Consider the following 57,671-nt stretch of genomic DNA (forward strand, 5'->3'; position numbering starts at 1 on the left):
CCGGCAAGAGATGACGCGAAGCTCCTCGTGATGAATAAAAACACAGGAAGGATAGAGCACAAGATATTTCATGATATCATCGACTATCTTAAACCTGGTGATTGCCTTGTACTTAATGATACAAAGGTAATTCCTGCGAGACTTCTTGGAACAAAAAAGGACACGGGAGCAGCTGTTGAGATTCTTCTTTTAAAGAGAAGAGAAAATGACGTATGGGAGACTCTTGTAAAACCAGGTAAAAAGCTGCGTCCCGGTGCGGAGGTTACCTTTGGAGACGGAAGCCTTACAGCTAAGATCCTTGATATAGTTGAAGAGGGCAATCGCCTTGTTCAGTTCTATTATGAAGGCATATTTGAGGAGGTTCTTGATAAGCTTGGTGAAATGCCGCTTCCTCCCTATATTACACATAAGCTTCAGGATAAAAATATGTACCAGACAGTTTATGCAAAATATGAGGGGTCTGCTGCAGCGCCTACTGCAGGACTCCATTTTACAAATGATCTATTAAAGAAGATTCAGGAAAAGGGTATTGAGCTTGCATATGTAACTCTTCATGTTGGACTTGGTACTTTCAGACCGGTAAAGGTTGATAACGTTTTAGAGCATCATATGCATACAGAATGGTATCAGGTAAATGCCGATGCGGCCGCAAAGATAAACAAGGCAAAGGAAGAGGGACATCGCGTTATCTGTGTAGGAACTACCAGTTGCAGAACGATTGAAAGTGCTGCTCTTGATAATGGGCATATTGAGCCCAGTGCTGATAATACCTCAATTTTCATATATCCTGGATATAAGTTTAAGGTAACTGATTGCCTTATTACCAATTTCCATCTTCCGGAGTCAACACTTGTAATGCTTGTATCTGCTCTTGCAGGTCGTGAAAATGTATTAAATGCTTATGAAGAAGCGATTAGTAAAAGATATAGATTCTTTAGTTTTGGGGATGCTTGTTTCTTTACTGATGATGAGATTTAGGCTATTATATAGTTATATCTTGAGCAGGGGGACATTATGGAAGAAAGAAGAAAATACAAAAGACTAGATCTTGATGGTGAGCTCATCATGAGCCCCATCGGAAGTACACAAGAGCCTGAAGCTGTTGCTATTTCAGTCATCAATGCATCACGTGCCGGTATGGGATTTCAGTCGGATCTTCAGCTTACAATGGGAGATAACTATGAGTGCAATCTCACTATCTGGACTAAGGAAGTTCTACATGTATTTATAAAAATTGTTCGTGGAACAGCCCTTGAAGACAGCTACGAGTATGGAGCTATTTTCATAGGAATGCCTGAATATGACAGACAGAGGATCTCAGTATATGAGACCGTTCAGGAAACATTAGAAGAAATGTAGGGGAATAAAAGTGCGAGATTTTAATGATTTACAAATCGCGGTTGCAGGTGCCGGTTATGTGGGACTTTCAATCGCGACTTTACTGTCACAAAAACACAAGGTAACTGTAGTTGATGTTATTCCTGAGAAGGTTGATATGCTCAATAAGAGAGTATCACCTATTCAGGACGAGTATATCGAGAAATATTTTGCAGAAAAGGAATTGAACCTTACTGCAACCGTAGATGGTGAGTCTGCATATAAGGATGCTGATTTTGTCATCATAGCAGCACCTACTAATTATGATAGCAAGAAGAACTATTTCGATACCAGTGCTGTAGAGGCTGTAATTGAGCTTGTACAAAAGGTTAATCCAGATGCCTTTATGGTAATCAAGAGTACTATTCCTGTTGGTTATACTACAAAAATCAGACAGAAGACAGGATCTGATAAGATTCTCTTTAGTCCTGAGTTTCTTAGAGAGTCTAAGGCTCTCTATGATAATCTCTATCCCAGCAGAATTATTGTAGGAACTGATGAAAATGATGAGGAGCTTACTAAGGCTGCTCATGTTTTTGCGGATCTTCTTAAAGAGGGAGCTCTTAAGGAAAATGTAGACGTTCTCTTTATGGGCTTTACCGAAGCGGAAGCAGTTAAGCTTTTTGCCAATACATATCTTGCTCTTCGTGTTTCTTATTTCAACGAGCTTGATACATATGCTGAGATGAAGGAACTTGATACAGACAGCATAATTAAGGGTGTTTGTCTTGATCCCAGAATAGGTGACTTCTATAACAATCCTTCATTTGGTTATGGCGGTTATTGCCTGCCTAAGGACACCAAGCAGCTTTTAGCAAACTATCAGGATGTTCCTGAGAATCTTATAGAGGCTATTGTTGAATCCAACAGAACACGTAAGGATTTCATAGCAGACAGAGTTCTTGATATTGCCGGTGCTTATGGTAACAGTGAAGCATATAGTGGCAGTAGAGAGCACGAGGTTATTATCGGTGTATACAGACTGACTATGAAGAGCAACTCCGATAACTTCAGGCAGAGCAGTATACAGGGGGTTATGAAGCGTATCAAGGCTAAAGGTGCTACCGTAATAATTTACGAGCCGTCCCTTGAGAGTGGAACAACCTTCTTTGGTAGTGTTATTGTTAATGACCTCGATGAGTTTAAAAAGAGAAGCCAGGCGATTATTGCTAACAGATATGACACATGTCTTGACGATGTCCAGGATAAGGTTTATTCAAGAGATATTTTCAGAAGAGATTAACTATAAAAAAAGAGGGCCATGCGAATTCGCATGGCCTTAAATTATTTCATAAGCTTTGTCAAATCCTTGAAGAATGATGGATAGGAGATTCCAACGCATTTTTCATCAAGAATTCTTGTGGAGCCATCAGCAACAAGTCCTGCAATCGCAAAGCTCATTGCAATTCTGTGATCAGCTTCACATTCGATATCCGTACCATAGAGTCTTTTTCCTCCATGAATGATCATTCCGTCATCAGTAGGTTCTATATCCGCGCCCATGGCTTTTAAATTCTTGCAGATAGCATCGATTCTGTTGGATTCCTTGACCTTAAGCTCTGCAGCATCCTTGATTATGGTTGTGCAGTTAGCTGTTGCGGCTGCCACAGCAAAGATGGGGAGCTCGTCTATCATGGTAGGAATAATTTTTCCGCATACCTCAAAGCGACCGTTTTCATTGCCATGAAGCTTGGAATATCTAACGTGAAGATCAGCTCTTGGCTCGATTGATTCATTTACATTTTCAAGAGTGATATCAGCTCCCATCTGAGTAAGGATACTGAGTATGCCGGCTCTTGTCTTGTTTATTCCTACATTGTGAATAATTATATCTGAACCCGGAACAAGAAGAGCAGCAACGATGAAATATGCAGCTGATGATATATCTCCGGGAACGTTTATTTTGGTTCCGCGAAGCGGCATGCCTGGATGAAGGATAGTTGCCGAACTTCCTCGAACATCTACCTCATTGTGAATATCAACTCCGAAAGCCCTGAGCATAAGCTCTGTATGATTGCGGCTGAGTGCCGGTTCATAAACAACAGTATCGCTGTCTGAATAAAGACCTGCCAGAACAATGCATGATTTAACCTGAGCAGAAGCGACCGGACTGTGATATGTAATACCCATGATCCGCTTGCCTCCTTTTATCATAAGAGGAGCGCAATCATTACCCATAACAGATGAAATATCAGCGCCCATCTGTGTAAGGGGCTTGATGATTCTGTTCATGGGACGTTTTTCAATTGAAGAATCTCCTGTGATCATTGAATCAAAGGGTTGGGCAGCAAGAATTCCGGAAAGCAGTCTTGTGGTAGTGCCGCTGTTTCCGGTATAGAGTGTTGAAGTCGGAGCAGTAAGTCCATGAAGACCCTTACCGTGAACGGTTATTGTAGGAACTCCGTTCAGTGGCCTCTGGGTATGTTCTATCTGTACTCCGAGCTGCTTAAAGCACTCAATGGTTGAGAGACAATCACCGCTCTTTAAAAAACCGGTGATCTCGGTAGTGCCTTCTGAAATGGCACCAAACATAATACTTCTATGGGAGATGGATTTATCTCCCGGCACAAAGATGTCCCCTGTTAGAGGTTTGTAACTTTTTTCAATACTGATCATTTCTGTGTCCCCCTATATTGTTCAAGTAAGTTATCAGTCTACTGAAGGATAGCCGTGAGCCTCCAATAATGTTAATGCTTTTTCCATTGCTTTATCATCATGGAATTCAATGCTGAGTGTTCCATGTTCAAATTCGCGGTTATGAACGATGCCGATATTCTTGATGTTAATTCCGTTAACAGACAGAAGAGTAGCAACTGATGCAATGTTACCGGGCTCATCTGCAATGTCAACACGAATAACATAGGTCTTCTGAAGCGGTCCGCGTCTAAGATCATTAAATGAATCTCTGTAATCTCTTGCTGAAGAGAAGAAATCCATGAGACCTTCACCATTTGTGTCATCTATGACAGTTTTCATATCCTTAAGATAATCAATGTATTTATCAAGAAGTACTGATATATTCTTATGATTTGTAAGGCAAATCTGCTGAAGCATGACAGGAGAGGAGGAAGAAATTCTCGTAATATCCTTAAAACCTCCGGCAGCAATTGTTTTCATAAGACCATCAGCAGAGTCACTGTCATGGACGAGATTAACAAGGCAGCCGCTAATTACATGTGGCACGTGGCTTACTGCAGCGGTGATAAAATCGTGCTGTTCATATGAAATGATGAGAGGAGTTGCACCCATAAGCTCAACAAGCTCTCTGTAATTATTTAATCTTTCATCCGTGGTTTTTTCGGTTTTAGTAAGAATATAGAAAGCATTCTCAAGTATCGAAGCTTTTGAATTTATGTATCCGATTCTCTCAGTACCAGCCATGGGATGCCCGCCGATAAACTGATCCTCAAGGCCTAATTCTTTAACATGTTCATGAATTGATGTTTTTACTGAACCAATATCTGTCAGTGTTGTCTTCTTTGAAAGAAATGGTTTGATTAATTTAAGATTATCGTTGTTTCTTTCAATAGGAGCACATAAAAATATGTAATCAAGATCTGTAAAACGCTCATCTATCGCATCGCAGGCTACATCGACTATTCCGTCTTCCTTAGCCTTGAGAGATGTTTCGGGATGAGGTGTATATGAAATGATGCGGATTGAAGGGTCTTTGGACTTTAGTGCTCTGGCCATGGAACCGCCGATAAGACCGAGACCGATGAAACCACATTTGAGATTGTTTGTATTCATCAGGTTTATCTCCTTAAGAAGTTCATTATATCTAGCAAAACCGAGTTTACTATATCACGTTAAAGTGCGAAAATCAACGAGTTTAGGCAATTAACATCAATTATCTATCATATTATTATCCAATTGTGCAAATTTAACTGAATTACTTGTATTGTTTGTACAATTTTAGTAAAATATCTCTATGGGGTTGGGGGAAATCTAAAGAATGTCTCGTTATATTTTCCCAACATAATTTAAGACTTGGAGGAACAAAGGATGAAAGTTTACACAAGTGACAAAATACGCAACGTCGTACTCTTGGGTCATGGAGGAGCAGGAAAGACTTCACTTGCTGAGGCAATGGCTTATCTTGCAGGTATTACCTCCCGTATGGGTAAGGTGTCTGACGGAAATACCGTTAGTGACTTTGATAAAGAGGAACAGAAGCGTCAGTTTTCAATCAGCACAACAAACATTGCAATGGAGTGGGAGGACCATAAGATCAATCTTCTTGATGCTCCCGGATTCTTTGATTTTGTTGGTGAAGTTCAGGAAGCAATGAGTGTTGCCGATGCTGCTATTATCGTAGTTTCAGGTAAGGCCGGTGTTGAAGTTGGAACCGAGAGAGCATGGGATCTTTGCGAGAAGTACAATCTTCCTCGTATGTTCTTTGTTTCCGACATGGATATAGATGATGCTTCTTACAGACAGGTTGTTCAGGATCTGACAGATAAATATGGAAAGAAGATTGCACCCTTCAACCTTCCTATTCGTGAGAATGAGAAGTTTGTAGGTTATGTAAATGTAATTCAGGAAAAGGGCTTCCGCTGGCAAGGCAAGGACGCTGTAGAATGTGAAGTTCCGGATTATAGCGTAGAATATCTTAATCAGTATCGCGACACTCTTATGGAAGCTGTTGCTGAGACCAGTGAAGAATTCATGGACAGATATTTCAGCGGAGATACCTTCTCTGAGCAGGAGATCAGATCAGCGCTTAGAAATAACGTTTGTGACGGATCAATCGTTCCTGTAGAGATGGGATCAAGCATTCTCGCTCAGGGTGTTTATACACTTATGGATGATATCATTAAGTACATGCCTGCACCTGAGAACCGCAAAATGGCTGGTATCAACATGAAGACCAATGAGATCTTCGAAGCTAACTTTGATTTCTCAAAGCCTAAAACAGCATTTGTATTTAAGACAATGATGGATCCCTTCATTGGTAAATACTCAATGATCAAGGTTCGCTCCGGCGTACTTAAAACCGATGATATGATGTATGATTCCAATAAGGATACAGAGCTTAAAATCGGTAAGATCTATGTAATGCAGGGCAATAAGACAATCGAGGTTCCCGAGCTCCACGCAGGTGACTTGGGTGCCCTCCAGAAGCTTGATATTTCTACAGGTGATACCCTTTCAACAAAGGCTAACCCTGTTCAGTATGCAAAGATGGATATTTCAGAGCCTTACACCTACATGAGATATAAGGCTCAGAATAAGGCTGATATCGATAAGATTGCACAGTCTCTTGCTAAGCTTTCCGCAGAAGATGCAACACTCAAGGTTGTTAACGATGCAGAGAATCATCAGTCACTTATCTATGGTATGGGTGACATGCACCTTGAAATCGCTGTAAGTAAGCTTCTTAATGAGTATAAGGTTGCCGTTGAGCTCGACAAACCGAAGGTAGCCTTCAGAGAGACTATCCGTAAGAATTCTGATGTTGAGTACAAGTATAAGAAGCAGACCGGTGGACATGGTCAGTACGGACATGTAAAGATGCGCTTTGAGCCTTCAGGCGATGATACTAAGCCTTACATCTTTGATCAGGTTGTAGTAGGTGGAGCTGTTCCCAAGAACTACTTCCCGGCAGTTGAGAAGGGTATTGCTGAGGCTTCTCAGAGAGGACCTCTCGCAGCTTATCCTGTTGTCGGCGTTAAGGCTACACTTTACGATGGATCCTACCATCCGGTAGATTCTTCTGAAATGGCCTTCAAGGTTGCAGCAAGTAACGCATTTAAGAAGGGCTTCATGGATGCAACTCCCGTACTTCTTGAGCCTATAGCATCACTTAAGGTAACTGTACCGGATGCTTACACAGGAGATGTAATGGGCGATCTTAATAAGAGAAGAGGACGCGTCCTTGGAATGAATCCTACAGGCGATGGAAAGCAGGTTATCGAAGCAGACATTCCTATGATGGAGCTTTACGGATATTGCACAACACTTCGTTCAATGACTGGTGGTTCCGGAGATTTCGAGTATGCATTTACCCGTTATGAGCAGGCACCTCAGGATATACAGCAGAAGGAAGTTGCTGCAAGAGCTGAAAAGGTTAAAGAAAACGGAATAGAAGACTAATAATATAGAGAGCTGACATTTGTGTACGAAATGTCAGCTCTTAATTATTTTTTTATAGTTTTTTAAAATCGTGCTTATATCTGTATGTTACGATAAAACTTGAAGATGTGGAACTATGACTGTTTGGCCAGAGCAATATCTTATGAGGGATTAGATTATGCCACGTATAGGAATGCATATAGGACTCAGGTACGACATTATCGGAGAGTATGCCAGCCTTCTTTTAGCGCTGCTGCTCCTTATTTTCATGTCCCTGACTAAGCCTAAGAAGTCAAAATCATTTAAATTTCTTGTAATGGGGCTTTTGGCGTCGATAGTGGCAACTACTCTCCAGATAATAATTGTTGAGGTAGCCAGTAATGTAACAAGCTATTACAACAGAGAATCTTTCACAGTGCTTTTGGCGATGTTTCTCTGCATATACGCAGTTATTCAGGTTTTGATTTTTAATTATATCAACCTTCTTAGTGAGCGAAGGCTAAAAAAACGTTCTGTTATCATAATGTTGTACATAGTGGTAGCTCTTTTCTATTTTTCGGGATCAGTCTTTCAGATAGTCATGAAAAGCCTCTATTATGTGAGGACTGATGGAATCGATATTACCCAATTTACAAGATTTTACAGTCTGATGGGTATATTCTGCGCGATTGTCTGCTTTATTGTGGTAATGATACGAAGACGCAGTATTGCCAGAATTGTAATAAGAGGGGTATTTATTGTTGTTCCGTTGGTTGTTCTGGTTCTGTTTTTGCAGATACTTGATAAAAGGTCTATTTTCAGTGCATCGACTTATGTTATACCCCTTGTTGCATTTTATCTGCTATTTCATTCCAATCCTTATGATGAGGAAACAGGATGTCAAAGCATTGGTTCACTGGAAAGTCGCTTTTTAACAAATATCAGAACTAACAGGATCTTTTATCTTGCCTATATTGACTTTCCGCAGCTTACGGATAGCGGTTTAAGTCCTAATTATGAAGTGCTTGCAATAGAAATGGCCAGGGTGTGTAGGGAAATCGAAAGGATTTCAAGAAAAATACATCTTTACAGAATAAATTTCGGAACCTTTATGGCTCTGATAGAAACTAAGGAAAGGTCCGATGCACAAAATTATTCCGAACAGATAAGAGATATTCTCGACGGATTTCATGAAAGATCAGAGGACCATATTCATTATTTCCTTGGTGTCAGCGGTGACAGCCGGAGGTTTATTGCTGTAGGAAATAAATGGACACAGCTTTTTATGATGTATATAAGGGATACAAAGCTGATTGATGGAGAAAATGTATATTACTTTGCAAACGGCTCGGATTTCAGAGCATTTGATGAGATCTACAAGATAGAACAGACCCTTATTGATATAAGAATAAAAATGGATGCTGATGATGAGCGTATAGTTTGCTATGCACAGCCTATTTACAGTGTTAATCAGGATGAATTCAGATCAGCTGAAGCTCTGATGAGGCTTTCAATTGATGGGAAACTTATTCCTCCTGACATGTTTATTCCTATTGCGGAGAAAAACAACTGTATCCATGCACTGACAGTCATTATGATGCATAAAGTATGTAAGGCTGTTGAAAAGCTTGCTATGGAATATGATTTCGATGCTGTGACAATAAACTGCTCAACTACTGATTTTACAGATAAGACATTTTATAAAGAAATTCTCGATATCATTCATGAATATCGGATAGACAAGAAAATGATCAGGCTTGAGCTTACTGAGTCCATGATGGCAGAAAATTATGAGTCCGTTAAGCACAATATGAACATGCTGAATCGTGAAGGAATACATCTTTACATGGATGACTTCGGTACAGGATATTCAAATCTTGAAAGAGTTGTAGATGTACCTGTTCAGACTATAAAATTTGACAAATCACTTTTATATAAATCCATAAAGGATGATCGTGTCGATGATATCATTTCGTATATGATCGAATTCTTCAAGAAGAACGGATTTGTTACACTGATAGAAGGTGTTGAGGATGAATCCCAAAAGAAATACAGCATAGAAAGAGGCTTTGATTACATTCAGGGATATCATTATGCTAAACCTGCACCCATAGAAAACCTCGGAAAATATTTCAAACATAAATAATCTTTAGAAAGGAAGGTGACGAACCTTCCTTTTATTTATTGAATTATTATGCCTTAGTGTGGTAAAATTTTGAATGTTTATAAATACTATTAAAGCTGAGGTATCATAATGTCAGAGTTATACAATCACAAAGAAGTTGAACAGAAATGGCAGAAAGTATGGGATGATGAGAATGCATTTGCTGCTAGCAATGATTATTCCAAGCCCAAATACTATGCACTTGTTGAGTTCCCTTATCCTTCAGGACAGGGACTTCATGTAGGACACCCTCGTCCGTATACTGCACTCGATATCGTTGCACGTAAGCGCAGAATGCAGGGCTACAACGTACTGTATCCCATGGGATGGGACGCATTCGGACTTCCTACAGAGAACTATGCGATCAAGAATCATATTCATCCCAAGATCGTAACTGCGAACAATGTTAAAAAGTTCAAGGATCAGCTTCATTCTTTGGGTTATTCCTTTGACTGGAACAGAGAAATAAATACAACAGATCCTGATTACTATAAGTGGACACAGTGGATTTTCCTTAAGCTTTTCAAGGAAGGCCTTGCTTATAAAAAGGAGATGCCTATCAACTGGTGTACTTCATGTAAGGTTGGTCTTGCTAATGAAGAGGTTGTAAATGGTGTTTGTGAGCGCTGTGGTTCAGAAGTTGTCCGCAAGGTTAAGAGCGAGTGGATGCTCAAGATAACTGAGTATGCTGACAAGCTTATTGACGGCCTTGACGGAGTAGATTACATCGAGAGAGTTAAGGTTTCTCAGAAGAACTGGATCGGACGAAGCACAGGTGCAGAGGTTGACTTTGCAATTAAGGGAACAGAGGATGTTCTTACTGTTTATACAACTCGTTGCGATACACTTTTCGGTGCTACTTACATGGTAGTTTCACCTGAGCACCCTTACCTTGATAAATATAAGGATCAGATCAGTAACTTCGATGCAATCCTTAAATATCGCGAGGAGGCTGCTAAGAAGTCTGATTTTGAGAGAGCTGAGCTTGCCAAGGACAAGACCGGTGTTCAGATTGATGGTCTTGTAGCTATTAATCCTGTTAATAATAAAGAGATTCCGATCTGGGTTTCTGATTACGTACTTATGAGCTATGGTACAGGTGCTATTATGGCGGTTCCTGCTCATGACGATAGAGACTGGGAGTTTGCTAAGAAGTTTGACCTTCCTATCATTCAGGTTGTTGCCAAGGATGGCGAGGAGGTTGATGTCAATGAAGCAGCATTTACAGATGTTGCCACAGGTGTGCTTATCAACTCTGATTTTATCAATGGTCTTTCTGTAAGTGATGCTAAGGAAAAGATGATTTCTTTCCTTGAAGAGAAGAAGATTGGACATGCACAGGTTAATTACAAGCTTCGTGACTGGGTATTCTCTCGTCAGAGATATTGGGGAGAGCCTATTCCGATAGTTGAATGCCCTAAGTGTGGTTTTGTTCCGATCGACGAGTCAGAACTGCCGTTACTTCTTCCTGAAGTAGACAGCTATGAGCCTACAGATAATGGTGAATCACCGCTTGCAGCAATGACAGACTGGGTTAATACAACTTGCCCATGCTGTGGAGGTCCTGCAAAGCGTGAGACTGATACAATGCCTCAGTGGGCAGGATCATCATGGTATTTCCTCAGATATACTGATCCTACCAATACTGAAGCACTTGCCAGCAAGGAAGCACTTAAATACTGGCTGCCCGTTGACTGGTACAACGGTGGTATGGAGCATACAACACTTCACCTTCTTTACTCAAGATTCTGGCATAAATTCCTCTATGATCAGGGCGTAGTACCTACATCAGAGCCTTATCAGAAGAGAACAAGCCACGGAATGATCCTTGGTGAGAATGGTGAGAAGATGAGTAAGTCCAGAGGCAATGTCGTTAATCCTGATGATATTGTTGAGGATTACGGTGCAGATACACTTCGTACTTATGAGATGTTTATCGGAGCATTTGATCTTGCTGCTTCATGGTCAGAGGACGGAGTTAAGGGCTGCCGCAGATTCCTTGAGAGAGTTTGGAAGTTACAGGACATCCTTGTAGATGGAGATGAGTATTCAGATGATCTTAAGGGTGAGATGCACAGAACCATCAAGAAGGTTTCGAGTGATTTCGAAAACCTTAAGTACAACACAGCTATTGCAGCAATGATGTCACTTATTAACGATTTCTATAAGAAAAATGCTGTTAATAAGGCAGAGTACAAGACTCTTATTACAATGCTCAATCCTGTTGCTCCTCATATAACAGAGGAGATATGGCAGAGAATCGGTGGTGAGGGCAGACTTTATCAGCAGACATGGCCTGAGTATGATGAGGCACTTACTGTTGAAAACACTGTTGAAATCGCTGTTCAGGTTAACGGCAAGGTTCGTGCAACAATCTCAATTGGTAAGGATGATCCTAAGGATGCAGTTCTTGCAAAAGCTAAGGAAGCCATTGCGGGTAAATTTGATGGCAACATAATCAAAGAGATTTATGTACCCGGAAAGATTGTTAATATCGTAATGAAATAACGATAAGGTACATAATAAATAAAATTTAGGCCAGATAGTGACTTTTTTAAGAAGGTTCTATCTGGCTTTAATATTTATACTGCATAAACAAATTATTAAGAGTATAAAATTTCTGATAAATCGTATATTTATTAAACTATCTAACGACAATTCTGCTAGAATGAGATTGTAACATTTTGTTGGCCAGGATACTTGTTCTTATCATGGCACTGTTGTAGATGATGAGGGTGATTATGGGTATAAAAAGTCTTGTTCAGGTTGATGAAGAAAAAATCCACAATATGAAAGTGCAGGAGAAATTCAATACTACATTCAAGCAGATTATCATAATGTTCTGTGTTGCTGTCGCTATTCTTGCATTAACACTGGTTATAGCTGTTGTTTCCATAAGAACAATCTATCGTAAGTATTACAATATGAATTCTGTTCAAGCTGATATCAGAATAGATATGCAGGCACTTTCGAAAGCTTTTTTGTGGGCGCTTTCCTCTCCTGATGAGTCTATAAGACAGGAACAGTTAGGTAAGGCCATGGAGAAATTTGATGAATTTGATGCCAATCTTAGTAAATTATCTGAGATAATGGGAGATTCAACATCCATCAGCACTGTTTCAAAGGATCTTGAAACAGTTAAAAACAATGGAAAAACCCTTGGCAGCAAATTTGATCAAGGTGAGACTGTTGAGGAATTGTTTTATTATTTTAACGATACTCTATATCCATCAATAGACGTGGCTGTAAAGGATTTCAAGGTGGTTTCATCTGATACCTCGGAATCAGCAGCAAATGCATATAGAAATTCACTCATTTTAGGCGCGGTTATGTCGTTCTTTACTGCAATAATTATAATATTGGTAATGATCTATATTGTTGATGTAAAGAGAAAACTCTCAAAATCTATTCTTCAGCCTGTTGAAGAGATTTCGAAGGCAGCGAATGAAATGTCTAAGGGCAATCTTCATATCAATATTGATTATTCTTCAGATGATGAGCTCGGAAAACTTGCAAGGGATCTGAATGATTCTACTTCTGTAACAGAAAAGATTGTAGGTGATATAAGAGATACCTTAAAGAACGTTGCAGATGGTGATTTTACGCATGGTACACTCCATCCTGAGCTGTATATGGAAGACTTTGCTCCGATCAATGAAGCAATGAACAACATTACTGAATCGCTTTCAGATACACTTTCGCATGTACGTGAATCCTCTAATCATGTATCAGAGGGTGCAAACGGAATGAGCAGAGGGGCATCAGATCTCGCTGAAGGAGCTACAGACCAGGCAGCGGCTGTTGAAGAGCTTACAGCCTCCGTTGCTACTGTTACAGAGCAAACCAAGAAGATGGCTGAAACAGCCGAAAGATCAAGAAACATGGCAGATAAGGTTAAGTCAGATGCAAATGACTCTGCTAGGAAGATGCACCTTGTTACTGACGCGATGGTAAGGATAACTGAGGCATCTAATGAGATTGAGCAGGTTACCAATTCTATTGAATCTATAGCAAAACAGACTCAGCTGCTTTCTCTTAATGCATCAATTGAAGCGGCAAGAGCAGGTGAATCAGGAAAAGGCTTTGCTGTAGTAGCAGAAGAAATCAGTGCTCTTGCAAGTCAGAGTTCTGAAGCTGCTAAAAATACACATCAGCTGATTCAGGATACAATGGAAGAGATTAGAAATGGAAATGATGTAGTTGCTGAGACAACTGAAGCATTGCAGCAAATGCAGGCATCTGTTGATGAGATTACCGGAATGATAATTGAGACAGGAGAGATGGCACAGCAACAGGCTAGTAGCATGGAAGAGATTAACGATGGTATTGATCAGATATCCACAGTAGTTCAAAGTAATTCTGAAACTGCTCAGGAGTCAAGTAACGTATCCCAGTCCCTGACAGAGCAGTCAGAAGATCTAACAAGACTCATCAGTCAGTTTAAACTAAAATAGCTATAAGGAATATGTATAAAAAGAAGCTTCGAATTCAGTAAATGCGGGGCTTCTTTTTTTTACTCTGCAACTTTATCGCATTAAAGCGTTGACATAAAAAGTATAATTGTATACAATAATGCAAAACGTCGAAAAAGAAAACGCATAGGTGCGTTACGGAGGCAAAAATGAAGGACGAGACATTTCAGAACAGACCGGTCACTATGAATGAGCATAACAATCTTCTTCAGATTGAGGAGCACATGTATATTCTTGATGATGTTGCAAAGCCAAATGTTTTCAGAAACATGTTCCCCTACGATGAGGTACCGAAGATTCCGTTTAATGACAGAATTGTACCTCACAATATGCCGAAGGATATTTGGATCACAGATACAACCTTCCGTGACGGCCAGCAGTCAAGAGCACCTTATTCCACGGAACAGATTGTTAAGATATATGATATGATGCATGAGCTTGGCGGCCCTAATGGAATGATAAGAGCCAGCGAATTTTTCCTTTACAGCAAAAAGGATAGGGATGCTGTATATAAGTGTATGGAGAGAGGCTATGAATTTCCTGAAGTAACAAGCTGGATCCGCGCAAGTAAAGAGGACTTTAAGCTGGTTAAGGAAATCGGCATGAAAGAGACAGGTATTCTTGTAAGCTGCTCAGATTATCACATTTTCCTTAAGCTTAAGATGACAAGAAAACAGGCACTTGAGCATTATCTGAGTGTCATCCGTGATTGTCTTGAGGAAGGTATTGCATGCAGATGTCACCTTGAGGATATAACAAGAGCTGATATTTACGGATTTGTTGTTCCCTTCTGTGTTGAGCTCATGAAGCTTCGTGAGGAGTATGGTATTCCGATAAAGGTACGTGCATGCGACACAATGGGATATGGAGTTAACTTCTCCGGTGCGGTTATTCCCAGAAGCGTACAGGGTATCATATATGCATTAAATACAAATGCAGGTGTTCCCAGCGAACTTATCGAATGGCATGGACATAATGATTTCTATAAAGCTGTTACAAACTCCACTACTGCATGGCTCTATGGCTGTTCAGGTGTAAATGCTTCACTTTTCGGTATTGGAGAGAGAACAGGAAACACACCTCTTGAAGCTATGATATTTGAGTATGCACAGCTCAAGGGAACGCTAAATGGAATGAATACGCAGGTTATCACAGACCTTGCAAGATATTATGAGAAAGAGCTTGGATATCATATTCCTTCCCAGACTCCTTTTGTTGGAAAGAACTTTAATGTTACAAGAGCAGGTATTCATGCGGATGGCCTTTTGAAAAACGAAGAGATATACAATATCTTCGATACGGATAAGTTCCTTGGAAGACCGCCTGTAAGTGCTGTTTCTAACACATCAGGACTTGCCGGTATTGCACATTGGATAAATGTTCATTATCATCTCAAAGGGGATAATGCCCTCGGTAAGGACTCAAAGCTTGTACAGGTCCTTAAGGAATGGGTTGACGGTGAATATGAAAACGGCCGTGTGACTGTTATGTATGATGAAGAGCTTACCGCCAAAATAGATGAAGTTTCAAAGCTTATTGGAATCGTAGTAGAGGATGGAAGCATCAGAAACGCATAAGAAGAGGCAATATGGATAAAAAAGATTTAAAGCAGGAAGTTACTGATAAATATTCACTGAGAGGACGTGTTTTTCACAGAATAAGAGATGATATCTTAAATGGAAAATACGCTGATCACGAGGAATTGAAAGAGGTAGCAATTGGCGAAGAACTGGGAGTTAGCAGAACACCTGTAAGAGAAGCTCTAAGACAGCTTGAGCTTGAAGGCCTTGTTCAGATAATTCCAAACAAAGGTGCTTATGTAGTAGGAATAAGCGCATCCGATGTACGTGATATTTACATGATAAGATCACGACTTGAAGGTCTTTGCGCAAGATGGGCCTGTGAGAATATTACGTCAGAGCAGCTTGAGGAGCTTGAAGAAATTGTTTATCTGGCTGATTTTCACGAGAACAAGGGACATCACGATCAGCTTGCTGAACTAGATAACCGCTTTCATACTACTCTTTATGAATCATGTAATTCAAAAATGCTTGAACATCTGCTAAAGGACTATCATCAGTATGTATGGCTGATAAGGCAGAAGACTCTCTCTGGAAACAGAGGCAAGGACTCAAACAACGAACATCGGGCAATTATGGAAGCGATAAGAGACAGAGATCCTGACAGAGCAGAGGAAATTGCAAATAGGCACATGTATAGTGCTTATGATAATATGGTTAAGAATGGTTTACTGGATATGTTTAACTAGCGTGTATAGGAGGAGCTACTTATGTCAAGAATCAAAATGACTACCCCCATTGTAGAGATGGATGGAGATGAGATGACCAGAATTCTCTGGAAAATGATCAAGGAAGAACTTATTGAGCCTTATATAGAGCTCAAGAGCGATTACTATGACCTTGGCCTTAAATATCGTGATGAGACAGATGATAAGGTTACTGTGGACAGTGCCAATGCTACAAAGAAATACGGAGTGGCTGTTAAATGTGCAACTATCACACCTAACGCAGCCCGCGTTGAAGAATATGATTTAAAGCAGATGTGGAAGAGCCCTAACGGAACTATCAGAGCTATGCTTGATGGAACTGTTTTCCGTGCTCCTATTCTTGTTAAGGGAATCGAGCCCAATGTTAAGACATGGGACAAGCCCATAACTCTTGCAAGACATGCATACGGTGATGTTTATAAAAATGTTGAAATAGCTGTTCCCGGTGCCGGAAAGGCAGAGCTTGTCTTTACCGGTGAAGACGGAACAGAGATAAGACAGACAATTCAGGAATTTGACGGTCCCGGAATAATTCAGGGTATTCATAATAAGGATGCCTCCATTAAGAGCTTTGCAAAGGCATGCTTTGAATACGCACTCTCAACAAAGCAGGATCTCTGGTTTGCGACAAAGGATACTATCAGTAAGACATATGATGCAAGATTCAGAGAAATCTTTGATAATACCTTTGAAAGCGAGTATAAGCACAGATTTGATGCAGCAGGAATAGAGTACTTCTATACACTTATTGATGATGCTGTAGCCCGTGTAATGAAGTCTAAGGGCGGATTTATCTGGGCTTGCAAAAACTATGACGGAGATGTTATGAGTGACATGGTTTCATCTGCCTGCGGTTCACTTGCTATGATGACTTCTGTTCTTGTTTCTCCTGAAGGAATCTATGAATACGAAGCTGCTCATGGAACAGTTCAGCGTCATTATTATAAATACCTTAAGGGAGAGGAGACATCTACCAATCCTGTGGCAACAATTTTTGCCTGGACAGGTGCCATGAGAAAGCGCGGTGAGCTTGATGGAATTCAGGGACTCATTGATTGGGCTGATAAGATGGAGAAGGCAACTCTTAAGACAATTGAGAGCGGTAAGATGACCGGGGACCTTGTTCTTATCACATCAAATCCCAATGCGAAAAAGCTTAATTCCGAGGAATTCATCAGAGCAATCAGAGAGACTTTTGATGCAATCTAAGCCAAAATATATTAAAATAAAAGCGTCGGTTGATATTTTAACCGGCGCTGTTTCTTTATATAAATTATCATCTTTTCTATGATTTATATATGTTTCAATATTTATACAAAAAAATAATGAAGACAGGTGACTATGAAAAAAGAAGACTTATTAAATTTATTGAACGAAATGTCTTTGAAGGAAAAAATCCTTCAGCTTGTTCAGCTTCCCGGATGGGAATTTGAGCAGGATGCCGCGGTTACAGGCCTTAATGATAATGAGGCCTCAGATGAGGAAAAGGGACTTGTCGGAAGTACTCTCGGAATATGGGGAGCAGATAAGGTTATTGAGATTCAGAAGAAATATATAGAGAATCATCCTCACCACATACCGCTTCTGTTTATGCTTGATGTAATCCATGGACATAAGACGGTTATGCCATGCCCTTTGGGGCAGGGTGCATCCTTCGATCCTGAGCTTGCAAGAAGAGGAGCTGAGGTCCAGGCAAGAGAAGCCGCAGCAGAAGGCGTTCATGTAACCTTTTCTCCTATGGGAGACCTTGTAAGGGATGCCAGATGGGGACGTGTTGTTGAATCAACAGGTGAAGATCCTTATCTCAATGGAAAAATGGTAGCAGCTATGGTCAAAGGTTATCAGGGTGATGACCTTAAGGATAATGATCATGTTGCTTCATGTGTGAAGCATTTTGCGGCATATGGAGCTGTTGTTGCAGGAAGAGATTATAACAATGTCGAACTTTCAGAGCACACCTTAAGAGATCAGTATCTGCCTGCATATGCCGAAGGGATAAAGGCAGGAGCCAGACTTGTAATGACCAGCTTTAATACATTAAACGGAATTCCTTCTTCTGGAAACAAATGGCTTATGAGAGATGTCCTTCGAGGTGAGATGGACTTTGATGGAGTTCTGATTTCTGATTGGGCTGCCATTGCTGAAATGGAGAACTGGGGATTCGCAGAGAATCTTAAAGAGGCCGCAGACCTTGCGATGAAGGCAGGAGTAGACATTGATATGTGTACTGAGGCTTATGGCAGGAATCTAGAGAGTCTCGTAAACGAAGGCAGGATCAAGATGGAACTTCTTGATGAAGCGGTACTTCGCGTTCTTACGCTTAAAAATGATTTGGGTCTGTTTGAGGATCCCTACAGAGGAGCATCGGTCCTTAGAGCCAAGGAGGAGTGTCTTAGCGCTAAAAACCGTGAGGTCGCAAGAGATGCAGTAAGAAAATCGCTGGTACTTCTTAAAAACGAATATAATGCCCTTCCACTGGTTGAGAAGAAAATAGCATTTATAGGGCCATATGCGGAGGAAAAGGAACTTCACAGCTCCTGGGCTATTTCATGCGATGCGAATGATACCGTCACCATTAAGAAGGCAGCTAAGGAATTTTATGATGGCTCCGACACAAGAATAAAAACAGCAAGAGGATGCCTCTCAGCTTCTGATGGCGATGAGACAATGAGAGGAACCTACTCCCTTAGTGATGAGAAAAAGCAAAACAAAAAGCTTTTTGAAAAGGCCATGGAAGTCGCAGAGTGGGCAGATGAGATAGTATTTTGTCTCGGAGAGAATATCGGTCAGTCAGGTGAGTCTACAAGTAAAACCGATATAAGACTGCCGAAGCCGCAGATGAATCTGTTCAAAAAAATCTGCAAGGAATACAGAAATGAAAAAACGATTGTAACGCTGATCTTTACCGGAAGACCTCTTGATCTTGAGAAGATTCCGGAAAAATCGGATGCCCTGATGATATGCTTCAGGCCGGGAACAGAGGGCGGTCATGGAATAATCGATGTTCTTAGCGGAAATTATTCTCCGTCAGGAAAGCTTTCAATGAGCTTCCCTTACAGCGTCGCTCAGGCTCCTATCAGCTATAATTCATTCTCCACAGGAAGACCAAAGCCTGCTAATGGAGGATCGGCATTTACGACCAGATATCTTGACTGTCCAAATGAAGCAAGATATCCCTTCGGATATGGACTTACTTATTCGAATTTCAAAATGTCGGAAATCAATATCAGCAAGGCTGCCATGTATAAGGAGGATGAGACGGATTCCATAAAAGCTTCTGTAACCATCAGAAATATCGGTTTTCATGAAGCAACGGAAACAGTTCAGCTCTATATAAGAGATCTGGCAGGTAGCAGAGTAAGGCCGGTAAAAGAGCTTAAAGGCTTTGAAAAGGTTACGCTTCTTCCGGGAGAATCAAGGGAGGTATCTTTTGAAATAAAAGAAGACATGCTTAGATTTTGGACTATCGAGAACAAATTCGATAGTGAGACCGGTAAATTTAAGGCATTTATAGGCTTTGATTCAACTACAGAAAATGGGAGTATATTTGAACTTAAATAAAGAGGGACGAAATGGATAAGAGAGTACTTCTTGTAGGTGGCGGGAAAAGTTTTATGGTAACTTCGATCGCTAAAGAACTGACGGAAAATGGCTTTGAGGTAATTAGAGCAGAAGCTGATGTCACGGCGATTGAAAGAATTGAAAACAGACCTTCAGTGTATCTCGTATATGTTGACGATATTGATGAGATGCTTGATTTCTTTGTCTATCTTAAGGATAAGTCTGTAGAGGATGATATTTCAATAAGCATCATTGGATCAAGCGATGAGATTGAAAAGATCAATAAGAAAATATCGAAAGATTATTTTGCAGCTGTTTTTGAGAGACCGGTTAACGTTAAGGAACTGGCCAGACAGATGATAGGTGTTGTTGAACAAGAAGAGGTACGCCTTCAGAAAAAGAGGATTCTGGTGGTTGATGATGATGGCACCATGCTGCGAACAATTAAGAGCTGGCTGTCTGAAAAATATCAGGTATTTATGTCGAATTCCGGAATGAATGCCATTACTTTTCTTGCGAAGAATAAAGTTGATCTTATTCTTTTGGATTATGAAATGCCGGTTACAACAGGCCCCAAGGTCCTTGAGATGCTTAGAAGCGAGCCTGCAACAAGTAGTATACCTGTTATGTTCCTTACGGTTAAAAGTGATAAGGAGAGTGTGATGCAGGTTCTGTCACTAAAGCCGGAAAAATATCTTCTTAAGACCATGCCGCCTGCAGAACTCCTTGCAAATATCGATGAGTTCTTTGAACAGCAAAAGATTAAGAATTACGGATGAGGTTTTATGGCACTTTACGCACTTGGTGATCTGCATCTTGCCTTTCAGTCTGATAAGACTATGGATATTTTTGGCAAGGTGTGGAAAAACCATGAAAAGAAAATTGAAAAGAACTGTAATAAACTTATGACAGAGGAAGATACTCTGGTTCTTGTCGGGGATCACACCTGGGGGAAGGGATTTGAAAACTGTGAAAAAGATTTTGAATTTATAGAAAACCTTCCCGGCAGGAAAATCCTTATTCGAGGCAATCATGATAATTTCTGGAATGCAAAGAAGACCCAGCGCCTTAATGATATGTTTAAAGGCAGACTCTTGTTTTTACAGAACAACTTTTATCCCTATGGTGACTACGCAATTGTAGGAACCAAGGGATATTGTTATGAAGGGCTGGATACAAGGCAGCATGCTGATATGCTTATCGAGCGTGAGGCAAAAAGACTGAAGGTGTCCTTTGAAGCTGCAAGAGCAGAAGGCTTTGAAAAATTTATCATGTTCCTTCATTATCCGCCGACATCCATTGATGAGAGAACAAGCCGTTTTACCTATATGGCCGAGGCTTATGGGGCTGAACAGGTAATTTATGCGCATTGTCACGGCAAGGAGCGCTTTCATGACAGCCTTATGGGAAATGTGAATGGAGTAAAATACAGCCTTGTTTCAGGAGATTATCTTGACTTTGTGCCCATGAAAATTTTATCATAGTAGGGCACGCGTTTCCTAAAAATGCGCTGATTTAGAGTTATAGAAGTGTATTTTGCAAAATTTAGTATTTAGAAAATAAAAGCTATTTAATATACTTTTTTATAACCAAAAGATATTTTTTATAAGATTTGGAGGAGTTAGATTATGGATTCAGAAACAAAAAAAAAGGATAAGGTTGTACATTATAAACAGCACAACTGGGGTAAGGGTGTTATTGCTGTAGTAGTTGGTATATTCCTTGCTATGACTGTTTTCGGTTCATTTTATAATGTAAGTGAGCAGGAGCAGGCCATAGTTACCCAGTTTGGCAAGGTAGTAGCAACTAATTCCGCAGGATTATATTTTAAAGTGCCTTTCATTCAGGCAGTACACATGGTTGATATGACAACTCATGGCATCGGAATCGGATATGTAATTGATGGAAACGGACAGAATATCACAGTTGAGGATGAGGGAATAATGATCACTTCAGACTTCAACTTTGTAGATATTGATTTCTATCTGGAATATAAGGTCAATGATCCGGTTGCATATTATTACAACACTAATGATCCTGAGACAATCATGAAGAACGTGGCTCTTGCATGCATAAGATCTACAGTTATCGACTACCCTGTAGATGAGGTTATCACAACCGCTAAGGGACAGATTCAGTCTGATGTAAAAGAGCTTCTTTCAAAAAAGCTCACGGAACAGAATGTGGGATTGTCAGTTGTGAACGTTTCAGTACAGGATGCTGAGCCTCCGACGAATGAGATCAAGCAGGCATTTAAAGCCGTTGAGACTGCAAAGCAGGGAAAAGAAACAGCTGTAAATAACGCTAAGAAATATCAGAACGAGCAGGTTCCCGCAGCTGAGGCTGAGGCTGACAGAATCGTTCAGAACGCTGAAGGTGCCAAGGCATCCCGTATAGCTGAGGCTGAAGGTGAAGCTGCGAAGTTTAACAGCATGTACGAGGAGTACAGCAAGTATCCGCTTATTACAAAGCAGAGACTATTTTATGAGACTATTGAGAACGTTCTTCCCGGTACAAAGCTTATAATCACCGATGGACAGACACAGGAGATTCTTCCTCTTGATAATTTCAGTAATGAAATGGAAGGAATCGCAGCAAGCAGTGCTGCTTCAACGCAAGAAGAAGAAACCACTGAAGGTGAATAATAGTAGGGCATTAGGAGGAAATATAGATGAAAAAAACAATATTTGGCACGCTACTTGCAATAATTCTTGTAGCCGGCTGCATTATACTTGGTAACTCACTTTATACAGTGCATCAGAAGGAATTTGTGGCAGTAAGACAGTTTGGAAAAATCGTAAAGGTTGAAACCGAACCAGGACTTAAAATGATCACACCTTTCGTGCAGACAACGCAGAGAATCAATGCTGCAACAAAGCTTTACGATATCCCTTCATCAGATGTAATCACAAGGGATAAGAAATCAATGATCACAGACACCTATGTGCTTTGGAGAGTTACAGATCCTGTTAAGTACATTCAGTCACTTAATGCGATAGATACAAGAGCACAGGAGAGAATTGAAGCTGCTGTATATAACGCAACAAAGACAGCGATTTCATCAATGACACAGGATGAGGTTATTGAATCCCGCGGCGAAGTTCTGACAAAGCTTATAACTGAGGATGCTAACTCTGATATGGGCGGATACGGCGTTGAAATCGTAACAGCTGAGATCAAGGCTCTTGACCTCCCTGACGACAACAGAACCGCTGTATATGAGCGTATGACATCAGAGAGAAATAATATTGCAGCTTCCTATACTGCAGAAGGTAATGCAGAGGCACAGAAGATCAAGAACGAAACAGATAAGAAGGTTGCCATCCTTAAGGCTGATGCTGAGAAAACAGCCGCTACCCTTGAAGGTGAAGGTGAGGCGGAATATATGAATATCCATTCTGCAGCATATAACACCGAGGAAAAGGCAGAGTTCTACAATTTTGTAAGATCTCTCGAAGCAATGGAAAAATCACTTAATGGCGGTGAGAAAACAATAATTCTTGATAAGAATTCTGAGCTTGCAAGACTTCTTTATGGAGTAAACTAAATACTAATAGTTTTTGATAAAATACATAAAACACGTCCAAAATAGAAACGATATTTTGGACGTGTTTTTTTTGATAATATTTCGTTGATAACAAGTGCGTGAAAATTCGACAAAGCGCATAAAATGGCATATTTTCAGACAATTTAAGGTACGAAATTATGATAAAATTAAATGCATTTAGGTGCCATGCACCATATAGTTTTTTTAGAGAGGTAGGTTATTTCTAAATGGGGAAAAGTATTAGCGAATGGAAAATCGGGGATCCGATGATCAATGAAAATGATTACTGGCAGGATCCGAATTACGTGGCGGAGGATCCGGAGAAGGAGAAGCTTGTATTAAAGCTGGCAACACTTATCACTGACCGCTATGTGAAGAAGCTTTTTAACAAAATCAACAACAGGGATCCGGAGTACTGGATGCTTGATATGATTCTTGATAAGTCTCAGGTAAAATTTCTTTTAAATTTCAAGAAGACAAGAGTTCCTTACAGCATTGAGGAGCTTGCTAAAATGAACTCAATGAGCGTAGAGGATGCTCAGAAGATGGTTGATCGTCTCGTGTGGATCGGTATCATCGAGATGAACCGTGCCAAGACTGCTGATAAGCATAAGCAGTACGAGCTTCCTATTTTTGTACCGGGCTCTGCTGAGTTTATGATGATGCAGGAGAAGCTCACAGATGAGTTCCCGCAGCTTGCAACATTTTTCAACCTTATGACACAGCTTCCCCTTGGCGGGATTACACAGATGGTTCCTCCCGGAGGAGCCGGAGTGGGAATGCATGTTATTCCTGTTGAAAAGGCAATTTCAATTGAAAATCAGTCTGTCCCTGTAGAACATCTTTCACGTTGGATAGACATGTATGATAAATTCGGTATTTCAGAGTGCTCCTGCAGAAAGCAGCAGGCTATGAGAGGCGAAGGAAGTGGCGAGATCCGTGGTGATTACTGTATCGGTATGGGCGACATGGCTGAATATATGGACAGCCGCGGAATTGGCCACTATGTAACAAAAGAAGAGGTTTATGAGATTCTTGAGCGTGCGGAGAGACACGGCTATGTTCACCAGATAACCAATATTGACGGTGAAGGAAAAATAGTTGCTATCTGTAACTGTGCTCCCGGCGTATGTAATGCACTTAGAACATCACAGCTTTACAATACTCCTAATCTTTCAGCATCCGCATATCGTGCTCATGTTGATAAGAGTAAGTGTGTTGCCTGTGGTAAGTGCGTAGAGGTATGTCCCGCAGGCGCAGCTAAGCTTGGTCAGAAGCTTTGCAAAAAGGATGGAACAGAGGTTGAGTATCCCAAGGTAGAGCTTCCTGATGGTCAGAAGTGGGGGCCTGATAAGTGGAATTACAATTATCGTGATGATAACAAGATAAACTGCTATGAGACAGGAACAGCTCCCTGTAAGACAGCATGTCCCGTTCATCTTTCAGTTCAGGGATATATCAAGATGGCTGCTGAGGGAAGATATGAGGATGCCCTTAAGCTTATTAAGCAGGACAATCCGCTTCCTATGATATGCGGCGCAATATGTAACAGACGCTGTGAGGATGCCTGCACAAGAGGAACAATCGATCAGCCCCTTGCAATTGATGAGATCAAGAAATTTATCGCATCTCTTGACCTAAAGAAGGATAACAGATATGTACCGCTTTGTGAGAAGCATGATGGAGGAATGTGGTCTGATGATTATAAGATGGCTATCATCGGTGGCGGTCCTGCAGGACTTTCTGCTGCATATTTCCTTAGAAGAGACGGTTATCCTGTAACTGTATTCGAGAAAGAAAAGCGTCCCGGCGGAATGCTTATGAATGGTATTCCCAGTTATCGCCTTGAGAAGGACATCATTGAAGCTGAGATCGATGTCATGAAGCAGATGGGCGTTGAGTTTAAGTTCGGCGTTGAAGTAGGAAAAGACGTAACAATAGATGAACTCAGAAAGCAGGGATATAAGGCATTTTTCATCGCTATCGGATGCCAGGGCGGAAGACTTGCAGGTGTTCCCGGCGAGGATGCCGAGGGCGTTCAGACAGGTGTTGATTTCCTCAAAAAGGTGAATCTTGATCACAGTGAGAAATTAGTCGGTGAAACCGTTGTAGTAGGTGGCGGAAACGTAGCTGTTGATGTTGCCAGAACCGCAGTAAGAGCCGGAGCTTCCAAGGTTACAATGCTTTGTCTTGAGAGCGAAAAGGAAATGCCTGCTGCAAAGGATGAAGTTGATGAAGCAAAGGAAGAAGGAATTGAAGTATTAAACGGCTTTGGACCTAAGGAAATTCTTACAGAGAACGGCAAGGTTACCGGAATAATCTTCAAGAAATGTACTTCCGTAAAGGATCCAGATGGAAGATTCAATCCTAAATATGATGAGAACGAGACCATAACAATTAAATGTGAGAATGTTCTGTTGTCAATCGGACAGGCTATCGTTTGGGGTGATCTTCTTAAGGGTACAAAAGTAGAGCTTCGTCCTAACGGAGGAATTATTGCTGATTCTCTTACACTCCAGACAGCAGAGCCCGATATCTTTGCAGGTGGAGATGTATTCACAGGACCCAGATTTGCAATCGATGCTATCGCAGGTGGTCGTGAGGCATGCGTTTCCATGAACCGTTTCGTTCATCCCGGTAACAGACTTGATCTTGCAAGAGACCGTAGGGAATTCATAGAGCTTGATAAGGATGATATCAAGGTAGAAAGCTTTGATAATGCACCTCGTCAGGTTCCGGGCAAAAAAGCAGGTGTTGCAAAAGATACCTTTGATGATTTAAGATTAACTCTTAGCGAGGAACAGGTAAAAACTGAGGCAAACAGATGCCTTGGATGCGGTGCCACAACAGTGGATGAGAATAAATGTATAGGATGCGGACTCTGCACAACAAAATGTGAGTTTGATGCTATTCATTTATCAAGGGATATACCTGAAGCAAGTACGATGGTTAGATCTGAAGATAAGCTTAAACTGGTAGGACCCTATGCTGCTAAACGTGCCGCTAAGATAGTAATAAACAAAGTGAAAGGTAAATAATTGTTTTGATCTTAAATTGTCATGATCTTTCAAAATCCTTTGACGGCAAGGATGTTTTGAAGGGAGTATCTTTTCATATTGAGGATAATGAGAAGGCAGCGATTGTTGGTATAAACGGTGCCGGTAAGACTACGCTTATAAGAATGATCATAGGTGAGCTTACTCCTGATAGTGGAACCGTTACATTTTCAAAAGAGACAACATTCGGTTATCTTGCTCAGAACCAGAATATCGACAGCGCTCACAGCATCTATGAAGAACTAAGGGAGATGAAAAGAGATGTAATCGATCTTGAGACTGACATAAGAGCTGCTGAAGCGCAGATGGATATTTTGCGCGGTGAGGAACTTGATAAGCTCATGGAGCGATACGCTCAGATGAACCATGAATTTCAGCTTAAAAACGGTTATGCATGGGAGAGTGAGGTTATCGGCGTTGCTAAGGGACTCGGCTTTTCTGAAGAGGAGTTTGATAAGAAGATATCTACTCTTTCAGGAGGTCAGAAGACAAGAGTTGCTCTTGGTAAACTCCTTTTGCAAAGCCCTGATCTCATCATTCTGGACGAGCCTACAAACCACCTTGATATGAACTCAATCAGATGGCTTGAGGGTTACCTTATGAACTATAAGGGAGCGGTGCTTATCGTATCCCATGACAGATACTTCCTTGATCGCATTGCTCAGAAGATTATTGAAATCGATCAGACAAATGCTGATGTTTATCTTGGCAACTATACTGCCTATGCAAAAAAGCGTGAGCAGATAAGGGCTGCCAAGCTAAAGGCATATTTAAACCAACAGGCTGAGATAAAGCATCAGGAAGAGGTAATAGATAAGCTTAAGCAGTTTAACAGAGAAAAGAGCATTAAGCGTGCTGAGAGCAGAGAGAAGATGCTTGATAAGATCGAGCGTCTTGAGAAGCCTTCGGAAGTAAGAGACGACATGCGAATCACATTAAAGCCTAATTGTGTAAGCGGCAATGATGTAATGCATGTTGACAGGATTGCCAAGTCATTTGGAAATGAACAGCTCTTTAAGGACATCTCTTTTGATATAAAAAGAGGAGAGAGAGTTGCTATCATCGGTGATAACGGAACAGGAAAAACCACCATGTTGAAAATAATCAACAACATGGAGACACTTGATGATGGAGAGATCATCCTGGGAGTAAAGGTTCATGTAGGCTATTATGATCAGGAGCATCAGGTTCTGCACAATGAAAAGACATTGTTTGAAGAACTTTCCGATACATATCCTTCAATGAATAATACCGAGATCAGGAATACACTTGCGGCATTCCTGTTCACAGGAGATGACGTATTCAAACGAATAGGTGATCTGTCAGGTGGTGAAAAGGGAAGAGTTTCCCTTGCTAAGCTCATGCTTTCCGAAGCAAACTTCCTTATCCTTGATGAGCCTACAAACCACCTTGACATTACAAGTAAGGAAATTCTTGAGGATGCTCTTTGCGGCTATGAAGGAACTGTCCTTTATGTTAGCCATGACAGATATTTTATAAACAGAACAGCAACCAGAATACTTGATCTCACTCATGGATCAATCGTGAATTACATTGGTAATTATGATTATTACATGGAACACTGTGAGGAACAGACAGCCAGAGCAATTGCTGAAAAGGGAGATAATTCTTCCTTCGGAAGAGGCATTGAAATGAGTTCTTCCGATGCTACTTCAGGCGCAGGCTTTGGTAAGCTTGCTTCAAAAACCGGAGCATCTGACAGTGATTCAGGCTCAGGAGCAGCCGATTGGAAAGCTCAAAAAGAGGAAGCTGCAAGAAAGCGTAAGCAGGAAGCTGCTCTTAAAAAGTGCGAGGATGAAATTGCAAAGCTTGAGGAGCGAAACGATAAGATAAACGAAGAATTATCAGATCCTGAGGTCGCAACAGATCTAACGAAGGTTCGCAAGCTATCCGACGAACTCTCAGCCAATGAATCCCGCCTTGCAGAGCTCTATGATGAGTGGGAAACTCTTAGTGAGTGATACAGTAATATAAGAATAACAATCCTCTGCCTTCTCTTTATTGGAGAAGAGATAAATCCTCTGACTTCTCCTTGTAGGAGAAAGGGATAAATCCTCTGACTTCTCCTTGTAGGAGAAAGGGATAAATCCTCTGACTTCTCCTTATAGGAGAAAGGATAAATCCTCTGACTTCTCCTTAAAGGAGAGGGGAAAAATCCTCTGACTTCTCCTTAAAGGAGAGGGGAAAAATCCTCTGACTTCTCCTTAAAGGAGAAGGGATAAATCCTTTGCCTTCTCCCTTAGGGAGAAGGTGGCACGAAGTGCCGGATGAGGGGAATAAAAACAGCCCCGGGTATATATGCATACAACATATATACCCGGGGCGTCCTTTTTCATATCGGGCTATTATCATCATGCAAACGCGTCGAAAGAGCTACCTGCTTGACCATATGAATATCCTGTCATATCTCTTCCATAGCCTACCGTAGTATTGCCAAATTTAGATGCAATCTGGTTATACTGCTGACTTACCTTCAAAGATTCCTCTTTGCCATCAGTAGAGGCTACTTCGCCAACCTTAACTTCCTGTGCATTAGGATAAACAACTGGGGCAACGGTAGAAATATCACCAACTGCCTTGTGCTTATCATATACGTCGGAAACAGGTGCCTGATTGGACAAGGTATAATTCATAGGTTTGGTCTGGTACATACTATATGCACCTAAACCGTCAATTGACATTCCCATATTTTCAATCTCCACTTCCAAAAAACTACATACGAAGCTAGGGTCATTATAGTATGCAATTCGAAATTATCTATAAAATACTTATTAAAGAAATAGTAAATATGCAGTTTATTAAAAGTTAATTTCATTAGAAAATATCTGAATTGAAACATATTTTCAAATGAATTTTACATATCTGAGGAAAAGTATCAGGTATTAACAGAGATAAGTAAGGTCTTCTCTGATAAGGGCTGTTTTCTTATGCAAAAAATCAGCAACGCAGCTCTCATAATTCGAAACTATTCATAAAATCCTTATTAAAGAAATTGTAAATGCAATTTACAAGATTGACGAAAATTTAACAGATAGTATAATTAAAATAGCCGAATTTAAAGAGCAGTATAATATAAACATAATTTATCGGCAAAGTATGGAGGATATATGGCGAGAAAAGAAATTTCGCAGGCTGTTATCAGTCGTTTGCCCCGCTATTTCAGATATTTAGGTGAGCTAAAGGATCGCGGAATAGACAGAGTTTCATCCCAGGAACTCAGTGACATCATGAAAGTCACAGCTTCTCAGATAAGACAGGACTTTAATAACTTTGGTGGTTTTGGACAACAGGGATATGGCTACAATGTTGAGTATTTATATGATGAGATAGGCAAGATACTTGGTCTCGGAAGAGAGCATACACTTATCATCATTGGTGCAGGTCATCTTGGACAGGCACTTTCCGGTTACAATAATTTCTTTAACAGAGGATTTATCTTTAAAGGTGCATTTGATTTAAATGAAGAACTCCATGGCAAGAAAATACGAGATATAGAGATAAGGCCTGTGGAAGAGATAGAGCAGTTTGTCAGAGATAATAAGATTGAAATAGCAGTCCTCACAATTCCGAAGGATCAGGCTGTTCCCATGGCTGACAAGCTTGTAAAGTGCGGAATAAAGGCTATATGGAACTTTGCACATGTGGATTTGGAGGTTCCTGATTATGTTCAGGTTGAAAATGTTCATTTGTCCGATTCACTTATGAAGCTCTCATATAGCATTGACAGATACGAGAAATCCCATAGTTCCAGGAAGTAATGATGTTTTAACCCTAAAGAGGATGCCAATATGGCTAAGGATAATTATTCTGATGCTCTCGTTGGAAAGGACATACCCATACTTTCCAAAGATTCAAAATGGCAACAGCTATTTTTACTAAGCCCCAAGACAGAAAAGATAAAAGAGCTTGAGGCTGAGCTTAATGCGCTTGTTGGTAAACAGGAAAAAACCAGAGAGAAAATAAAGGATATAAAAAGACTTAAGAAAAAGCTTCTTGGCGAAATAGTTGTTTTGAGGGACGATGCTGACAAAAGCCCCAAGCAGCGAAAGAAGATTGAAGCTGAGATAGATGATCATACCAGGCTTATCAAGGAATGCAATGAAAAAATTGAGGAGTGCGAGGACGAAATGTTAGGACTCCCCAGAGAAATCTATCAGACAGATATTCAGCTTATGGTTGAGACAATGAATATATTCTATAAGAGAATCCATGATAATTCTCTCGAGATTGATGCTATTGATGAGTGGGTATCCAAGGTCAGGGTACAGCTAAAGAAAAATATTATCCGTATGCAGGAAAAGGAGCTGGAGAATTTTAATGTGTATTCATATATGCACAATATTTTCGGTCCCGAGGTCATAGATCTGTTTGACCTTAAGTACAATCCTGAAAGAAGACACCCTGTGATCAAGCCAGGTATGAAGGAACATAATGGGATAATAATTGAAGATGAAAAATTCACAGATGATTGACAAGAATTCAAAATACGTTGTAAGCGCTGCCGAAATGAAGAGATGTGATGAAGCTACCATTTCCGAGTTTGGAGTTCCTCAGGATGTACTGATGGAGAGGGCGGCGCTTTCTATATGCAAATATGTAAAAAAGGCACTTCCTGAAGGCGGGAAAGTGCTTATTCTTGCCGGAAGCGGGAATAATGGCGGAGACGGCATAGCTGCTGCCAGACTTCTCTATCAGGATAAAATTGATGTTACCCTGGTACTGGTTAATCACAGCATTAGCGATAAAGCTTCCAGCACAAAAAGATCAAAGGCCTGCAGCAATCAGCTTAAGATAGCGCTTTCCTATGGAATAGATGTTGTCGACTTTGACAGTGCAACTCTTAGCACGCAGATAAAAAAGAGCGACGTCATAGTTGATGCCATGCTGGGAATAGGCTGCACAAGGGATCTTTCCGGTGATTATATGTCGGCGGTATGGGAGATAAATTACTCAAGAGAAGATTATGATGGAAAATTCCCCCATGTGATCGCAGCCGATATCCCCACCGGAATTAACACGGATACAGGACAGGTTCACGGTAATGCCATAAGGGCCGATGAGACCGTTACCTTCGGCTTTTTGAAGATGGGACTTGTTTTCTATCCCGGAGCTGCACATGCAGGTGAGATACATATTGTTAATGTCGGAATAACTGAGGATGGATTCTTAGGAGATTTCCCTAAGTTTAAATATGTCGATATCCCCGAAAAAAATGAAATACCAAGAAAACTCTTACCCCCAAGAAATCCTGCAGGCAACAAGGGATCTTTTGGTAAAGTCCTGATTGCGGCCGGAAGCAGAAAGATCAGCGGGGCTTGTATTATGGCGTCCGAGAGCTGCATAAGAAGCGGTGCAGGAATGGTGAAGGTTTTCACTGAAGAGGCCAATTTGTCAGCGATTCAGACACTTCTTCCGGAAGCTATGACGGAGGTTTATCGCGAGGATGGAATGGAACCCCGAAATAGTGAGGATTTTAAGAAGAATACCGAGAACCTCTTAAAATCAATTGAATGGGCTGATGCAATTGTATGTGGCCCCGGACTTGGAAAAGGTAACTCCGGCATACAGATCATGAGAATAATTCTGAAAAATGCCAAAATACCGTTGATTCTTGATGCGGATGCACTCAACATAATCTCCGAGAACAAGGAAATACGAGAGCTTGTGGTTGAGTATGAAGCAGACATTATCATGACCCCTCACCTTGCTGAGTTTTCCAGATTGGCGGGAAGAGACATACATGATTGCAGAGCCTGCATAATGGATGAAACCGCAAGGCTTGCAAAAGAATTTCATGCTAGTATTATATGTAAAGATGCTAGAAGTGTTATTTCAGATGGAACCGGAAATTATATCAACATAAGCGGCAATGACGGAATGGCTACAGCGGGAAGCGGAGATGTACTTGCAGGACTTCTTGGTGCGCTTGTTCTTTCAGGATATTCCAATGTATTAGAGGCTGCTGTTGTGGGGGCCTACCTTCACGGCGTGGCCGGAGATATGGCTGCTGTTAAGAATGGCAGACAGGGAATGACTGCCAGAGATATTTCGGGAAGCCTTAGAGAGATATTTTCAGGAAACATCGGATGATGCTCATTTTTTAATAAAACAATCATGCTAAAACATAATACATAAAGAAATCAGAGGCGACACGGAAATGCTTGAAGAATTTTCTAGAGTATATGCAAAAATAGACTTGGATGCGATTTCACACAATGTTGATTGCATGTACAACTCACTACCAAGAAACACAAAGATGCTCGCGGTTGTAAAAACCGATGGATATGGATATGGTGCGGTGCCAATAGCAAGGATGCTGCAAAACGATGTCTACATTTGGGGATTCGCAACTGCTACGGCGGAAGAAGCTTTTGAACTTAGAGAGGCCGGAGTCAGCAAGCCGATACTGGTACTCGGTTATACATTCCCCTATGCTTATGAGAGAATGCTTAGGGAAAATATACGACCTGCGGTATTTAGATATGATATGCTAAAACACCTCTCAGAGCGTGTTAAGAAGAGACGTGCACAGGGCGGTAAAGAGATATTTCACGTTCATATAGCTGTCGATTGTGGTATGAGCAGGATTGGCATAAGACCTGATGTTGATGGTGAAAACTTTGTAAAAACAGTTCTCGCGACGGATGGGATTGAAGTTGAGGGGATTTTTACACATTTTGCAAGAGCAGATGAAGCAAATCTAAATGATGCTCATAGCAGATTAAATCAGTTTGATGAATTTGTTAAAAAGGTCGAGAAGGAAAATGACTATAAAATTCCTATAGTTCACTGCGCTAACAGTGCAAGCATTATTGATTTACCGGAAGCTCATATGGATATGGTCAGATGCGGCGTCACAATGTATGGAATGTGGCCCTCTGAGGAAGTGAGCAGAAACAAGATAGATATTAAACCTGCCTTGTCTATGTACAGCCATATATCTTACATAAAGGATATACCTGAGAACACACCGGTGAGCTATGGAGGGACCTTCGTATCCGACAGGAGAATGAGGGTTGCTACAATTCCGGTAGGATATGGAGACGGCTATCCAAGAAGCCTGTCAGGTGGTAAGGGCTATGTACTTATTCATGGTGAAAAGGCAAGGATTCTTGGAAGAATATGCATGGATCAGTTTATGGTCGACATATCAGGAATTCCCAATGCGAAGGAAGGGGATGAGGTTATTCTGATAGGAGAATCCGAAAAATCCTTCGGCGAAGGTGAGAGTGCCAAGATAACAGTGGAGGAACTAGGGGAGCTTAGTGGGAGATTCAATTATGAATTCACCTGTAATTTGAATCGCCGTGTTCCGAGGCTTTATGTAAAAGACGGTAAGATTCTGAAAGACTTTGAACTTTAAATAAAGCGGCTATGGAAAAGTGAAATCACTTATCCAAGCCGCTTTTTAATTTCGCTATACTGCATATTTATTTCCTGAAGGGCGGTAGTATCACCGTCCATATTATCAGGATGATAAAGCTTTACGAGAGATTTATATTTTCTGTTCGCGGATTCTAAAGAATTACAGCCGGCGAAAAAATCAAAGGATGGTGACGGATTGGCATTTTTAGAGCTTTGCCTGTTTTTATGCCTGTCCTCAGGCTCTTCATAGTAATCATCATAGTAAAGATCAGATTCATCACTATACTCATCGTCTTCGTAGCTGTCATCTTCATAATCGTCGCCTTCATATTCGTACTGATCTTCAAAGTAATCTTCATCGTATTCATCTTCATAGTGATCATCAACTGCATCTTCACTGTAGAATTCTTCTAATACACTTCTTTTACGGGAATGGGAGAAGGTATCATTTTCAAATTCTTCATGGTGCTTTTGAAGCCATTTGTCATAGCTTTTCTGATTGAGCTTTCTGCCGACAGTAGGAAATAATCTCCTGTATCGATTTTTAAGGATGTCAGTTGCCGTTTTTCTTGAAATAACACTGCCTATAAGATAGAAAAATAAATCAGCAAGAACAATTACTAAAAGGTATTTTCCGGAGTAGGCAAAGGTGCCGACGCCTATGAATACAATCGAAATCGGAACGGCCAGAATAAGAAGAATCATAAAGAGTATAAAATACATCAGTGTACCGCCATATTCCGAAAGAACGGATAGGTAATCCCTTAATGTATCAACAATAATACCTCTGACACCTGTGGAATCAAAAGTAATTGGGAGCAGGGATGAAATGACATTTTCTCCGGCTATGACCTCAATTGTGAGCGATATAAACAAGAGGCTGTAGACGATTCCTGTAATGGGCAGTATAACAAGAAACAGACGAAAGAGTCTGAAAAGCTGCCTTAAGAAAAACGCGATCATGTCAAATATGCTTTTTATAATCCAAATGAGTCCTCTCGTTAGGAACTCAAAAAATACTGATATCATGTTAATATTTTACTTTAACGAAAAAACGATGACAAGGGGTGACGAAATTCCCGTTTTCTTGACTGTAAGTGCGCAAAATGCTATATTCTAACTTGACGCATTTTGCGATTTTGATAGCAAAGGAGATGAATATAGATGGACGATGGTGGGCCCACTGTCACTGCCTTTATACTGATATTTATAACAATGATGCTGATTGATGTGCTATGCTATGGCTTTGGTGCAGCGATCGAGAATCTTAAACCCGATGATATTTATAAGAACAATGATAAGGATGAGGACTCAAATAATCCGCTTCATGCAAGAGAGAAAAAATCTGCTAAGAAGCTTGAACAGATACTTGAGTTTCCGGGACGTTACATCAATACTATTCAGCTCCTAACGCTCCTTATCAATATGATTTTCGGTGTCATTTATATCAGAGAACTGAGCAGTTTCACATATGGTCTCATGAGCAGTCATATTACAAATGTAGCACTTTTGCAGATCATCTCTTATGTAATAGCTTTTATTCTGCTTATGTACGTTATACTCACCATAGGAGTGCTCATACCGAGAAAACTGGGTACCAGGTATCCTGAAAAATGGGCATATTTTGGTGTTGGAGCTATTTCACTGATAATAAGCTTCTTTAGTCCGTTTACAGGGCTTGTCAGATTAACTGCCATGGGAATCCTAAGAATATTCGGATTTCACTGGGATGCGGATGATAACGATGTAACTGAAGAGGAAATCAAATCAATGGTTTCCGAAGGTCAGGAGCAGGGCGTTCTTCAGGACTCAGAAGCAGACATGATCTCAAATATCTTTGAGTTCTCGGATAAACAGGCTCAGGACATCATGACCAACAGAAAGGCTATGGTGTGCATCGACGGTAATACCACGCTCAAGGAAGCAGTTAATTTCATGCTCGATATGAACAACAGTAGATTTCCGGTTTATCTCGACAATATCGATCACATAATCGGAATACTTCATATAAGAGATGCCATGAAAAAGCTCTCCGAGCACACGGACGATGATACACCTTTGAGGAAAACAAGAGGACTTCTGAGATCTCCCAGAAATGTACCGGAGACCAGAAATATTGACAGCCTTTTCCATGATATGCAAAAGTCCAAGACTCAGATGGTTATCGTAATCGATGAATACGGACAAACTGCAGGTCTTGTGTCCATGGAGGACATTATCGAGGAAATCGTTGGTAACATCATGGATGAATATGATGCTGATGAGGATTACATAGAGGCTACATCCAATAAAGATGAATTCATAATCGAAGGAAAGACACCTCTCGAGGATCTTGAAGACAGGTTTGGAATAGAATTTGAAGATGCCAATTTTGAAACAGTAAACGGCCTTCTTATTTCCAAACTGGACAGGATTCCTGAGGAGGGTGAGGACTTTACTGCAGAGATCGAGGGATATTCATTCAAGATCCTTTCGGTCAAGAACCACATGATCCAAAGCGTTTTAGTTAAAAGGATTAAAGATGAAAAATCCGAGGATACTAAAGACGATCAGGAAAATAAAGAAAATTAATAACTTTTTAGGAGGATACAATGTCAGGACATTCAAAATTCGCTAACATTAAGCATAAGAAGGAGAAGAACGATGCTGCAAAGGGTAAGATCTTTACAGTTATCGGACGTGAGATTGCAGTAGCAGTTAAGGAGGGCGGCCCTGATCCGAACAATAACTTCAAGCTTGCTCAGGTTATTGCTAAGGCTAAGGCAAATAACATGCCCAACGATACAATTGAGCGTGGTATCAAGAAGGCTGCAGGAGCTGACGGTGGTGTAAACTACCAGAACCTTACATACGAAGGATATGGTCCTGGCGGCACAGCTATCATTGTTGATACTCTTACAGATAACACTAACCGTACAGCAGCTAATGTAAGAGCAGCATTCTCTAAGGGTAACGGTAACGTTGGAACACCCGGATGTGTATCTTACATGTTTGATAAAAAGGGTCAGATTCTTATTGATAAAGAAGAGTGCCAGATGGGTTCTGATGACCTTATGATGCTCGTTCTTGATGCAGGTGCAGATGATTTCAACGAGGAAGATGACAGCTACGAAATCCTTACTACTCCCGAGGCATTCCAGGGCGTGGTTGAGGCTCTTGATAAAGAGAAAATCGTATCAGCTTCTGCTGAGATCACAATGATCCCTCAGAACTATGTTGAGGTTAATGATGAGAACAACGTAAAGTGCATCCAGAGAATTCTTGATATTCTCGAAGAGGATGATGATGTTCAGGCAGTATATCACAACTGGGATGACAGCAACGCAGAATAAAAAATAACATTTTTGGGGAGGCCTTGAGATGAAGCTTGAAAAGACATGGATGGGGATTTGTGTCTGGGTAATTTATTTAGTGGGAATGATATTTGCCATAGGAGTTACCGGCTTTATTTCGGGGCTTTTTCCGTCTTATGACAGATATTATGTTGCCGGAGGAACTGCAGCATGTGGTATCCTTGTGGCTATAGTTTTAGGACTTGTATTTAACGCAGCCATTCAGGGGATTGTGAAAAAGTCAGGCCTTGATAGCTTTAAGAAACCAGTATGGCTTGAGATATTATTACCGATTGTCATTTTAGTTGCTGCATTCTTTGCATTTGGATATTCTCAGTCAATTGTAAAAGACTTTACCGGAGATATTCAGCTTTATGACAGTGCGGTTATTGCTGCCAGTGGCCAGGACATAATCCTTTCAAGCTTTGCCGATAAGGCCTATGTAGCTGTATTAAAGGTATTTATGGGATTTCTTGGTAATTCTCTTAATACAGCCTACGCATTACATCTTGTTCTTAGATTATTACTTGTTTTGTTCCTGTACATCTCGATAAGAGTTGTGCTTGGAATGATTCCCGCACTTGCAGGATCGATAGCTGTTATTGCGATACCATCATTCGGATACTCGCTTAAAAGTGTTGCTTCTTCGCAGCTTACTTTTACTGCATTCTTTTTCCTTTTGATGCTCACAATATTGTATGTTTATGGCTTTTATACTGCGGCATCAACACGTTGGTATTACAAGCTTATAAGTATATTATTTGGCGCTTTCCTTGGCTTTATGATTTATTTTGAGGCTGCAAGCGCTACAGTTATTCCATTTTTGATCGCAGCCTGGGTGCTTTATGATATGTATGGCGAGACAATCAATGTATGCGTAAATGAGATAATTGTGCTCATTGCCGGTGTGCTTTCATTTGGTGCAATGCTTATATACGAGGGAGGACCGGACAGCATTCCCGATACATATTATCACTGGACCTGGAGATTCTATGGCTATAACGAAAACGCATGGCTTCTCATGGTAAAGGGTTCCCCCTACAATACTTATCTTGCACTGGGGCTTTTAGTTGCAGCACTGATTCCGGCAGTTCTGTTTTTTAAGAAGAGATGCACAAAGACAAGCCCTTTTATTATGTGCTCTGTACTTGGACTGGTGGCTTCTGTTTTCCTTGGAGAAACAGCTGCTAACAGTGAAGTTATGATAATAGCATTTGTGGTAATTTTGATCTGCTGCGGAATTGCTGCAATGATTCATGTAAATGAAATCGAGATCTACTCACATGAGAAGGCTACTGAAAATGAACCTGAGGATGAGACAGCAGAAAACGGATATGAAGTAGTAACTCCGGAAGAAATTGTTGCAGAGGAAGCTGTTCTCGAAGAAGCTGCTTATGAAGAAGCTATTGCAGATGAAGATAATTCTGATGCTTCTGACGAAGATACAGTTGATGAAGAAGCAGTTACCGAAGAAATTGCAGAAGATAAAATTGAAGAAGAAAAGACTGAAGAAGTAGAAACAAAAGAAGTAGAAAAAGAAGAAGCAGAAACATCAGGAGAAAACAACATAGAAGAAAATATTACAGAAAATGTTGAAGAGTTACAGGACGATATTCCTGAAACCGAAAAAGGCCCGATAGAAAAGAATCAGGAGACACCTCGCTATGTGCCTGAGGGAATGGTACTTCCTATGGGCGAGGAGGATGAGGAGGATCTTGTTCCTAACTTTAACATGAACAGATTACAGACACAGGATATTGGAATTCTTTCCGTTGGCGGTTCTGAAAATGCTGATGAGAAGAATCTGCCTAAAGACAAGGCACCTGTTTCACGTAAGGATGATTTTGATATTAACATCGCTCCGGGCGATGATTTTGATATTTAATTTGTGAGGATATTGTATGAGAGTTGAAGAACTTAATACTTATGAAGTATTAGAGCATAGAAGAATAGACGATTTGAATTCTGAAAGTTATATTCTTCGTCATAAGAAGACAGGGGCAAGAGTTGCTCTTTTATCAAATGATGATGATAACAAGGTCTTCTATATTGGATTCAGAACACCGCCCAAGGATTCAACCGGTGTAGCGCATATCATTGAGCATACTGTTTTGTGCGGATCAAAAGAATTTCCGATAAAGGATCCCTTTGTTGAACTGGTAAAGGGCTCATTAAATACATTCTTGAATGCTATGACATATCCCGATAAGACGGTTTATCCCATAGCAAGCTGCAATGACGCTGATTTTCAGAACCTTATGCATGTTTATCTGGATGCAGTGTTTTATCCTAATATTTATAAAACAGAGAAGATATTTATGCAGGAGGGCTGGCACTATGAAATGGAAAGTGCCGATGATGAGCTTAAGATAAACGGTGTCGTTTACAATGAGATGAAGGGTGCTTTTTCATCTGCCGATGAAGTTGTTGCCAGAGATATAAGAAAATCACTTTTCCCTGACACAACCTATGGAATCGAATCCGGTGGAGATCCCGAAGAGATATATAACCTCACATATGAGGACTATCTTGATTTTCATAGAAAGTATTATCATCCCTCTAACAGCTATATCTATCTCTACGGCAATATGGATATGGCTGAAAAGCTTACATATATCGATGAGAACTACCTTTCAGCATTTGATAGTATAAAAGTAGATTCTGAAATAGAAATTCAGAAGGCATTTGATGAGCGTAAGGATATAAAGGACTTTTATCCTATTCTCAATGAGGATTCACTTGAGGATAATACATATCTTTCACTTAATTATGCTGTTGGAAGCAGCCTTGATCCTAAATTCTATGTAGCTTTTGATGTTTTGGATTATGCGCTTTGCTCAGCACCCGGAGCTCCGATTAAAAAAGCTCTTATCGACAAGGGAATTGGCAGCGAGGTATTTAGCGACTACGACAACGGCATAATTCAGCCTGTATTTTCAATAGTAGCCAAAAATGCCAATCCTGAGCAGAAGGAAGAATTTGTTTCAACCATCGAGCAGGTTTTAAGAGACCAGGTTAAGAACGGCATTGATAAAAAGGCTCTTCTTGCCGGAATTAATGCAGATGAATTTAAGTATAGAGAAGCTGACTTCGGAAGATTCCCCAAGGGACTTCTTTACGGACTCCAGGTTTTGGACAGCTGGCTTTATGATGACATGAAGCCCTGGATTAACGTTGAGGCTAATGATACATTTGCACTTCTTAAGGATGAAGTTTCAACAGGCTATTTTGAAAAACTGATAGAGGATTATCTTCTTAATAATACACATAGTACCATCCTCACAATGGAACCTAAAAAGGGACTTACAGAGGAGAAAGAGGAAACACTTAGAACCAAACTTAAGGAGTATCGAGACAGTCTTAGTAAAGAAGAGATTGATAAGATTGTTAAGGACACCGCAGATTTAAAGGCATATCAGGAGGAACCTGACAGACCGGAAGATCTTGCTAAGATTCCGCTTCTTACAAGAAATGATATCAGAAAAGAAGTAGATAAGTTCTACAATGAACTTAGACAGGCAGGCGATCAGAAGATCCTGTTCCACAACGTATTCACAAATGGAATCGGATATCTGAACTTTGTATTTGATATGAGCAAGGTGCCTGACAGACTGCTTCCGTATGCACCTATGCTAAAGACCTTCCTTGGCATGATGGATACTGAAAACTATTCATATGCTGATCTTTATAATGAGATCAATCTTCAGACGGGTGGAATAAATGGGTCTATAAGCACATATACAGATGCAAATAAAGTTTCTGAGTTTAAGACCACCTTTGAAGTGAGTGCTAAAGTGCTTTACCCTCAGCTTCAAAAAGCATTTGATCTTGTAAGTGAGATCATCTTAAGAACTAAGTTTGATAATAAAAAGAGGATGACTGAAATCCTTGATGAAACATGCAGTAGGGCTCGTTCCGATCTGGCAGGAGCAGGACATCACAGTGCAGCTTTAAGAGCGCTGTCTTATGTTTCCAAGCCTGCTATGATCTCTGATATGGTTTCAGGAATAGGCGGTTACAGACTCCTGGAAGAGGTAAGGGAGAGCATAGCGGATGACGAGTCTGCAGCAGACAAAATAGTTGATAACATGCTTGAACTCTGCAGGATTATTTTCCGTCCTGAAAATCTTCTCGTTGATTACACCGCATCTGAGAAGGAATATGTAGGTCTTGAGGACAAGGTAAAAGCCTTTGCGGAAGGTCTTCATACTGAAGAGATAGACACTGTGGGCTTCAGCATCACATGCGAGAAAAAGAATGAGGCTTTCCAGACAGCAGGACAGGTTCAATATGTATGCCTTGGAGGAAACTTTGCAACAAAGGGACTTAAATATGACGGATCACTAAGAGTCCTCAAGGTTATGCTTGGCTACGATTACCTTTGGAAGAATATAAGAGTTCTAGGCGGAGCTTATGGATGCATGAGCGGATTTGCCAAGAATGGTGATTCATACTTTGTAACCTACAGAGATCCTCATCTTTCAAGAAGTATTGAAGTGTTTAAGCAGGCTTCTGACTACCTGAAGAACTTTGAAGCTGATGAGAGAACCATCACTCAGTTCATCATTGGAGCGATAAGTGATCTTGATACTCCTAAGACACCTGCAACAAAGGGTGCGTATGGACTTACTGTCTATATGTGCAATGCAAGTCTTGAGGATATGCAGCATGACAGAGACACACTTCTTGCAACAGATCAGGAAAAGATTCGCAGCCTCTCAGCTTACGTTGATGCGTTCCTTTCAGATGAATGTCTATGCGTAGTAGGTGATGGCAATAAGCTTATGCAGAACAAGGATTTATTCGGAAAAGTGGAGCAGCTTATTTATGCAGGAAAATCAAAAGAATAACAGTATGAAATGCGGATATGTAACCCTGATCGGAAGACCGAATGTTGGAAAATCAACTCTGATGAACCATCTTATCGGTCAGAAGATTGCGATTACTTCACATAAGCCTCAGACAACCAGGGGAAGGATTCAGACAGTGTATACTGATGAGCGCGGTCAGATAGTGTTCCTCGATACACCGGGTATTCATGAATCCAAGAACAAGCTCGGTGAGTATATGGTCAAGGTTGCAACCAAGACCATTGAAGAGGTTGATCTTATTCTCTGGCTTGTTGAACCCAGTACCTTCATCGGTGCCGGCGAGCATATGATCATTGATCAGCTAAGAGAATGCAATAAACAGGTCATACTTGTAATAAACAAAATAGACACTGTATCCGGTGAGGATTTAGAAAAGTTCATCGAAGCCTATAAAAAGGAAATGGATTATGCTGATATCGTTACTGTTTCCGCATTAAAGAGCGACAACCTCGATGAGCTTATGCAGAGGATTTACGACAGGCTTCCCTATGGTGATCCTTTTTATGATGATGAGGTGCTCACCGATCAGTCAGAGAGAGATATCGTTGCCGAAATTATCAGAGAGAAAGCACTTAGACTTCTTTCCGATGAGGTTCCCCATGGTATAGCTGTTACTGTTGAAACCATGAGAACAAGGCAGGTGACTGAAGCTACAAAGAAAAAAAAATCAAAGCATGTTCATCCTCCGAAAAAAGGAAAGACAGAAGCAAATACTGTTTCATCACAGGAAGCTCCTGATCTTGAAGCAATGCTTGCAGCGCTTAAGGGCGGAGAAAAGGATGCGGCAGAGGTTTCAGCCGAAAGCAACATAATGGATATAGAAGCTTCTATTATTTGCGAGCGTGATTCTCACAAGGGAATTATTATAGGTAAAGGCGGTTCAATGCTTAAAAAAATCGGTTCCACAGCAAGAACTGATATTGAGAAACTGGTTGGCTGCAGAGTCAATCTCCAGTTATTCGTAAAGGTAAGAAAGGACTGGAGAAATGACACTATACAAATGAAGAATTTTGGCTATAAGAATACTAAGTAGGAAATAAGAGATAACTAATGACCACACTTACCACTGTAAATGGAATGATAATAAAAAGGTCACCCGTAGGCGATTATGACTTCGTGGTTACTATACTTACTTCCGAACGTGGTAAAATCACTGCTTTTGCAAAAGGTTCAAGACGTCCGGGAAGTCATCTTGCCGGATCGGTTGAACCTTTTTGTTTTGGAGAATTTACTCTCTATGAGGGAAGGTCATCCTATAACATTCAGCAGGCAAATATCTCCAATTATTTTGAATACTTCAGACAGGACTTTACGTGTTCCCTTTATGGCATGTTTTTTCTAGAGCTTGCTGATTATTACACAAGAGAGAACAATGATGAGAGAGAAGTTTTAAAACTGCTTTATCAGTCCCTAAGAGCTCTTGAGTCGGATAAGCTTGATAATAGGCTGGTAAAATGCGTGTATGAAATAAAGAGTCTTGTAATAAACGGTGAATTTCCCGGAATTCCAACTGACAGAGATTATGATGGCTCAACGGCATATACTCTTGAATTCATAAGAACAGCTCCGATAACAAAGCTATTTACCTTTGCAGTTAAGAGAGAGGTCCTTTTAGAGCTGGAACATATCTGTGATATTTATAGAAAACGCTTCATCGACAGAAAACTTAACAGTCTGGAGATGCTTAGCACGATTATATGAAATGCCTTATCTGCTGTATAATAACCAATTGAAAAACAGCAAAATGCGTTATATAATCATAAAAGTGTGCGCAGGGATTGCGCATATTCAAGTTATATTTTTATGAGGTTGATGAATGGATAACAGAATATTTAAGAAAATCATGGTAACAGCCATGACAGCCGTAATGCTTTTTGCCTTTACAGGCTGCGGCAAGGGTGGTGATGTATCGGGGCTTGACAGATCTTCAATCGTCATAGAGAAGGATGGCAAAATTGTAAGTACCATCATTGAAGATTTTGCTGAGAATTATTATGATACTGCTGAGCTTCAGGAGATGACCGAGAATGAGATAAATGCATTTATTGTCTCAAAGGGTGAAGGCGCAGCTGAGTTTGATTCTCTTGAAAAAGATGGCAGTAAAGTCAAAATGGTGATCAAGTTTGGCAATGCTGAGGATTACTCGGAGTTTAACAGCGAATCACTTTCATACGTTACAATCTCGGATGCCATAATTACCGGAAAGATTGACGTTAATAACCTGCTTGATGTAAACGGGGCTCCCGCAGATGCGGAAAAGGCAGCATCACTTGTAAATGAGCACGTAGTGATAACAGGCAGTAAGAATATAGTAGCATTTCCATATAAGATAAAATATGTTTCACCGGGAGTGAAAATAGTCGACAAGTATATGGTTGATCTCTCTGAAACAGCGGATGGTTCAACATCCTACATTGTACTTAATAAGTAATATTTGAGCATTTGCTCTTAATAATATATGAGCGTAATGCTCGGAAAGAGGTTTTGGTTATGAAAGCTAATGAAAAAACAATGGACAAAATAGTTGCACTTGCCAAGGGAAGAGGATTTATCTATCCCGGTAGTGAGATTTATGGCGGACTTGCCAATACATGGGATTACGGTAATCTTGGTGTTGAATTCAAAAACAATGTTAAGAAGGCATGGTGGCAGAAATTCGTTCAGGAGAACCCTTACAATGTCGGCGTTGACTGCGCTATTCTTATGAACCCTCAGACATGGGTTGCTTCAGGTCATCTTGGTGGATTCTCAGATCCTCTTATGGATTGTAAAGAGTGCCATGAGAGATTCAGAGCAGACAAGATCATTGAGGATTTTGCTGCTGAGAATGGCATCAAGCTTGAGACTTCTGTAGATGGTTGGTCACACGAAGAGATGGAGAACTTCATCAAGGAGCACAGCGTTCCCTGCCCGTCTTGTGGTAAGCATGACTTTACACCTATCAGAGAGTTCAACCTTATGTTCAAGACTTTCCAGGGTGTTACTGAGGATGCTAAGGACACTGTATATCTTCGTCCCGAGACAGCACAGGGTATATTCGTAAACTTCAAGAATGTACAGCGCACATCACGTAAGAAGGTTCCGTTTGGTATCTGCCAGATCGGTAAGAGCTTCCGTAACGAGATCACACCCGGTAACTTCACTTTCAGAACCAGAGAGTTTGAGCAGATGGAGCTTGAGTTCTTCTGCAAGCCCGGCACACAGACCGAGTGGTTTGAATACTGGAGAAAGACATGCTATGAATGGCTTCTTTCACTTGGAATCAAGGAAGAGAACTTAAGACTTCGTGACCATGATCCGGAAGAGCTTTCATTCTACAGTGATCATACTACTGATATCGAGTATGCATTCCCCTTCACAGATTGGGGTGAGCTTTGGGGAATCGCTTCAAGAACTGATTATGACCTTACAAGACATCAGGAGACTTCCGGTGAGCCTATGGAGTACTTTGATGATGAGGCTAAGGAGAAGTACATTCCTTACGTCGTTGAGCCTTCACTTGGTGCAGACCGTGTAACTCTTGCATTCCTTTGCGAAGCTTATGATGAGGAGAACCTTGGAACAGAAGAAGCACCTGATATGCGTACAGTACTTCGTTTCCATCCTGCACTTGCACCTATCAAGATCGGTATTCTTCCTCTTTCCAAGAAGCTCAATGAGGGTGCTGAGAAGATTTATGCTAAGCTTTCCAAGAAGTACAACTGCGAGTTTGATGACAGAGGTAACATCGGTAAGAGATACCGCAGACAGGATGAGATTGGTACACCTTTCTGCGTAACCTATGACTTTGACTCCGAGACAGATGGAAAGGTTACAGTACGTTTCCGTGACAGCATGGAGCAGGAGAGAATCGCAATCGACGAGCTCGAGGCATTCTTCTCAGATAAATTCGATTTTTGATTTTGAGAAAATATAAAGCATTTCCCATAAGGGAAGATGATTAAAACCCTTCAAGAAGGGGAGATAATTAAAAACCTTCAAGAAGGGAAGATAATTAAAAACCTTCAAGAAGGGAAGATAATTAAAAACCTTCAAGGAGGGAAGATAATTAAAAACCTTCAAGAAGGGAAGATAATTAAAAACCTTCAAGGAGGGAAGATGATTAAAACCCTTCAAGGAGGGAAGATGATTAAAAATCCCTGCCTTCTCCCTTTGGGAGAAGGTGCCCGAAGGGCGGATGAGGGTTAAAAAGGAGTATGGAAATGAAACAATTTACAGCTAACGAACTTCGCAAAGCATGGAAACAGTTCTATATCGACCGCGGACATGTTGATTGTGGCGCTGTTTCACTTGTATCCGACGGATCAACAGGCGTTATGTTTAACGTTGCAGGAATGCAGCCTCTTATGCCTTATCTGCTTGGTAAAAAGCATCCTCTCGGAACACGTCTTTGCAACGTTCAGGGTTGCGTTAGAACCAACGATATAGATTCAGTAGGTGATAAGAGCCATGGTACATTCTTTGAAATGATGGGAAGCTGGTCACTTGGTGACTACTTTAAAAAAGAGCGTTGCCAGTGGAGCTATGAGCTTTTGACAGAACTCTTTGGCTTTGATGCTGATCATCTTGCAGCTACCGTTTTTGCAGGAGATGAGAATGCTCCCAGAGACGAGGAGGGTGCTAAGTATCGTATAGAGTCAGGTTTTAAGCCTGAGAATATTTTCTATCTTCCTGCCGAGGATAACTGGTGGGGACTTGAATATGGTCCCTGTGGTCCTGACAGTGAGATGTTCTATGTAAAGGATATACCGGATTGCGGTCCTGATTGTGGTCCTGGTTGCCATTGTGGTAAGTACACTGAGATCGGTAACGACGTTTTCATGCAGTATGAGAAGCACCACGATGGTCACCTTACACCTCTTTCTCAGAAGAACGTTGATACAGGTTGGGGACTTGAGCGTATTCTTGCATTCCTTAATGGTGTTGATGATGTTTACAAGATCGATCTTCACGCACCTGTAATCGCTTATATTGAGAAGGAAAGCGGAATCAAGTACGAAGCTGATGAGAAGACTACAAGATCAATGAGAATTCTTGCAGATCATACACGTACTTCAGTAATGCTCATCGGAGACGAGGCTAAGCTTCTTCCTTCCAACACCGGTGCCGGATATATTCTTAGAAGACTTATCCGTCGTGCTGTAAGACATGCTAGAACACTTGGACTTGGCAAAAATCAGATTCTTGGTGTAGCGCAGATTTATATTGATGAATATAAAGAGAGCTATGAGCATCTTGCAAAGAATGAGAAGTTCGTTCTTACTGAGCTTGAGAGAGAGATTACACGTTTCGAGTCAACACTTGAAAACGGTATGAAGGAATTTAAGAAGATCCTTGATCAGACATCTTCTGAAGGTAAGAAGGAAATCGTAGGAAAGGATGCATTCTTCCTTTATGATACATTTGGTTTCCCTGTAGAGCTTACTGTAGAGCTTGCACAGGAAGAAGGCTTTAGCGTTGATGAGAAGGGCTTTGCTGAATCCATGGAAGAGCAGAAGCAGAAGGCCAGAGATAATCAGAACTTCTCAGCTAAGCTTACAACAGGTGTAGGTGTATTTGATGAGCTTGATGAGTCTGTAACAACAGAATTCCTTGGTTATGAAGTTCTTAGCTGCGATGGAACAGTTGTGGCTATGGCAGGTGCTGAGGCACTTGTAGATGAGCTTACAGAAGGCCAGCAGGGCACAATTATCACTGACAAAACTACATTCTACGGTACAATGGGTGGCCAGGTAGGAGATATCGGTGAGATCATCGGTCCTGACGGATCAAAGTTCGTTGTATCTGAGGCTATTAAGGTTGCAGGCGGCAGAACTGCTCATGTGGGTGAGGTTGTAAGTGGAAGCTTTAAGACTTCTGATAAGGTATCACTTAATGTTGATACTGAGAACCGCGCTAAGACATGCCGTAACCACTCCGCAACACATCTTCTTCAGAAGGCACTTCAGGAAGTTCTTGGCGATGGAGTAGAACAGGCAGGTTCCTATCAGGATCCCGATAAGACAAGATTCGACTTTAGCTATCATCAGGCAATGACAGCTGATGAGATTCAGAAGGTTGAAGATATTGTCAATGAGAAGATTTTGTCTGCACTTCCTGTAGATACTAAGGTAATGTCAATTGACGAGGCTAAGAAGACCGGAGCAATGGCTCTGTTTGGTGAGAAATACGGTGAAACAGTAAGAGTTGTTAACATGGGTGATTTCTCTATCGAACTTTGTGGCGGTACTCACGTTGCAAACACAAGTCACATCGGTCTTTTCAAGGTTGTATCTGAGAGTGGTGTTGCTGCAGGCGTTCGTCGTATCGAAGCTCTTACAGGTAATAATGCAAGAGCATACTATGAGAATGCTATGTCAAATCTTGGAAATGCTGCAAAGACATTTAAGACAAATCCTGCTGACCTTGTTGATCACATTAAGAAGCTTCAGGAAGAACTCAAGGCTCTTAAGAGTGAGAACGAGTCATTAAAGAGCAAAGAAGCTCAGGCTGCTCTTGGTGATGTAATGGACAGCGTAATTGATGTTAAGGGCGTTAAGCTTATCGCTCAGAGCGTTAAGGGCGTTGATATGAATGGTCTTAGAGATCTTGGAGATCAGCTCAAGACTAAGCTTTCAGAAGGTGTAGTTGTTCTTGTTTCTGAGAATGATGGCAAGGTTAACCTTATGGCTATGGCAACTGACGGAGCTATTGCCAAGGGCGCACACGCAGGTAATCTTGTAAAGGCTATCGCAGGTAAAGTTGGCGGTGGCGGCGGCGGACGTCCCAATATGGCTCAGGCAGGTGGTAAGAATCCTGCAGGTATTCCTGATGCTATTGCTGAAGCTGAGAAAACACTTGATACGCAAATCAAATAACTAAATATCGAAATAACGATTATTGATAAAAATCTAATAAACCCTTATATTTTTGTGCTTGACGGGTTGAAAAATTATGGTATAATCTATAGATGTTATGTGAATAAATACATGACAAATAACCCTGGACATCCGTTAAGGAAGGGTCTGAAGGGAGGGTAAGAGTAAAGAATGTCAACAGTTATTGTAAAAGAAAATGAAACTTTAGACAGCGCACTTCGTCGCTTCAAGAGAAGCTGTGCTAAGGCTGGCATCCAGCAGGAGATTCGTAAAAGAGAACATTACGAGAAGCCAAGCGTAAAGCGCAAGAAGAAGTCTGAAGCAGCTAGAAAACGTAAATATAATTAATAAAAACAAGTCCTTGGTTTTATAATCAAGGACTATTTTTATCTTACAGGATTTTTATGGCGTATATTATTTTATTTGTTATAGCTCTACTGGTAATATTCGTGATCGCTGTAATACATCACGATATGAACAATTTTATAGTTACCAGATATGAGGTTCATTCGGATAAATTGAAAAAAGATGCTGTTTTCTGTTTGCTTTCAGACCTGCATGAAAATTCTTTTGGGGAAGGTAACTGCAGACTAATAAAGGCAATAGACGATATATCACCGGATGTTATTCTGATAGCAGGTGACATGCTTACGGCATCTCAGGAGCTTGGACTGAACAGATATAAAGAAATAGCAGATTTTGTAGCCGAGCTTTGTTCCAGATATCCTGTTTATGCAGCTAACGGCAATCATGAAAATAAAATGGATATCCTTGAGGGTTTTAAACAAATAGCATATCGTGGGTATGAAAAAAAGATAACTGATGCCGGATGTGTTGTTTTAAGAAACCAAGGGACTTACCTTGAAGATTTGAATATGGAGATTCATGGCCTGGAACTTGGACATGAGTTCTTTAGAAAAATAATTAAATACAAAATGCCGGAAGGATATATAGAGCAGTTTTTCGGCGTGCCCTGTGCAGATAGATTTCAGCTTCTTATTGCTCATAACCCGATCTTTTTTGACAGATACAAGGAATGGGGAGCGGATCTGACAGTATCGGGACATGTCCATGGCGGAATTATTAGACTTCCTATTCTTGGAGGCGTGATTTCACCGGCACTTACACTTTTCCCTAAGTATGATGGGGGATTGTATGAGATTGGCGAGTCCAAAATGATTCTCAGCAAAGGACTTTCAACTCACTCTATCAGAGTCAGGTTTAATAATCCCGGTGAAATATGCGTGATAAACCTGATTGCGGATAAAAAATAAATACAAGAGGAATAATAATGGCGCTTGAAGTTAAGCTGCAGGTTTTTGAGGGGCCTCTGGATCTGCTTCTTCACCTTATTGATAAGAACAAAATAGACATCTATGATATTCCGATAGCTGTTATTACAGAGCAATATATGGAATACATCAGAGCGATGAAGAAGGATGATATGGAAGTTACCAGTGAATTCCTTGTAATGGCAGCAACTCTGGTAGATATAAAATGCAAAATGCTTCTTCCCAAGGAAGTTAATGAAGAGGGAGAAGAGGAAGATCCGAGAGCAGAGCTTGTTGAAAAGCTTTTGGAATACAAGATGTATAAATACATGGCAGATGAGCTGAGAGACCGTCAGATGAATGCCGACACTCATATGTTCCGTAAGAAAAACATCCCGGATGAAGTTATGTCCTATGAGGAACCAATCGACTATGATGCTCTTTTGGGTGATGCCAATCTGTCGAAGCTTAACGAGATTTTTCAGGCACTGCTTAGGAGACAGGAGGATAAGGTCGATCCTATCAGAAGTAAATTCGGTAAGATTGAAAAGGAATCCGTTGACCTTGACCAGAAGACTTTATATGTCAAGGCTTACATAAGAGAGCATGACAGATTCAGCTTTAAGCAGCTTCTTGAGAAACAGGGAAGCAAGGTGGAGATTATCGTAACCTTCCTGGTTATCTTAGAAGCGATGAAGATTGGAGAAATCATGATAGAGCAGGATGAGACCTTCGGTGATATTATGATCACTTCAAATATTGCAGTAAAGTGAGGATGAGATGAAAAGAGAAGAGGGAGCAGCAGCTATTGAAGCGATCCTTTTTACCATGGGTGATTCCGTGAGTGTTGCAGCTATATGCAATGCACTTGATGAAGACCTTAAAGATGTAAGGGATCAGATCAAATATTTAAAAGAAAAATACGAAAAAAGCGACAGCGGAATAGGTCTTATAGAGCTTGAGGATTCAATTCAGCTTTGCACTAAAAGTGATATGTATGAGTATCTGATCAAGGTTGCTAAGACACCTAAGAAGATTACACTTACAGATGCACTTATGGAGACGCTTTCAATAATTGCCTATAAGCAGCCCATCACAAGACTTGATGTAGAGAGAATCCGTGGTGTTAACAGCGATCATGCGGTTAATCGTCTTGTTGAATTTAATCTTGTGCAGGAGCTTGGAAGACTTGATGCTCCTGGAAGGCCGCTTCTTTTCGGCACAACGGAGCAGTTTCTTAGAAGCTTTGGAGTGAAGTCTCTTGAGGAGCTTCCTTCGCTGGATGCGGTGCGAGTTGAAGAGTTTAAACAGGAAGCTGAACAAGAGATAAGTGTCAAGCTGGATATATAAAAACAAGGCTTTATTATTTTTTAATAATTCTAATAAAAAATGCATAAAAAAGCGCAGAAAATAAGGGTATGGAGTATTCTCCATGCCCTTTATTTGTGCTATACTATAACATGACTTAAGTTGTGGTTTTTGCGCTATGAAAATATCTCCGTTTTTTTATAGCCAAAAACAAAATGCCACTTAATAATATATTACGGAGGTGAAGAAATGAGTAGTTCTTCTCAGGCAAGTCAGAGAATCTTTTCTCTGCTTGATGAAAACAGTTTCGTTGAAATCGGCGCTCAGGTGAAAGCAAGAAGCACGGATTTCAATCTGAAGCAGACAGAGACACCCTCTGATGGTGTAGTAACCGGCTATGGCGTAATCGGCGGTAAGCTTGTATACGTTTATGCGCAGGATGCTTCCGTCCTTGGTGGTTCTGTAGGAGAGATGCATGCTAAGAAAATAGCAGGTCTCTATGATATGGCTCTTAAGATGGGAGCACCTGTAATCGGTCTTATTGATTCAGCAGGACTTCGTCTTCAGGAGGCAACTGATGCACTTAATGCATTCGGCGAGATCTATCGCAGACAGGTAAGTGCTTCAGGAGTGGTTCCGCAGATCACAGCTATTCTTGGATCATGCGGTGGCGGTCTTGCACTTTTCCCCACAATGACAGATTTTACATTTATGGAAGAAAAGAGTGGTAAGCTCTTTGTTAATTCTCCCAATGTCCTTGAAGGTAACAGCAAGGAGAAGTGTGACACATCATCTGCTGCATGGCAGGGTAGTGAGGCAGGAAATGTTGATGTTGTAGCTGACGAGCAGTCACTTTATGCTCAGATTAGAGAACTCGTTTCACTTCTTCCTTCCAACAACGAAGATACAGAGAGCTTTGATGAGTGCGCAGACGATCTTAACCGCGTATGCGAGAATCTCGATGGTAGCGTAGATGATCCCGCACTTATGCTCAGACAGATTTCCGATAACGGAATCTTCTTTGAGACAAAGAGAGATTACGCTAAGGAAATGGTAACAGGTTTCATCAAGCTTAATGGTGCAACTGTTGGTGTTATCGCTAACAGAAGCGTTGTTTATGATGAAAAGGGTGAAGTAGCAGAGAAGTTTGATAATGTTCTTACAGCTCATGCATGCAATAAGGCTGCAGACCTTGTAAGCTTCTGTGATGCATTTGAGATTCCCGTTCTTTCACTTACAAACGTGAAGGGCTTTGGCGCAACAAAGTGCGATGAGAGACATGTTGCTAAGAGTGCAGCTAAGCTTGTTGCTGCTCTTGCTGCTGCAACAGTGCCGAAGGTAAATGTTGTAACTGGCAAGGCATATGGCAGTGCTTATGTTGTAATGAACTCTAAGGCAATCGGTTCTGATATGACATTTGCTTGGCCTGATGCCGAGATCGGAACAATGAATGCTGAGCACGCTGCTAAGATCATTGCTGATGGTAAGGATTCAGCTACTGTTGCTGATACAGCTGCTGCTTACGAAAAACTCCAGAACAATGTAGAGAGTGCTGCAGGAAGAGGATATGTAGATGCTATCATCAGTGCTGCAGATACAAGAAAATATGTAATAGGAGCTTTTGAAATGCTTTACAGCAAGCGTGAAGATCGCCCTGTAAGGAAGCATACTACAGTATAAGGAGGAGCGCACAGTGAAGCATAAGATTTTAGCTTTAGGTGTTACGCTGATCTGCATGCTCTCTCTGGCAGCTTGTGGCGACAGTACTCAGTACAATACAGTTGCCGGAAGCAGATACGATGAGAATACTTTTTCTAAAGAAGGTCTGATGCAGTACGCACAGGTCATCGAAGATTCTTATTTTGAGACCATGTATTTGCAGGGTATTACACCTGACAATTTTGAAGAACAGTTAGAGGACAGCTTTGATGAGGCTACCTACGATGTGTTCTATGCCGGTTATAAGAACTGGTATGATGCAAAGGATGAGCTTGGATATGGCAGCGATGCTACAATCGCTGATGATATCAGCGTTAAGGACATCACTTATTGGGTAAATAAGGATGGCGAGCTCATGGTAGATGCAACTATCGAAGGCACAGGTGAGAATTCTCACACAGCTCTCCTTGAGTACAGCCTTGACAGAAAGGGCGTACCGACACTTATTTCAGTGAATGTAAATCATTCTTTCGGTGAAAAGCTTAGAAGTGCCGGACTTAACACCCTTCTTGGAATGGGTATGGCATTTACAGTGCTTATTATCATTGCCCTTGTTATTTCAGCATTCCCGCTTATTAACAAGCTCACTGAGAAGAAGCCCGAGAGTGCTAAGGAAATCACTGAGAAGTCAATGGACAACGTAACATCTCAGATTGCTGATAAGGAAGAACTTTCAGGCGATACTGAACTTGTTGCTGTTATTGCAGCTGCTATTGCTGCATACGAAGGCAGTGCCACCACAGACGGTTTTGTTGTAAGATCCGTTAGAAAAGTCGGCAAGGCTAGTAATTGGAAAAAGGCTTAATGCTATTATTTAGGAGGATATAAATAATGAAAAACTATACAATTACCGTTAACGGAAACGTATATGATGTAACTGTTGAAGAAGGCGCTGGCGGCGGTGCACCCGTAGCAGCAGCTCCTGTAGCAGCACCCAAGGCTCCCGCAGCACCCGCTAAGAAGGCAACTGCAGGCGCAGGCTCTGTAAAGGTAACAGCCGGTGCAGCAGGTAAGGTTCTTAAGATTGAGGCAAGCGTTGGCCAGGCTGTAAAGAAGGGCGATGCTGTAGTTGTTATGGAATCTATGAAGATGGAGATTCCTATGGTTGCACCTCAGGATGGTACAATCGCAAGTATCGACGTTGCTGTAGGCGATGCAGTTGAGGCTGGCGGCGTTGTTGCAACAATGAACTAAATTAGGAGATGACTATAACGGAGGTCGTTAAATGGATTACATTGTAAACACATTATCGAATCTCTGGCAGCAAACTGCATTTACTACAATGACACCCGGTAACTACATAATGGTTGTCGTTGCGCTGATTTTTATGTATCTTGCTATTGCCAAGGATTTCGAACCACTTCTTTTAGTACCTATCTCCTTCGGTATGCTATTGGTTAATATCTATCCTGATATTATGCTTTCTATCGATAAGTCATCCAACGGAGTAGGCGGACTTTTGTATTATTTCTACCTGCTTGATGAGTGGGCTATCATGCCGTCACTTATCTTCATGGGTGTTGGTGCGATGACTGACTTCGGTCCGCTAATTGCCAACCCCAAGAGCTTCCTTATGGGAGCTGCTGCTCAGTTTGGTATCTTTTCAGCTTACTTCATGGCTATTGCCATGGGCTTTAATGATCAGCAGGCTGCAGCTATTTCAATCATTGGAGGAGCAGATGGTCCTACATCTATCTTCCTTGCAACAAAGCTGAACCAGACCACAATTCTTGGTCCTATTGCGGTGGCTGCTTATTCGTACATGTCACTTGTACCGATCATTCAGCCCCCTGTAATGAAGCTTCTTACAACTGAGAAGGAGAGAAAGATCCGCATGCAGCAGCTGCGTCCGGTATCTAAGCTTGAGAAGATTCTCTTCCCTATCATCGTTACTATCGTTGTAAGTATGATTCTTCCTACAACAGCACCTCTTATCGGTATGCTGATGCTTGGTAACCTCTTCCGTGAAAGTGGCGTTGTTCGTCAGCTTCAGGAGACAGCGTCCAACGCTCTTATGTATATCGTAGTTATCATGCTTGGTACATCAGTAGGTGCTACAACAAGTGCTGAGGCATTCCTTAACATCACAACAATTAAGATCGTTGTTCTTGGTCTTATTGCATTCGTTATTGGTACTGCAGCAGGATGTCTGTTCGGTAAGCTTATGTGCGTTCTTACAGGCGGTAAGGTTAATCCTCTTGTAGGTTCTGCCGGAGTTTCAGCGGTTCCGATGGCAGCCAGAGTATCACAGAAGGTTGGTGCAGAGTATGATCCCAGTAACTTCCTTCTTATGCATGCTATGGGCCCTAACGTTGCAGGTGTCGTAGGTACCGCAGTCGTTGCAGGAACATTTATGGCTGTATTCGGAGTGTTCTAATTTTTACAAAAGGAGAGAATAATTATGGCAAAGCCAGTTAAGATTACAGAGACAGTTCTGCGTGATGCGCATCAGTCACTTATTGCCACCAGAATGCCTACAGAAGAAATGCTTCCCATTATTCCTACAATGGATAAGATCGGCTATAACTCAGTAGAGTGCTGGGGAGGCGCAACATTCGATGCTTCCATGAGATTCCTTAAAGAGGATCCGTGGGAGAGACTTCGTAAACTGAGAGATGGTTTCAAGAACACAAAGCTTCAGATGCTTCTTCGTGGTCAGAATATCCTTGGTTACAAGCACTATCCTGATGACGTTGTTGAGTACTTTGTTCAGAAGTCAATTGCAAATGGTATCGATATCATTCGTATTTTCGACTGTTTGAATGACCTTCGTAACCTTGAGACATCAGTTAAGGCTACAAAGAAAGAGGGCGGACATGCACAGATCGCTCTTGCATATACTCTTGGTGATGCTTACACAGAAGAGTATTGGATGAACATTGCAAAAGATATCGAGTCAATGGGTGCAGATTCAATCTGTATCAAGGATATGGCAGGACTTCTTCTTCCTTACGAGGCAGAGAAGCTTGTTAAGGCTCTTAAGAGTGCTACAACACTTCCTATTGATCTTCATACACACTACACCTCAGGTGTTGCTAGTATGACATACATGAAGGCTGCAGAGGCAGGCGTTGATATCATCGACTGCGCTATTTCACCTTTCGCTCTTGGTACATCACAGCCTGCTACAGAGGTTATGGTTGAGGCCTTCAAGGGTCAGGAATTCGATACAGGTCTTGATCAGAAGCTTCTTGCTGAGGTTGCTGACTACTTCAGACCTTACAGAGAAGAGTGCCTTGCTAGCGGACTTATGGACGCTAAGGTTCTTGGCGTTAACATCAAGACTCTTATGTATCAGGTACCCGGCGGTATGCTTTCCAACATGGTTAGCCAGCTTAAAGAGCAGAATGCAAGTGACAAGTACAATACAGTGCTTGAGGAGATCCCTCAGGTTCGTAAGGACTTCGGTGAGCCTCCGCTTGTTACACCTTCTTCACAGATCGTTGGTACTCAGGCCGTTATGAACGTGCTTATGGGTGAGAGATATAAGGTTGCTACTGACCAGACTAAGGACCTCCTTGCAGGTGAGTATGGTAAGACAATCAAGCCCTTCAATCCTGATGTTCAGAAGAAGATCATCGGCGACAGAGAAGTTATTACATGCAGACCTGCAGATAAGCTTGCTCCCGGTCTTCCTAAGTTTGAAGAGGATGTTAAGCAGTGGAAGCAGCAGGATGAGGATGTTCTGTCCTATGCTCTGTTCCCTCAGGTTGCTACTGATTTCTTCAAATATCGTCTTGCTCAGCAGGAGAAGGTTGATCTTACAGCCGCTGACACCAAGAATGGTGCATATCCTGCATAACTTAATGAATTTATAGAACAGATATCCGGCGACGGATATCTGTTCTTTTTTTTGTCCATTTTTTTCTTATTTTGTGATAAACTTATATTAGGTTAATTTTGTTAAGATTCTATATTACAAAAAGTGAGGGGAATGAAGTTTATACTTCATACGATTGTATATGTCAGAGTTCAGAAGACAAAGACCTAAACAGAATAATTTTGGATATGTACATATCAGAGATAATAGAAAAGCCAGTGAGAACAGACAGATCGTTGCTGCTGAGACTATCAACGGCTTCAGAGTACGTCCTGGCTATTATGATATCAACGGTGCCACAGTTCTTCCTGATGGCGTTAATTTCACTGTTTATTCTAACGGAGCTACCAAAGTAACGCTCCTTCTTTATCACAGGGGAGAGGAAAGACCTTTCGTATCCCTTACTTTTCCTGATAATTACAGAATAGGAAAAGTTCATTCGATGCTTGTATTTGGACTTCAGGTTGAGAACATGGAATATGCATACAGAATAGATGGACCTTGGGATGAGGATAAGGGCCTTTTATTTGATTACAACCATGTACTACTTGATCCCTATGCTAAAGCCGTTGTTGGACAAAGAGTGTGG

General features: G+C 41.1%; 45 protein-coding genes (2 of these 45 cut by a window edge). 41 read left to right on the forward strand and 4 right to left on the reverse strand.

Annotated features, from left to right (window positions below):
* The 3 genes in view from queA to G586_RS0105385 are tightly spaced (at most 36 nt apart) and all read left to right on the forward strand, a layout consistent with a single transcriptional unit that may run on beyond the window.
* Positions 1–978, forward strand: partial view of a tRNA preQ1(34) S-adenosylmethionine ribosyltransferase-isomerase QueA gene (queA, locus tag G586_RS0105375; RefSeq protein WP_304412502.1) — the 3' portion only. 102 nt of this gene lie to the left of the window's left edge; 978 of the gene's 1,080 nt are visible here — the last part of the coding sequence; its start codon lies off the left edge, out of view; its stop codon occupies positions 976–978.
* Between the two features lie 36 nt (positions 979–1,014).
* Positions 1,015–1,359, forward strand: a complete 345-nt coding sequence (locus G586_RS21870; protein WP_035772563.1) for a PilZ domain-containing protein — start codon at positions 1,015–1,017, stop codon at positions 1,357–1,359.
* A gap of 10 nt (positions 1,360–1,369) precedes the next feature.
* Positions 1,370–2,620, forward strand: coding sequence for a nucleotide sugar dehydrogenase (locus G586_RS0105385; protein WP_026526908.1), 1,251 nt, complete (start codon positions 1,370–1,372; stop codon positions 2,618–2,620).
* A 41-nt stretch (positions 2,621–2,661) separates the two neighbouring features.
* On the opposite strand, the gene aroA is transcribed toward G586_RS0105385, so the two are convergent.
* Entirely contained in the window at positions 2,662–3,993 is a 1,332-nt protein-coding gene (gene aroA, locus G586_RS0105390; RefSeq protein ID WP_026526909.1) for a 3-phosphoshikimate 1-carboxyvinyltransferase, read from the reverse strand.
* 33 nt (positions 3,994–4,026) lie between these two features.
* Complete coding sequence (locus G586_RS0105395) at positions 4,027–5,127, reverse strand: prephenate dehydrogenase/arogenate dehydrogenase family protein (protein WP_035772565.1); 1,101 nt, start codon at positions 5,125–5,127, stop codon at positions 4,027–4,029.
* Between the two features lie 255 nt (positions 5,128–5,382).
* Here G586_RS0105395 and G586_RS0105400 point away from each other — a divergent pair, with 255 nt between their 5' ends.
* From G586_RS0105400 to G586_RS0105465, 14 genes are all read left to right on the forward strand, one after another.
* Positions 5,383–7,473: an elongation factor G gene (locus tag G586_RS0105400; RefSeq protein ID WP_026526911.1), complete on the forward strand. Its 2,091-nt coding sequence runs from the start codon at positions 5,383–5,385 to the stop codon at positions 7,471–7,473.
* A 157-nt stretch (positions 7,474–7,630) separates the two neighbouring features.
* Positions 7,631–9,577 (forward strand): EAL domain-containing protein, encoded by a 1,947-nt coding sequence (locus G586_RS0105405; RefSeq protein WP_026526912.1) that lies wholly within the window; start codon positions 7,631–7,633, stop codon positions 9,575–9,577.
* A 108-nt stretch (positions 9,578–9,685) separates the two neighbouring features.
* Entirely contained in the window at positions 9,686–12,103 is a 2,418-nt protein-coding gene (leuS, locus tag G586_RS0105410) for a leucine--tRNA ligase (protein ID WP_026526913.1), read from the forward strand.
* Between the two features lie 233 nt (positions 12,104–12,336).
* The gene (locus G586_RS0105415) at positions 12,337–14,049 is read left to right on the forward strand and encodes a methyl-accepting chemotaxis protein (protein ID WP_026526914.1); all 1,713 of its coding nucleotides are present in this window, start codon (positions 12,337–12,339) and stop codon (positions 14,047–14,049) included.
* A 167-nt stretch (positions 14,050–14,216) separates the two neighbouring features.
* The gene (locus G586_RS0105420) at positions 14,217–15,644 is read left to right on the forward strand and encodes a hypothetical protein (protein WP_026526915.1); all 1,428 of its coding nucleotides are present in this window, start codon (positions 14,217–14,219) and stop codon (positions 15,642–15,644) included.
* A gap of 11 nt (positions 15,645–15,655) precedes the next feature.
* A complete protein-coding gene (locus G586_RS0105425; protein WP_026526916.1) occupies positions 15,656–16,336 on the forward strand; it encodes a GntR family transcriptional regulator in 681 nt (226 codons plus the stop codon).
* A 21-nt stretch (positions 16,337–16,357) separates the two neighbouring features.
* Positions 16,358–17,563, forward strand: a complete 1,206-nt coding sequence (locus G586_RS0105430) for an NADP-dependent isocitrate dehydrogenase (protein ID WP_026526917.1) — start codon at positions 16,358–16,360, stop codon at positions 17,561–17,563.
* Positions 17,564–17,731: 168 nt separating this feature from the next.
* Positions 17,732–19,915, forward strand: coding sequence for a glycoside hydrolase family 3 N-terminal domain-containing protein (locus tag G586_RS0105435; protein ID WP_242831976.1), 2,184 nt, complete (start codon positions 17,732–17,734; stop codon positions 19,913–19,915).
* 11 nt (positions 19,916–19,926) lie between these two features.
* A complete protein-coding gene (locus tag G586_RS0105440) occupies positions 19,927–20,694 on the forward strand; it encodes a response regulator (protein WP_026526919.1) in 768 nt (255 codons plus the stop codon).
* Positions 20,695–20,700: 6 nt separating this feature from the next.
* Positions 20,701–21,399, forward strand: coding sequence for a metallophosphoesterase (locus tag G586_RS0105445; RefSeq protein ID WP_026526920.1), 699 nt, complete (start codon positions 20,701–20,703; stop codon positions 21,397–21,399).
* Between the two features lie 144 nt (positions 21,400–21,543).
* Positions 21,544–22,560 carry an FtsH protease activity modulator HflK gene (gene hflK, locus G586_RS0105450; RefSeq protein WP_026526921.1) on the forward strand — a complete coding sequence of 339 codons (1,017 nt, stop codon included), beginning with the start codon at positions 21,544–21,546 and terminating at the stop codon, positions 22,558–22,560.
* A 26-nt stretch (positions 22,561–22,586) separates the two neighbouring features.
* Positions 22,587–23,462, forward strand: a complete 876-nt coding sequence (gene hflC / locus G586_RS0105455; RefSeq protein ID WP_026526922.1) for a protease modulator HflC — start codon at positions 22,587–22,589, stop codon at positions 23,460–23,462.
* 266 nt (positions 23,463–23,728) lie between these two features.
* Positions 23,729–26,500, forward strand: coding sequence for an FAD-dependent oxidoreductase (locus G586_RS0105460; RefSeq protein ID WP_051204577.1), 2,772 nt, complete (start codon positions 23,729–23,731; stop codon positions 26,498–26,500).
* A gap of 5 nt (positions 26,501–26,505) precedes the next feature.
* Positions 26,506–28,500, forward strand: coding sequence for an ABC-F family ATP-binding cassette domain-containing protein (locus tag G586_RS0105465; RefSeq protein ID WP_026526924.1), 1,995 nt, complete (start codon positions 26,506–26,508; stop codon positions 28,498–28,500).
* A gap of 390 nt (positions 28,501–28,890) precedes the next feature.
* Here G586_RS0105465 and G586_RS0105470 read toward each other — a convergent pair whose 3' ends face one another.
* Positions 28,891–29,226 (reverse strand): hypothetical protein, encoded by a 336-nt coding sequence (locus G586_RS0105470; RefSeq protein WP_026526925.1) that lies wholly within the window; start codon positions 29,224–29,226, stop codon positions 28,891–28,893.
* A 420-nt stretch (positions 29,227–29,646) separates the two neighbouring features.
* Between G586_RS0105470 and G586_RS0105475 the strand changes: the two genes are divergently transcribed.
* The 4 genes from G586_RS0105475 to alr all read left to right on the forward strand — a co-directional run bounded on the left by G586_RS0105475 (position 29,647) and on the right by alr (position 33,902).
* Positions 29,647–30,297 (forward strand): redox-sensing transcriptional repressor Rex, encoded by a 651-nt coding sequence (locus tag G586_RS0105475; protein ID WP_026526926.1) that lies wholly within the window; start codon positions 29,647–29,649, stop codon positions 30,295–30,297.
* 30 nt (positions 30,298–30,327) lie between these two features.
* The gene (locus G586_RS21875; RefSeq protein ID WP_051204580.1) at positions 30,328–31,011 is read left to right on the forward strand and encodes a hypothetical protein; all 684 of its coding nucleotides are present in this window, start codon (positions 30,328–30,330) and stop codon (positions 31,009–31,011) included.
* Complete coding sequence (locus tag G586_RS21880) at positions 30,989–32,629, forward strand: bifunctional ADP-dependent NAD(P)H-hydrate dehydratase/NAD(P)H-hydrate epimerase (protein WP_051204582.1); 1,641 nt, start codon at positions 30,989–30,991, stop codon at positions 32,627–32,629. The genes G586_RS21875 and G586_RS21880 overlap by 23 nt, the downstream gene beginning before the upstream one ends.
* 67 nt (positions 32,630–32,696) lie before the next feature.
* A complete protein-coding gene (gene alr / locus G586_RS0105490; protein WP_035772570.1) occupies positions 32,697–33,902 on the forward strand; it encodes an alanine racemase in 1,206 nt (401 codons plus the stop codon).
* A 29-nt stretch (positions 33,903–33,931) separates the two neighbouring features.
* Here the strand turns inward: alr and G586_RS0105495 are convergent, their stop codons facing one another.
* The gene (locus G586_RS0105495; RefSeq protein WP_155834028.1) at positions 33,932–34,933 is read right to left on the reverse strand and encodes a hypothetical protein; all 1,002 of its coding nucleotides are present in this window, start codon (positions 34,931–34,933) and stop codon (positions 33,932–33,934) included.
* A 135-nt stretch (positions 34,934–35,068) separates the two neighbouring features.
* On the opposite strand from G586_RS0105495, the gene G586_RS0105505 reads away from it, so the two are divergent.
* From G586_RS0105505 to glgX, 20 genes are all read left to right on the forward strand, one after another.
* A complete protein-coding gene (locus G586_RS0105505; protein ID WP_026526929.1) occupies positions 35,069–36,475 on the forward strand; it encodes a hemolysin family protein in 1,407 nt (468 codons plus the stop codon).
* A 20-nt stretch (positions 36,476–36,495) separates the two neighbouring features.
* Positions 36,496–37,236: a YebC/PmpR family DNA-binding transcriptional regulator gene (locus G586_RS0105510; RefSeq protein WP_026526930.1), complete on the forward strand. Its 741-nt coding sequence runs from the start codon at positions 36,496–36,498 to the stop codon at positions 37,234–37,236.
* Between the two features lie 28 nt (positions 37,237–37,264).
* Positions 37,265–39,121, forward strand: coding sequence for a hypothetical protein (locus G586_RS0105515; protein ID WP_026526931.1), 1,857 nt, complete (start codon positions 37,265–37,267; stop codon positions 39,119–39,121).
* Between the two features lie 16 nt (positions 39,122–39,137).
* Positions 39,138–42,086 (forward strand): insulinase family protein, encoded by a 2,949-nt coding sequence (locus G586_RS0105520; protein ID WP_026526932.1) that lies wholly within the window; start codon positions 39,138–39,140, stop codon positions 42,084–42,086.
* On the forward strand, positions 42,064–43,140 hold the full coding sequence (era, locus tag G586_RS26920; RefSeq protein ID WP_026526933.1) for a GTPase Era: 1,077 nt from the start codon (positions 42,064–42,066) through the stop codon (positions 43,138–43,140). The genes G586_RS0105520 and era overlap by 23 nt, the downstream gene beginning before the upstream one ends.
* A gap of 17 nt (positions 43,141–43,157) precedes the next feature.
* Positions 43,158–43,808, forward strand: coding sequence for a DNA repair protein RecO (recO, locus tag G586_RS0105530; protein WP_026526934.1), 651 nt, complete (start codon positions 43,158–43,160; stop codon positions 43,806–43,808).
* Between the two features lie 115 nt (positions 43,809–43,923).
* Positions 43,924–44,538 (forward strand): hypothetical protein, encoded by a 615-nt coding sequence (locus tag G586_RS0105535; protein WP_026526935.1) that lies wholly within the window; start codon positions 43,924–43,926, stop codon positions 44,536–44,538.
* A gap of 59 nt (positions 44,539–44,597) precedes the next feature.
* On the forward strand, positions 44,598–46,007 hold the full coding sequence (locus tag G586_RS0105540) for a glycine--tRNA ligase (protein ID WP_026526936.1): 1,410 nt from the start codon (positions 44,598–44,600) through the stop codon (positions 46,005–46,007).
* Between the two features lie 36 nt (positions 46,008–46,043).
* Complete coding sequence (locus G586_RS0105545; protein WP_026526937.1) at positions 46,044–46,295, forward strand: hypothetical protein; 252 nt, start codon at positions 46,044–46,046, stop codon at positions 46,293–46,295.
* A 14-nt stretch (positions 46,296–46,309) separates the two neighbouring features.
* Entirely contained in the window at positions 46,310–48,964 is a 2,655-nt protein-coding gene (gene alaS, locus G586_RS0105550; RefSeq protein ID WP_051204592.1) for an alanine--tRNA ligase, read from the forward strand.
* A gap of 171 nt (positions 48,965–49,135) precedes the next feature.
* On the forward strand, positions 49,136–49,312 hold the full coding sequence (gene rpsU, locus G586_RS0105555) for a 30S ribosomal protein S21 (protein WP_022755619.1): 177 nt from the start codon (positions 49,136–49,138) through the stop codon (positions 49,310–49,312).
* 125 nt (positions 49,313–49,437) lie between these two features.
* Positions 49,438–50,238: a metallophosphoesterase gene (locus tag G586_RS0105560; RefSeq protein WP_207640717.1), complete on the forward strand. Its 801-nt coding sequence runs from the start codon at positions 49,438–49,440 to the stop codon at positions 50,236–50,238.
* 17 nt (positions 50,239–50,255) lie between these two features.
* On the forward strand, positions 50,256–51,008 hold the full coding sequence (locus G586_RS0105565; RefSeq protein ID WP_026526940.1) for a segregation and condensation protein A: 753 nt from the start codon (positions 50,256–50,258) through the stop codon (positions 51,006–51,008).
* Positions 51,009–51,015: 7 nt separating this feature from the next.
* Positions 51,016–51,585, forward strand: coding sequence for an SMC-Scp complex subunit ScpB (scpB, locus tag G586_RS0105570; RefSeq protein WP_026526941.1), 570 nt, complete (start codon positions 51,016–51,018; stop codon positions 51,583–51,585).
* Between the two features lie 207 nt (positions 51,586–51,792).
* Positions 51,793–53,223 (forward strand): acyl-CoA carboxylase subunit beta, encoded by a 1,431-nt coding sequence (locus tag G586_RS0105575; RefSeq protein WP_026526942.1) that lies wholly within the window; start codon positions 51,793–51,795, stop codon positions 53,221–53,223.
* A 13-nt stretch (positions 53,224–53,236) separates the two neighbouring features.
* Positions 53,237–54,067 (forward strand): OadG family protein, encoded by an 831-nt coding sequence (locus G586_RS24680; RefSeq protein WP_026526943.1) that lies wholly within the window; start codon positions 53,237–53,239, stop codon positions 54,065–54,067.
* Between the two features lie 26 nt (positions 54,068–54,093).
* Positions 54,094–54,456 (forward strand): biotin/lipoyl-containing protein, encoded by a 363-nt coding sequence (locus G586_RS0105585; RefSeq protein WP_026526944.1) that lies wholly within the window; start codon positions 54,094–54,096, stop codon positions 54,454–54,456.
* A 31-nt stretch (positions 54,457–54,487) separates the two neighbouring features.
* Positions 54,488–55,639 (forward strand): sodium ion-translocating decarboxylase subunit beta, encoded by a 1,152-nt coding sequence (locus G586_RS0105590; protein ID WP_022759869.1) that lies wholly within the window; start codon positions 54,488–54,490, stop codon positions 55,637–55,639.
* A gap of 24 nt (positions 55,640–55,663) precedes the next feature.
* The gene (locus G586_RS0105595; RefSeq protein WP_035772575.1) at positions 55,664–57,064 is read left to right on the forward strand and encodes an oxaloacetate decarboxylase subunit alpha; all 1,401 of its coding nucleotides are present in this window, start codon (positions 55,664–55,666) and stop codon (positions 57,062–57,064) included.
* Between the two features lie 160 nt (positions 57,065–57,224).
* Positions 57,225–57,671, forward strand: the 5' end (the start) of a protein-coding gene (gene glgX, locus G586_RS0105600; protein WP_026526946.1) for a glycogen debranching protein GlgX. 1,725 nt of this gene lie beyond the right edge of the window; 447 of the gene's 2,172 nt are visible here — the first part of the coding sequence; it begins with the start codon at positions 57,225–57,227; its stop codon lies beyond the right edge, outside the window.

The sequence above is a fragment of the Butyrivibrio sp. VCD2006 genome (genome assembly GCF_000423925.1).
Classification (GTDB): Bacteria; Bacillota; Clostridia; order Lachnospirales; family Lachnospiraceae; genus Butyrivibrio.

Bases quoted from the DNA above. Each gene is read 5' to 3' on its own strand.
- G586_RS0105520 (WP_026526932.1), top strand. From the start codon at position 39,138: ATGAGAGTTGAAGAACTTAATACTTATGAAGTATTAGAGCATAGAAGA.
- G586_RS0105545 (WP_026526937.1), top strand. From the start codon at position 46,044: ATGATTAAAACCCTTCAAGAAGGGGAGATAATTAAAAACCTTCAAGAA.
- G586_RS0105535 (WP_026526935.1), top strand. From the start codon at position 43,924: ATGGATAACAGAATATTTAAGAAAATCATGGTAACAGCCATGACAGCC.
- hflC (WP_026526922.1), top strand. From the start codon at position 22,587: ATGAAAAAAACAATATTTGGCACGCTACTTGCAATAATTCTTGTAGCC.
- G586_RS21880 (WP_051204582.1), top strand. From the start codon at position 30,989: ATGAAAAATTCACAGATGATTGACAAGAATTCAAAATACGTTGTAAGC.
- rpsU (WP_022755619.1), top strand. From the start codon at position 49,136: ATGTCAACAGTTATTGTAAAAGAAAATGAAACTTTAGACAGCGCACTT.
- scpB (WP_026526941.1), top strand. From the start codon at position 51,016: ATGAAAAGAGAAGAGGGAGCAGCAGCTATTGAAGCGATCCTTTTTACC.
- G586_RS0105590 (WP_022759869.1), top strand. From the start codon at position 54,488: ATGGATTACATTGTAAACACATTATCGAATCTCTGGCAGCAAACTGCA.
- G586_RS0105585 (WP_026526944.1), top strand. From the start codon at position 54,094: ATGAAAAACTATACAATTACCGTTAACGGAAACGTATATGATGTAACT.
- recO (WP_026526934.1), top strand. From the start codon at position 43,158: ATGACCACACTTACCACTGTAAATGGAATGATAATAAAAAGGTCACCC.
- G586_RS0105415 (WP_026526914.1), top strand. From the start codon at position 12,337: ATGGGTATAAAAAGTCTTGTTCAGGTTGATGAAGAAAAAATCCACAAT.
- G586_RS0105510 (WP_026526930.1), top strand. From the start codon at position 36,496: ATGTCAGGACATTCAAAATTCGCTAACATTAAGCATAAGAAGGAGAAG.
- hflK (WP_026526921.1), top strand. From the start codon at position 21,544: ATGGATTCAGAAACAAAAAAAAAGGATAAGGTTGTACATTATAAACAG.
- G586_RS0105420 (WP_026526915.1), top strand. From the start codon at position 14,217: ATGAAGGACGAGACATTTCAGAACAGACCGGTCACTATGAATGAGCAT.
- alr (WP_035772570.1), top strand. From the start codon at position 32,697: ATGCTTGAAGAATTTTCTAGAGTATATGCAAAAATAGACTTGGATGCG.
- G586_RS0105575 (WP_026526942.1), top strand. From the start codon at position 51,793: ATGAGTAGTTCTTCTCAGGCAAGTCAGAGAATCTTTTCTCTGCTTGAT.
- G586_RS0105565 (WP_026526940.1), top strand. From the start codon at position 50,256: ATGGCGCTTGAAGTTAAGCTGCAGGTTTTTGAGGGGCCTCTGGATCTG.
- G586_RS0105470 (WP_026526925.1), bottom strand. From the start codon at position 29,226: ATGGGAATGTCAATTGACGGTTTAGGTGCATATAGTATGTACCAGACC.
- G586_RS0105430 (WP_026526917.1), top strand. From the start codon at position 16,358: ATGTCAAGAATCAAAATGACTACCCCCATTGTAGAGATGGATGGAGAT.
- era (WP_026526933.1), top strand. From the start codon at position 42,064: ATGCAGGAAAATCAAAAGAATAACAGTATGAAATGCGGATATGTAACC.
- aroA (WP_026526909.1), bottom strand. From the start codon at position 3,993: ATGATCAGTATTGAAAAAAGTTACAAACCTCTAACAGGGGACATCTTT.
- G586_RS0105595 (WP_035772575.1), top strand. From the start codon at position 55,664: ATGGCAAAGCCAGTTAAGATTACAGAGACAGTTCTGCGTGATGCGCAT.
- G586_RS0105405 (WP_026526912.1), top strand. From the start codon at position 7,631: ATGCCACGTATAGGAATGCATATAGGACTCAGGTACGACATTATCGGA.
- G586_RS0105540 (WP_026526936.1), top strand. From the start codon at position 44,598: ATGAAAGCTAATGAAAAAACAATGGACAAAATAGTTGCACTTGCCAAG.
- leuS (WP_026526913.1), top strand. From the start codon at position 9,686: ATGTCAGAGTTATACAATCACAAAGAAGTTGAACAGAAATGGCAGAAA.
- G586_RS0105425 (WP_026526916.1), top strand. From the start codon at position 15,656: ATGGATAAAAAAGATTTAAAGCAGGAAGTTACTGATAAATATTCACTG.
- G586_RS0105400 (WP_026526911.1), top strand. From the start codon at position 5,383: ATGAAAGTTTACACAAGTGACAAAATACGCAACGTCGTACTCTTGGGT.
- G586_RS0105445 (WP_026526920.1), top strand. From the start codon at position 20,701: ATGGCACTTTACGCACTTGGTGATCTGCATCTTGCCTTTCAGTCTGAT.
- G586_RS0105435 (WP_242831976.1), top strand. From the start codon at position 17,732: ATGTCTTTGAAGGAAAAAATCCTTCAGCTTGTTCAGCTTCCCGGATGG.
- G586_RS0105475 (WP_026526926.1), top strand. From the start codon at position 29,647: ATGGCGAGAAAAGAAATTTCGCAGGCTGTTATCAGTCGTTTGCCCCGC.
- G586_RS0105505 (WP_026526929.1), top strand. From the start codon at position 35,069: ATGGACGATGGTGGGCCCACTGTCACTGCCTTTATACTGATATTTATA.
- G586_RS0105495 (WP_155834028.1), bottom strand. From the start codon at position 34,933: ATGATATCAGTATTTTTTGAGTTCCTAACGAGAGGACTCATTTGGATT.
- G586_RS0105395 (WP_035772565.1), bottom strand. From the start codon at position 5,127: ATGAATACAAACAATCTCAAATGTGGTTTCATCGGTCTCGGTCTTATC.
- G586_RS0105440 (WP_026526919.1), top strand. From the start codon at position 19,927: ATGGATAAGAGAGTACTTCTTGTAGGTGGCGGGAAAAGTTTTATGGTA.
- G586_RS21870 (WP_035772563.1), top strand. From the start codon at position 1,015: ATGGAAGAAAGAAGAAAATACAAAAGACTAGATCTTGATGGTGAGCTC.
- G586_RS0105515 (WP_026526931.1), top strand. From the start codon at position 37,265: ATGAAGCTTGAAAAGACATGGATGGGGATTTGTGTCTGGGTAATTTAT.
- alaS (WP_051204592.1), top strand. From the start codon at position 46,310: ATGAAACAATTTACAGCTAACGAACTTCGCAAAGCATGGAAACAGTTC.
- G586_RS0105460 (WP_051204577.1), top strand. From the start codon at position 23,729: ATGATCAATGAAAATGATTACTGGCAGGATCCGAATTACGTGGCGGAG.
- G586_RS21875 (WP_051204580.1), top strand. From the start codon at position 30,328: ATGGCTAAGGATAATTATTCTGATGCTCTCGTTGGAAAGGACATACCC.
- G586_RS0105560 (WP_207640717.1), top strand. From the start codon at position 49,438: ATGAACAATTTTATAGTTACCAGATATGAGGTTCATTCGGATAAATTG.